This is a genomic window from Rhodothermus bifroesti, assembly GCF_017908595.1.
GTDB classification, from domain to species: domain Bacteria; phylum Bacteroidota; class Rhodothermia; order Rhodothermales; family Rhodothermaceae; genus Rhodothermus; species Rhodothermus bifroesti.
In genome coordinates this window covers 115,343-173,013 of sequence record NZ_JAGKTL010000003.1, presented here as the reverse complement: position 1 = coordinate 173,013, position 57,671 = coordinate 115,343, and the positions used below count along the sequence as shown (strand labels likewise).

Below are 57,671 nucleotides of genomic sequence, written 5' to 3'. Positions count from 1 at the left end.
GCCTCGAGCACCCCGCGCAGCTTGCGCGGAAAGCGCCGTTGCTCGACGCGAAACACTTCAAAAGAAGGATCAATGCGAGGTGTAGTCAAACGCGTTCGGTCGTACAGATCAGCTATGGCGCGCATCGTACCGGCGGTGTAGACAGGCACGCTGGCCGGCAGCACCTTTTCGCGCTTGAGCCGGTCGATTACGGCTAGCACCTCTTGCGCACGGCCCAAGGCAAAAGCCGGCACCAACACGCTGCCACCCCGGTCTAACACCCGCCGCACAGCTTCTCCAAAGCGCTCTTCTTCAAGTTTACGGGTGGTGCGCTCGGCTTCTGGATCAGCGCCTGCTGTGGACTCCAAGATCAGCACATCGACAGAGGTCTCGGGGTATTCACCTCCTGGAAGAATCGCTTGGGCCCGTAGGTTGGTATCGCTCGTATAAAAAACATGCTGCCGGCGACCATTTTCCTCATGGGCGAGCAAAACTCCCGCGGCACCTAACACATGCCCGGCAAAGTAAAACCGGGCGCTTATCGGCGCGCGCCCCCGCAAGCCGGTCACATTAAATGCTTCGCCAGGCTCATGCGTCAGGTACAGGTAGCTATAGCCTTCGAGCTGCTTTTCGTCAAACAGGGGAGAAAAGGTTGTGCGGCCCTCAAGAAGCCTTTTCCGTTGCAGTCGAGCTGAAGCCGGTAGCAGCAACTCAGCCAGCTGCCGCGTAGCCCGGGTCATGTGCACCAGCACATGCGGAAATTCACGCAGCAAAACGGGCAAAGCTCCGATGTGGTCATGATGTGCATGGGTGACAATGGCGTGATCCACGTACCAATCTAGTTGGCGATGAATCAGTTCAAACCGAGGCAAACTTGCAGGCCCTTCTTTGTTCGGATCGAGCCCTACGTCCAAAAGTAACCCCGTCCCATCCAGCTTGAGAAAATGACAGTTGGCTCCTATCGCCTCGGTGTCACCCAGCGCAACAAATATCATTGCCGTTACGTGCAAACCTTCACTTCGAACGCTTTGGCCAAGCGTCCAAACCGTTGAGAAAATTTTTTTGTTTCTCCAGACCGCACTACGCGCCCCCGTAGCATTGCCAGAAATAGATGATGCTTTCAATACCCTGCCGGAAGCGATCTAGCCCAAAGTGTTCGTCAGGGGCGTGAATCGCATCCGAGTTTAGGCCAAAGCCCATGAGCACGCTATCGAGCCCCAAAAGCTGCTTAAAATCGGCTACTACAGGAATAGACCCTCCTTCACGTGTGAAGTAGGGCCGACGGCCAAACACGCGCGCCATCGCCTCAGCAGCTGCCTGCAGGGCTGGATGCCGGGTATTCACCAGCACCGGACGGCCTCCATGCAAGGCGGTAAAGCGTAATTGGCAAGTAGGCGGAGTATGCTGCTCAAAATAGCGTTGCGTTTTTGCTATAATATCTTCAGGATCTTGGTCGGGCACCAAGCGCATGGAAATTTTGGCGCCAGCCTTGGCCGGTAGCACCGTTTTAGCCCCTTTTCCTTGATACCCTCCCCAAATGCCGTTGACGTCCAGCGTCGGCCGCGCAGTGATGGCTTCCAAAATGGTATAACCTGCTTCGGTGCGTACCGCCGAGACGCCAATAGCCTTCATCCAGGCCTGCTCATCGAAAGGCAATTCCCGAAAGGCCTGGCGCTCCTCTTCAGTTAATGGCCTTACGTTGTCGTAAAAACCTGGGATGGTTATGCGATGCTGGGCGTCGTGCAAGCCTGCAATCAGCCGTGCTAAGGCATTGATGGGGTTTTCCACAGCACCGCCATAAACACCCGAGTGCAGGTCACGCACCGGGCCAGTGAGCTCAACCTCGACGTACACCAGCCCACGCAGACCATAGGTGATCGAGGGGACGCCTGGCGCAAAAAGTGCCGTATCGGAAATCGCTACAACGTCGGCTGAAAGCAACGAGCGATGTGCCTCAATAAACGGCCTAAGGTGCACCGAACCCGACTCTTCTTCACCCTCAATCAAAAATTTTAAGTTTACAGGCAGCGTGCCGGCTGTCTTCAAATACGCTTCGGCGGCTTTCACGTGCATGAACAGCTGCCCTTTATCGTCGGAAGCCCCCCGGGCATAAAGCACTCCATCCTGAATCCGAGGCTCAAACGGCGGCGAGGTCCACAGCTCTAGGGGATCCGGGGGCTGCACATCGTAGTGGCCATAAACCAACACAGTAGGCCGGTCGCTTCCAACCTCGTATGCTGCATAGACTATCGGATGGCCCTCGGTTTCAAAGATTTCTACGGTCTGGAAACCCAGTGCCCGAAAATGATCGGCTAGCCAAGCAGCTGCACGCCGCACTTCACCTGCATAGTCTGGATCGGTACTAATAGAGGGAATCCGAAGCAGGTCTTGAAGCTCGGCTACAAATCGCTCAAAATGGGTATCGACGTAAGCTAAAGCCTGATGACGCATAGCTTCTGCCAATGTGCTCAAAGACAGCGGGACTTGATACGTAGCCTCAAGCGTAAAGTGCCATTCATTGAAGTTGTGCGGGTTTTTCACACAAGATTTTCCTCAGGGAGTTGCCCTAAAACGTCTTTTTCGCTCCTTTATAACAGAAATGCTTCTGCTGGCCATGTGGCGCCGCTTTAAACCTGCTCGCTGGCTATCGTTTGGGCTTAGCATCGTGCTGCTTGGGCCCATTGGGCCATGGTCGGCGCTGCGCTTCATCAAAGCACCTGCGCATGCGCTGGTAGCCTGCCACCACATGGCCTGCCCACATCATGGGAGACCATGCACCTGCCACAGCCCTGAGGGGACGCCGCTTTGGCAGCGTTGCAACGACGCGTCCAAGGCCATGCCAGGCAGCACGATGCCGTACGGTCCACTGCCCGCCCCAGCGACGGTTGGGATGCCTGAGCAGGCTACACGGCATGTGCCTCATATCTCCTTTCTCTGCGCTCTTCGCCTAACGGCAGATATCTTTCATCCGCCGCGCAGCCTGTAGAACACCTGCTGTAGGACAGGTTCTAATGCCTTTCAATCCGTTGCTTAGTAACCCAACGTGAAGAAAATCATGGCTGCGCATGTTTTGCTTCGCCGTCTAGGGTGGAGTGTTTTGCTATGTTTTGTTGTAGCCAGCACCCTACAAAGCACCTATGGCCAGACCGATACCAGTCGTGTGGCCTTTGAGGTTGTGCTTGAACCAGTTACGATCACTGCACGCGTGCTGCACCTTGGCACACGTGAAGCTACGATAGGCAAAGAAGCCCTCTATCGGATTGTAGAAGATCAGGGGATAGGATTGATCCGCCGTGGAATGGCGCTGACGCCTGATTTTTACTTGCGGGGATTCAAACGGGGCGAGATTGAAGTTACCATCGATGGTGAGCGGTTCTACAATGCCTGCCCTAATCGCATGGATCCGCCCCTGGTGCGGGTAAATCCACTAGAGCTCATGGCTGTAGCAATTGACCCCAGTGGTCTGGCGTTGCAGTCGGGACTCGGTGGGCGCGTGGCTTATCAACGCCGGCCGCCTACGCAGGCTTGGTCGGTTACGGCCATGTTCCAATCGCGCTTAGCGGCAGAATCCAGTTTTGAGGGTGCCCTTAGCGCTTCTGGGCAAAACCACAGGCTGTCGCTACGCTGGCTTAATCCGCGTTCCTACACTACAGGTCGCGGCCAGTCTTTTGGCGACTTGTACGGCTATCGCGATGCGCACATACGTGGCCAGTGGCTTGAAGGCAACCTAGAAGGCCGTCAGGGTAAGCTCCAATATGGCGGGGGGTACTTTGTGACCCGTGACATCGCTTTTCCTTACCTGACGATGGACGAGCGTGAAAACCAGATGGGACACGCCTTCATCGCCTTTGCAGGCCATCGACTGTATGCAAACTATAGCTGGCATGGGATGGATAACGGCCTACGTGCCTCAGCCTCCACGATGCCTATGGAAACCAAAGCCCGCACGTTTACCATCGGTCTAACAGGCACTGCTCAGCACACCGACTATGAACTTTTTTATCGTTTCTGGAAGGCGGAAAATATCATGGGTGCGAGCATGTCCATGACGCAAAACGTCATTCCTTCGGCTCGTGTGTTTTCCGGTGCCATGGGGCGGACGTTTACTTGGCAGGCCCTATCGATGAGCGGTCGCATTGGGCTAACCCACGTTGCCATCGGAGACAAAGAGCGCCTGGAACTGTTTCGAATGCTGCATCCCCGTGCGCAAACGCAACGCTGGTTTGTACCGTTGGCGCTTGGCATTGCCTATCAAAAAATGAACGCAGCGTTCTGGTGGGGCCTGCAAGCCGAGTTGGCCAGCGAGGCGCCGCAAGTGGAACAGCTTTATTTTGGGCTGCGCCGCATGATGGGCCAGCCCCATTGGGTCGCCAATCCTACACTGGCCCAGCCTGTACGTGCTGGACTGCAAGCCAGTAGCAAGTGGCAAAACCTAGAGCTGCGTTTTTATGGCACGCACGTCTGGAACTACGTCTATTTGGAACGTCGGCAAGCTTATGCTATGAACTGGCAGACCTACAGCAGCGTGCGTGCTTTATTGATTGGAGGTGAGGTACGCTTGGCGCTACCCTGGGGTTCGCTGCAAACCAGCTACACGTGGGGTGAAAACCGCTCCCATCACACGCCCCTGGCTGAAATCCAACCCTGGACAATCCAAGCCAAAGTTCATACGCCCGAGCAACAGGCACTTCAGGGCTGGGCGAGCCTAATGTATCAGGCCCGTCAGGGTAGGGTGGATGCCACCTTAAACGAAACCCCAACGCCTTCGTGGTATCGCATCGACTTGGGCGTACGCTATCGCTACAGGCCAGTAGAAGTGCGCTTGGACGTGCACAACGTGCTCAACCGCACCTATCGGCAGCATTTGTCCTACCTGCGCAATCCTTATGCGGCAGGCATGGCTGTCTACGAACCTGGCCGCATGCTTTCTCTTAGCCTCGTGCTACAGCACTAACAAAAAAGCCCCGCCAGATTTTGGGCGGGGCTTTTTTATTGCTGCGCTTACAGCTCACTTTCGTCACGCCAGCGGCGCAATCGCCAAGGGGAGAGCGTGTCGGGCCGCACCAGCAAAAAATTGACATTGCCGCTACTTCGGAAAAGGCTGCCCTGCTCGAGGGTTACCAGCAGACTGAAGGAGCGCACTACCCGGGCCTGCCGGCCTTCGTCGAAAACTTCTTGCATAAGGATCTGATTCCAGCGCAGCTGAATGGTACTTGTCCCCAGAAAGAGCCGACGCGTTGCTTCTAGTTCTTGCGTAAAACCCCATTGGCGCTCAACTTGTGCATCGGGATCATAAAAGACAAACACAAAAGCTGAGTCCAAGAGGGGCTCGTAGAGGCTGATGTCACGCAGTTCATAGGCTACTTGGAAATTCTGAAAAAAGCCTTCGATGGTGCGTGGATCGCCCATAAAAGCCGCAAAAGGATCACCTTCTTCCAGCGCAGGCGCAAAAGGATTGCACCCGGCCAGCCATAGGCTCCATCCAATAAGCAGTGTAAAGCGTTGCATACTCGGCCGGCTTTCCTCGTAAAAACTACAACATGCAGGCCTGGAGAAAAAGTCTACGGCCTTGTAGATTGCGCAAGCAGTTTGCATCCACCAAAAACAGGTATGGCCTTGACGCTGGATCTTAGCGGTCGCGTGGTGCTCGTAACGGGTGCCAGCCGTGGCATTGGGAAGGCACTGGCCGAAGGGCTGGCACAGGCCGGGGCTACGGTGGCCGTGCATTACCACCAAAACCGTGAGGTGGCCGAAAGACTCGCGGCACAACTGGGTCGTGACGCTCAGGCCTTTGGGGCCGACTTGGCCGACGTTGCCGCCTGCCAGCGTTTGTTCGAAGAGGTGCTAGCAGTCTACGGCCGCCTGGATGTGCTCATCAACAATGCCGGTGTGGCGATTGGCATCGAGCTTCAGGCTTCCCCAGAAGTGTGGCTGCGCGCTTGGGAGCAGACGCTGGCCGTTAACCTACGGGCAGCTGCCTTGCTCTGCCACCTGGCTATTGCTCAGTTTTTACGGCAAGGTGGCGGTCGCATCATCAACATTGCTTCACGAGCAGCTTTTCGGGGAGACACGCCCGAATACATGGCTTACGCAGCCTCTAAAGGCGGACTTGTGGCGCTCACGCGTTCCATTGCCCGTAGCCCTAAACTAGGCCGCGCCGGCATTCGTGCCTTCGTAGTGGCCCCAGGCTTTACGCGTACCGATATGGCCCAGGACTTTATCGACCGCTATGGTCCAGCAATCGCGCTAGGAGACCTTGCGCTGGAGCGACTTACCGAACCCCAAGACCTGGTACCCCTGGTGGTGTTGCTGGCCAGCGGCATGGCTGACCACGCCACCGGCTGCACCATCGACGTAAATGCCGGCAGCTATGTGCATTGAACCGCCAAGCAGCCCTATCTGCCAGCTTTTACACCTGCTGGAGCTTGAACGGCTTGAAGAAAACATCTTTCGCGGACCCAGTCGTGATATTGGCAGCCCTAGCGTTTTTGGTGGGCAAGTGCTTGGCCAGGCCTTGCGGGCAGCGGCCTATACCGTGCCAGCAGAACGGCAAGTGCACTCGCTGCACGCCTACTTTATTCTACCAGGGGACCCCAACGCTCCCATCGTCTACTTGGTCGAGCGCTTGCGTGACGGCCGTAGCTTTACCACACGTCGCGTAACAGCCATCCAACATGGACGACCCATTTTTAACTTGGCGGCATCTTTCCAGATCGATGAGCCTGGGGTAACGCACCAGGATCCCATGCCCGAGGTGCCGCCCCCCGAAACACTCATGCCAGAAGCTGAATTGCGGCGGCAGCTGGCCGAACAGGCCCCCGAAGTCCTTCGCCCCTTTTTGCTGCATGAGCGACCTATAGAAATTCGGCCTGTTGAACCCACCAATTTACTTTTCCCAGAAAAGCGACCTCCCCGCCGGCACCTATGGCTACGCACCGCAGGCAAACTGCCCGATGACCCGGCACTCCATTGCAGCGTGCTTGCCTATGCTTCTGACTTTGGGTTTATGGGTACGGCCATGCTGCCGCATGGGCTATCGTTTCTTCAGCCCCATGTGCAAGCCGCTAGCCTAGACCATGCGATGTGGTTCTACCAGCCGTTTCGGGTCGATGAATGGCTGCTTTTTGCCATGGAAAGTCCTGTTGCTGCCCATGCCCGTGGACTTAATCGAGGGCTGTTTTTCCGGCGCGACGGTACACTTGTAGCCGCCGTGGTCCAAGAAGGACTGATGCGCATTCGATCAGACTAACCTACCCGCGCAAAGCCCAACGACTGCTTAGCATAGAAGCGATCGTAGTAGGCGCGAAGCATAGCATGCTCGGGGGCTTCGAGCTCAGGATCCCGCCGGACCAGCTCAAAGGCCGCCTCACGTGCCTTAATCAAAATCGGCTGGTCCTGCGTGATGTCGGCAATCTTCAGGTCGGGCAGTCCACTCTGGCGCGTACCAAAAAAGTCGCCTGCCCCGCGTAGTTTTAGGTCCACTTCACTGATTTTGAAGCCATCATCGGTCTCGGCCATCACTTGCAAGCGGGCTTCGGCCTCAGCCGTGCGCCGATGATCTACCATCAGAATACAATAGCTTTGCGCAGCACCACGCCCAACGCGTCCTCGAAGCTGATGCAACTGGCTTAGTCCAAAGCGCTCGGCGTGTTCAATAATCATGACGGTTGCGTTGGGCACGTCGACACCTACCTCGACCACCGTTGTGGCCACCAGAATGTCTGTTTCCCCTCGCTTGAAGCGGGCCATAGCCTCTTCCTTTTCATAGGGCAACATGCGGCCATGGAGTAAATCGACCCGGTAAGGGCGAAACAGCTCCTGCAACCTTCGATAGCCGTTTTCTGCGTCTTGTAGGTCCATCTTTTCGCTTTCTTCGACCAGGGGATAGACCACGTAGGCCTGACGTCCCTGCCGCAGCTGCTCTCGTAAGAAGGCATACACTTCACCCCGACGCTTTTCGGAGCGAATCCAGGTGATCACCGGCTTTCGGCCGGCGGGGCGCTCGTCGATGATCGACACGTCTAGATCGCCGTAGAGCGTCATAGCCAGCGAACGCGGAATAGGGGTCGCGGTCATGAGCAGCATATGCGGATTTTCCCCCTTAGCAAACAGCTCGGCCCGTTGCACTACCCCAAAGCGATGCTGCTCGTCCACAATAGCCAAGCCCAGGCGATGAAACTGCACTGCTTCTTGAATCACAGCATGCGTGCCCACAGCCACATGCGCTCGGCCTTCAGCCAGATCGGCCAGGATTTCCTCCCGGAGCGCCTTGCGTTGGCCGCCTAGCAGCAGCCGTACTTCAACACCCAACGGCTCCAGATAGCGTTTCAGGTTGGCATAATGCTGCTCAGCCAGGATTTCGGTCGGAACCATAAAGGCACACTGGTAGCCGTTGTCCACAACATGAAGCATGGCAGCCATAGCCACGACGGTTTTCCCGCTGCCCACGTCGCCCTGCAAAAGCCGGTTCATTTGCCGACCCGACCGGGTATCCTGCACGATTTCTTCAAGCGCTCGCTGCTGCGCCTGCGTCAGCCTAAACGGGAGCACCTCGTTAAGGAATCGGTAGTAGCGTTCGCCAGGCGGGCCAAAGATGGGACCGGCCACGGTTTGACGGATTTGCTTTGTGCGCGCCAGCATCAACTGGATAAAGAATAGCTCCTCGAACTTAAGCCGCTCACGCGCTTGCGCCAGTTCACTTTGGCTACGTGGGAAATGAACGGCCCGAAGCGCCACGCGTCCATCCATAAGCTCATAGCGCGTGCGCATCCACGCGGGTAGGATTTCCGGAAGCTTCAAGCCGTGGGCTTTAAAAAAAGCATACAAAATGCGACGAAACGTTCTGCTGGTAAGTCCTACCCTCTCCAGCACTGCACTACCAGGGTAGAGTGCAATGATGCGCCCTGTGGCCAGAGCAACGCTTTCGCCATCGAGCCGGTCAAAGTCGGGGTGCGTCATGGAAAAGGTATAACCGTAGCGCTGCACTTTACCATGAAAGGCCACGCGATCCCCGGCTTTAAAGGCTTTTGCAACCCAGCTCAGCCGGTTAAACCAGACGCACTTGAGGCGCCCCCCGCTTTCATCTTCCAGGATCAATTCAAAGCGTTTGCGGCCCTTGCCCTCAACGACTCCGGCTAGGCGTACAGTCCCAACAACCGTTATCGGCCCCATGCGCTCGTCCAGTCGCCGTAGCGGCACAATGGTCGAGCGATCTAGATAGCGACGCGGGAAATAGTGCAGCAGATCGCGCACTGTAGTCACCCCTACACGGGCCAACGCTTCGGCGCGACGCGGTCCTACGCCTTCCAAATAGCGCACGTCGGTGGATAAGACGTTGAGCTCAGACACGGCTGCCGCAGGGCTGGATCTAGATGTGTGCAATTTAACGCTTTTGCGCGGGCTTTGCCCAATTTACAGACCTTGATAGGAAACCGAATTTTAGCCACATTGTTAGGGGTTTAAACAAGCATTTAAACCGCAAGCCGCCATGTTTCCGCTAATGCTTAGTCTGCTGATGCTTTGGGGCTTGGGCCAAGACGACATACCTAAAGTGGGCGAACGCGCACCCGATTTTGAAGCCCAAGCGACCGGTAACAAAACGATTCGCCTAAGTGATCTACGCGGCCATTGGGTTGTGCTGTATTTCTATCCCAAATCGTTTACCCCGGGCTGCACAACCGAGGCATGCACGTTACGCGATGCCTATGAAAAAATCCAATCCCAAGGCGCCGTTATTTTAGGTGTTAGTCTGGACGACATCGAAACGCAAGAGCGCTTCAAAAAGGAATACAACCTCCCCTTCGACCTCATCAGTGACCACGACAAAAAGATTGCTAAAGCCTACGGCGTGCTGGGTGTAGGGGGGTTATATGCCAAACGAGTAACGTTTCTCATCGATCCTGAAGGACGCGTGGCACACGTTTTTGAAAAGGTCGATCCCGCTCGCCATGACCGCGAAGTGTATGAGACACTTAAAAAGCTTAAGGAAATGCCCAAATCTTAAGCGGCGTCCTCTTTAAACAAAAAAAGCCCCTTTAAAGGGGTTTTTTTGTCTTTGTGGGCCCGGTAGGATTCGAACCTACGACCGTCGGATTATGAGTCCGCTGCTCTGACCGCTGAGCTACGGGCCCACAAATCGCTTTGTGCAAACCGCTTTTCCGGGATTGAGGATCCCAAACGACATACTTTTTAAATTTTTAAGGCACCTCTCGCGCTTCTGTTTAGAAGCGCTATCTTACACCACATCTGATCCTGGAACCCCTTTTGTTCAACGTATTTTTTTAAACACAGACTACACTTGACAAAACTTATTTATCTAAATTAATCATCAACCTAAACGATCGCATCATGAGCACGGTAGAACGGATCGATGAGATCGATGTCCGGATTTTGGAGCTCTTGCAGGAGCATGGGCGCATGAAGCGCAACCGCATTGCCGAGGAAGTGGGCCTGTCGGTGCCTTCGGTGAGTGAGCGGATGCGCAAGCTGGAAGAACGGGGGGTAATCACGGGTTATCATGCGGTGCTGGACCCCAAGCGTTTGCATTTCGACATTACGGCCTTTATCCGGGTGATTGTGGACGGGTCTGAATACTATCCGGAATTTATCCGGCGTGCCACGGCACTAGACGAAGTGCTGGAGGTACATTCCATCACGGGCGAAGGCTCGCATATCCTTAAAGTACGCACACGCAATACTACTACGCTTGAGCGGCTCCTTTCGCGCATTCAGTCGTGGCCTGGCGTGCATGGCACGATTACGAGCATTGTGCTCAGCACCTTTAAAGAAACTCGGCGGCTTCCGGTGGCGCCTACAGAGCTTCTGCCGGTCGAAGTGTTCGAATCCTCTTAAACCTAAACCTTTAAGTAGACCTAGTTCCCATGAACAAGCTGTTGCTCGATTACAACGTAATTGCCGCTACCAAAACGCGCCTTTTGGTCAATGGTCGCCAGGAGGTCAAGCCTCAACCCATGGACATTGAGCGCATCTTTGGCGAGAACGTCTTCTCACTGGAGGAGATGAAAAATCGGCTGCCCAAAAAAGTCTTTGAAAGCCTGGTGGCTACGATTGAAAAAGGCGAGCCGCTCTCGCCGGAGATTGCCGACACGGTGGCCCTGGCGATGAAAGAGTGGGCTATCGAAAAAGGTGCCACGCATTTTACGCACTGGTTCCAGCCCCTAACGGGCATGACCGCCGAAAAACACGAAAGCTTCATTACTCCCAACAAAGGAGGTGGAGCCATTGCGGTCTTTTCGGGTCGAGATCTTATTCAAGGAGAGCCGGACGCTTCCAGCTTCCCTAGCGGTGGTTTGCGGGCCACCTTTGAAGCGCGAGGCTATACCGCCTGGGATCCGACCTCTCCAGCTTTCATCATGGAAAACCCGAAAGGGGCATATTTGGCCATTCCCACTGCTTTTGCGTCGTGGACAGGCGAGGCGCTCGACCATAAAATTCCGCTTTTGCGTTCTATGCACGCGCTCGACAAACAAGCCCGACGCGTGCTTGCGCTCTTTGGCGTCAAGAACGTCCACAAGGTTTATTCTACCGTTGGCAGCGAGCAGGAATATTTCCTGATCGACGAAGAATTTTTCTACCGTCGTCCTGATTTAGCAACTTGCGGTCGCACGCTCTTTGGCGCCAAGCCACCCCGTGGGCAAGAAATGGAGGATCATTACTTTGGATCCATTCCCGAGCGGGTGCTGTCGTTCATGCTAGAGGTCGAAAAAGAACTCTACAAGCTAGGCGTTCCGGTCAAAACACGCCACAATGAGGTGGCCCCCAGTCAATACGAAATCGCCCCCTTATTTGAACAGGCCAACTTGGCCGCCGACCACCAGCAGCTCGTCATGCAGACACTCAAAAACGTGGCGCGGCGCTACGGCCTGGTATGCTTGCTGCATGAAAAGCCGTTTGCTGGGATTAACGGCTCAGGCAAACATAACAACTGGTCGATGGCCACCGATACCGGGATGAACCTGCTTGACCCTGGCGACAATCCGCACGACAACATGCAATTTCTGTTCTTTTGCGCAGCTGTCGTGCGGGCTGTCTATAAGCATCAGGATTTGCTGCGCATTTCGGTGGCTACAGCGGGCAACGATCACCGCTTAGGCGCCAACGAAGCGCCACCGGCCATTATGAGCGTCTTTCTAGGCGAGCAGCTTGAGGATATCTTCTATCAGCTTGAAAATGGCGGAGCCCGTTCAAGCAAAACCGGTGGCTTGCTAGGCCTGGGCGTACCCGTACTTCCCCACCTACCTCGGCATGCTGGCGACCGCAACCGTACTTCGCCGTTTGCCTTTACCGGCAATAAGTTTGAATTCCGTGCTGTAGGCGCTTCGCAGTCCATTTCGTTTCCGAACACGGTGCTGAACACCATCGTGGCCGATGCGCTCGATGAAATGGCCACGATGCTTGAGGAAAAACTCAAGGCTAAAGGTAAGCGTACCAAACAAGCTTTCGAGGAAGCTGTAGGGGAAGTATTGCGCGAGGTCATCCGGGAATCCAAAGCGATCATTTTCAACGGCGACAACTACTCGGCCGAATGGCATGCCGAAGCGGAACGGCGTGGCCTGCTCAACCTGCGCAATACGGTTGAGGCCCTCGAGTATCTGCTCCACGAAAAGAACGTCCAGCTTTTCGAGCGCCATGGCGTACTCAGCCGCCGCGAGCTGGAAAGCCGGCATGAGATCCTGCTCGACCAGTACACAAAGACAATCAATATTGAGGCAGAAACCTCGGAGTACATGGCCCGCACCATGATCCTCCCTGCCGCACTGCGCTACCTGCGGGATCTGGCTGAAACACTTGACGAGGCGGAAGATGCAAACCTCAACGTTGAGGGCGTGCGCAAAACAGCACAAGAAGTAGCTGGCTTGATCAACGAACTACAACAAAAGCTCGACGTGCTGAGCGCCGAAAACCAGAAGCGCAGTGACAACATCGAGGAAAATGCCCGCCACAAGTGCTACAACGTGCTACCTGCTATGCAAGCGGTGCGCGAAGTAGCCGACCGGCTGGAGCGTGTCGTTCCGCACGACTACTGGCCCCTGCCAACCTATCGCGAAATCCTGTTCGTGAAATAATTGCGGACGAGCTCATTCCCTTTTGGCCTACCTGCCGAGGCAGGTAGGCCTTATTTTTTCTAGCTAGCTTCTTTACTATCTTGCAACCCAGATGCGTCCGTGATGCAATGTTTTGCAATGCGCTTAGCCTAAAACGCGCATGTCTTTGCACCCTTCAGCATCCAGCGAGCAGGATCGCGCCTTTGTGACCGAAGCGCTTCATGGCAACCAAGCAGCCTATGAGGCGCTCGTGAATAAGTATCGCTTGGCACTCTACCGCCACATTGCACGTCTTGTGCGCGATCCGCAGGAAGTAGAAGACCTGGTACAAGAGACCTTTATCAAAGCTTTTACCGCACTTGAGAGCTACTCGGCCGAGTTTGCGTTCTCCACTTGGCTGTATAAGATTGCCACCAACCACGCCATTGATTACCTGCGGCGCAAAAAGCTTAAGGCGCTTTCGCTTGATGAACCCATTGAAACGCGCGAAGGAACGCTTGAGCGCGAGCTGGCCGATACCACGTATTTCCCAGACCGCCACATCGTTGAGGATCAGCGCCGCGCTTTGCTCCAAGAGGCCATCGATGCCCTACCGGAAAAGTATCGTCTGGTCATTGTCTTACGCCACCAGCAGGAAAAATCCTATGAAGAAATTGCCGAGGAGCTCAACTTGCCGCTAGGTACCGTCAAAGCACACATTTTTCGAGCACGCCGGTTGCTCTACCAATACCTTCGGGGTAAGCGAAGCAGTCTTTGAACGTTTTTTCGCCCTTCAGCTAGGCACTTTTGCCTTAACTTGCCGGCAGATTTGGGTTTGAACCAATCGTCTGCTATGATTGCCCGATATACGCGTCCCGAAATGGCCCGGCTCTGGAGCGAAGAGGCCCAGTATCAGTCTTGGCTTGAGGTAGAGCTGGCCGCTTGCGAAGCCTGGTCTGAAATCGGCGTGATCCCACGCGAGGATGTGGAAAAGCTGCGCCAAAATGCACGCTTCGATGTGCGACGGATCCACGAACTGGAACAAATCACCCGCCATGATGTGGTGGCCTTTACACGTGCCGTCAGCGAATCCCTGGGTGAAGAGCGGCGCTGGATTCACTACGGCCTTACTTCTTCCGATGTCGTTGACACCGCCTGGTCCTATCGCCTCAAGCAAGCCAATGCGCTGATTCTGGAAGCATTGGATCATTTTCTCGATGTACTGGCCCGGCGAGCCCGCGAGCACAAATACACGCTAATGATGGGCCGAACGCACGGGGTGCATGCCGAACCTACCACATTTGGGCTCAAATTGGCGCTTTTTTACGACATGATGCAGCGCAACCGCCTCCGTTTTGTGTCGGCTGCCGAAGAAATGCGCGTGGGCAAGCTCTCGGGCGCCGTAGGCACGTTTGCGCACATTCCTCCTGAAGTTGAACGCCTCACCTGCGAAAAGCTTGGCCTAAAACCAGCACCCATCTCTACCCAGGTGTTGGCCCGCGACCGCCATGCGCACTACCTATCGGTACTGGCCCTTATTGGTGCCACGCTGGAACAATTGGCGATCGAGATCCGGCACCTGCAGCGCAGCGAAGTGCGCGAAGTAGAAGAGGCCTTCGGGAAAGGCCAAAAAGGCTCTTCGGCAATGCCACACAAGCGCAATCCAATCGCTTCCGAAAACATTACCGGCTGCGCTCGGCTTTTGCGCGGCTACATGCTTTCGGCCTACGAAAACGTTGCGCTCTGGCACGAACGCGACATCTCGCACTCCTCTGTTGAACGCGTGATTCTGCCCGACGCCACTACGCTGGTGCATTATGCCCTCTACCGCTACGCCGACGTGCTCGACACACTCGTCGTCTACCCTCGCCGCATGCGCCGCAACATGGAACTCACGTTTGGTCTCTACCACAGCCAGCGTTTGTTGCTTATGTTGATTGACAAGGGTCTAAGCCGCGAAGCAGCCTATGACTTGGTGCAGCCAGCGGCCATGCAGGCTTGGGATGAAGAGCGGCCATTTTACGAAATTGTCCAGCAACATCCTGGCATCACCCAATACTTGACGCCAGAAGAGCTGAGCGAAGCGTTTAATCCCGAGTACCACCTGCGCCATGTCGATGAAATTTTTCGGCGCGTGGGACTCGAAAAAACGCCGAACGAAGAAACCCCTGTTAAAGCCGCTGAAAACCGTTGACGAACATGGCCCAGGTTCGATACTTTGCTCTGTTTAGTGCTGACTTTTAGGCCATAGAGGATATGCTGCACGACTTTTTACCCCTGTTCATTATGATAGCGCTGGCTGTAGGGCTTGCGCTCTCGCTGCTCAAGCTGGCTGAAATCCTTGGACCCCGTCGCCCAAACCCGATTAAGCGCATGCCCTACGAAAGCGGTATGGATCCGATAGGGTCCGCCCGCGAGCGCTACACGGTGAAGTTCTATTTAGTCGCTATGATCTTCATCGTGTTTGATGTTGAAATCGTGTTCCTCTATCCTTGGGCTGTCAGCTATCGCGACTTCATCGAAGCCGGTGCAGGCTTAGGGGCACTGGCCGTCGTTGTGTTTTTTATTGTCATTTTGGTTGTAGGATTGCTGTACGACATCAAAAAGGGCGGCCTGGAGTTCGACTAAGCCCCGGCTGAAACAGCCTCATGCCTGGCTCATTAAACCCCTGGACTTGTTGCCAATGATTTTCCTGAGGCGAGCATGCTGGATCTTCGTGAAGGATTTTTGACAACACGCTTGGACGTGGTGCTCAACTGGGCGCGCTCCAATTCGCTCATGCCGATGCCCATGGGGCTAGCCTGCTGTGCTATTGAAATGATGGCCTTTGCAGGGCCCAAATACGACGTAGCTCGCTTTGGCAGCGAAGCCATGCGCTTTTCGCCCCGGCAGGCCGACTTGATGATTGTCGCTGGGTGGTGTACCTACAAAATGGCCCACGCCATTCGGCGCGTTTGGGATCAGATGCCTGATCCCAAGTGGTGCATTGCGATGGGGGCTTGTGCTTCAACTGGCGGCATGCATCGCTGCTACGGCGTTGTGCAGGGCATCGACAATTTCCTACCGGTAGACGTCTACATTCCGGGTTGCCCGCCACGTCCAGAAGCTGTTTTGCATGCACTGATGGACATCCAGGAAAAAATTCGGAATACGTATTCCGTTGCCCAAGATTATCTGCATGGTGAACCGCGCCCAGCTGCACCGCCTATCCGTCCACAAGTACTGTCGCCTGAAGGCGACGAACCTGTAGCCCGTAACGTGCTGCACCGGTCCCTGAAGTCATCCTTTAACCATGGCCGAGCAGAAGAGTAACGAACGCGCTAAGACGCCCGAGGCTCTGAAGTTCTACTTCACTGCGGTCGATCCACCGCGTGGAGATGAGCACAACCCACACGCCAAAGCCACTACCTATGTCCCCGAAGTCGTCGAGGCGCTGCAAGAACAGTTTGGGGACGCTATCGAAGCGGTTGAGCTCTACGCAGGGGAACACACCGTACGCGTTCGCGCCGACCGCATCGTCGATGTGTGCCGTTTTCTAAAAGAGGCGCAAGGCTTCAACTACCTAGCCGATTTGGGGGGCATCGATCGCTTTACAGACGAAGGGCGTTTTGAGGTGTTCTACAATCTAGTAGCCATCGAGCGCCGCAAGCGCATTCGGCTGAAGGTACGCCTTGAAGAGGACCATCCGGTCGTGCCTTCGGTGACGTCGGTCTACCGAGCGGCCAACTGGAACGAGCGAGAATGCTACGACATGTTTGGCATTCGGTTCGAGGGGCACCCTGATTTGCGCCGGATGTATATGCCGGAGGACTTCGAATATCACCCCTTACGCAAGGAATTCCCCTTGCTAGGCATTCCTGGTTCATTGCCGTTGCCGCCGCAAACCCCAGGAGGACCGCTCACCTACGATCCGTTTGCGCGCGCCCACGGCTACGTCCCTCCACCAAGCTACGAAGAACCTCCAGCCGAAACTGAGGAGACCTAAGCTGCCATGAGTACGGCACCCAGCTTTGTCGGTCCTGATCGCCACGAGCTGTTTAACTTCTGGCCCAGGCATAATGCAGCCATTTATCGCCGGCTGGAAACCAAACACACCTGGCTAGAAACGCGCCACCATCCCCGTGGTGACGGCGAACCCGACCCCCTCGAGCACGAAATGATCCTCAATATCGGGCCGCAGCATCCAGCTACGCATGGCGTGCTCCGATGCATCGTCAAACTCGACGGTGAGGTGATGGAAAAGTGCGTGCTGGACTTAGGCTACCTGCACCGAGGGCTGGAAAAGGTGGCTGAGCACAAAACCTATCAGGAGTTCATGCCCTATACCGATCGCATGGACTACCTGTCTCCCTACTCCAACAACGTAGCTTGGTGCCTGGCCGTCGAAAAAGTGGCCGGAATCGAAGTGCCCGAGCGGGCCCAGTGGATTCGCATGATCCTGTGCGAACTGGCGCGCATTTCCAGCCACCTGCTCTGGCTTGGCGTGGGACTGATGGATGCTGGCGCCGTTTCGGTCTTTCTCTGGGCGTTTAAATATCGCGAAGAAATCTACAGCATCTTTGATGAGGTATGCGGCGCCCGCTTTACCGTTTCTCACAGCCGCATTGGGGGCGTCGCTTCCGATTTGTCCCCAACGGCCCTTGCCATGATCCGGCGTTTCGTCGAAGAATTTCCGCAGGAACTGGCAGGCTGGGAAAAAATCATCAACCGCAACAAAATCTGGATCGACCGTAACGAAGGCATTGGCGTCCTCACGGCCGAAGAAGCCATCGAACTAGGCGTTACCGGACCCACCCTGCGCGGCAGCGGTGTGGATTATGACATCCGCCGCTTTGAACCCTACCTAAGGTATGAGGAAGTGGATTTTAACATCCCTATCCGTACCGAAGGAGACAGCCTGGCCCGGTATTTTGTCCGCATGGAAGAAATGAAAGAAAGCGTGCGGATTATCCGCCAGTGCCTGGAACGACTGCCCGAAGGCCCTATTCGTAACGACAACGCCAAGCTGTCCTACCCTTCCAAGGAAGAAGTCTACTATTCCATGGAAGGCCTGATTCACGACTTTCTGTATACCGATGTTGGTGTATGCCCACCGAAAGGAGCACACAGCTACCACGCCATTGAAGCCCCCAAAGGCGAACTGGGCTTTTACATTATCTCGGACGGTACCGGCAAGCCCTGGCGCGTGCGCATTAAGGCCCCCAGCTTTGCCAATTTGCAAGGCTTAGAGTACATGATGGAAGGTGCGATGATCGGCGACATGGTCATTCTGATCGGTACGGTTGACCCGGTCATGGGTGAGGCGGATAAGTAAACCCTGCAGGTGCTATGGCAGATTTTATCAAAAACCCTATCGTTCCGCTTCCGGAGCTCAAGCCAGAACCGCAAATTCCGGCCGAAGAGCTTTTTTTCACGGAAGCAGAAAAGGCCCAAATTGCCCGCTTTAAGGCGCAATACCTGGAGCCCGCCGGCGCTGTCATGAAAACGCTCTGGCTGGCCCAGGAAAAGTTTGGTTTTTTACCTCCGGAAGTGCTGCAACTGGTGGCCGACGAACTAGGCATACCTTATGCCCAGGTTTATGGCGTGGCCACATTTTACACACAGTACTACAAGGAGAAAAAAGGCAAATACGTGCTCGACGTTTGCACCTGCTTTACCTGCCAGGTCTGCGGTGGATACGACATCTTGCATTACCTCGAGCAAAAGCTGGGCATTCATAAAGGCGAAACCACCCCAGATGGACTGTTTACGCTGCAAGAAGTCGAATGCCTGGGTGCCTGTGGCTCGGCTCCGGTGTTGCAAGTATCCAATGGGCCTTATGTGCACAACCTGACCCCTGAAAAAATCGACCAGCTGCTAGAGGCCTTAAAGCAGGGACAACTGCCCCCATTTGTGTCGTTAACGCTTCCGCAAGACGAACAAGAACTGGGCGGGAACCGTCGCAGCGACGCAGAAGCCATCGAAACCTACCGCACGCCCCCAAGAGCGCAACACGTGCGCTGAACCCATGCTATGGCCGGCATGTGCAAACTCGTTTTGCAGATTTACCTGCACCCAATACCTCGGGTACAGAACACTTAGACGTCTCTCCCAGAAAATGGCCAAGGTTTTCCTAAGTCATGGAGCAAGCTAACGTTTGAAATATGGCTGCGACAAACGCCACCCAGAGCAAAGCCGGAGACTGGCGCAATTATCAACGGGTGCTGCTCCCCCCCGTGCGGGATCTGCATCGCCTGGAAGTTTATGAAGCCCACGGGGGCTACCAGACGCTTCGCGAGGTCCTTACCTCAGGCCGCTGGAATCCTGCTTTGGTTATCGAAGAAGTCAAAAAAAGCAAGCTGCGTGGTCGAGGCGGTGCTGGATTCCCTACCGGCCTTAAATGGAGCTTCATGCCCCCTGTTGACGGACGCCCCCGCTTTTTGTGCTGTAACGGTGACGAGAGCGAGCCAGGCACCTTCAAAGACCGTCAGCTCATGGAGTTTAATCCCCATCAGATCTTTGAAGGCATTCTGATCGCCTGCTATGCCATGTCGGTGCGCACCTGCTACTTGTACGTGCGCGGGGAGTTTGCACGGTGGATCGAGCACATGGAGCGGGAGTTGGAAAAGCTCTACGCAAAGGGCTACGTAGGAAATAACATCATGGGCACGGACTTTTCAGCCGATATTGTGATTCACAAAGGCGCAGGCGCCTACATCTGCGGCGAAGAGTCCAGCTTGATGGAATCGGTCGAAGGCAAACGGGCCTATCCGCGCATCAAGCCGCCCTTTCCGGCCCAGCGTGGGCTGTGGGGCTACCCCACCACCATCAACAATGTCGAAACGCTGGCAAACGTGCCTCTGATTATCCGCAATGGTGGGGAATGGTTTGCAGCTATTGGAGCACCTAACCATCCAGGGCCTGTACTTTACGGTATCTCGGGCCACGTCAACCGCCCTGGTGTTTACGAATACCCCACAGGCATGTTGATTACGGACCTGATTTATGAGGTAGCTGGTGGCGTTCGTGGGGGCAAAAAGCTGAAGGCTGTCATTCCGGGAGGAAGCTCTACCCCACCTCTACGGGCCGATATGATCGACGGGGTAACTATGGACGCTGAGTCGCTCCGCGAAGCAGGCTCAATGATGGGCACGGCCGGCTTGCTGGTGCTCGACGAAGACACCGACATGGTCTCGTGGCTGCGACGCGTAACGCACTTCTACGCCCACGAAAGCTGCGGCCAATGCACGCCTTGTCGAGAAGGCACAGGCTGGCTGGAAAACATCGTCACCCGCATCGACGAAGGCGAAGGCCGGCTGCGCGACTTGGACCTGCTGTTGGATTTGTGTGATCAGATGGAGGGTCGGACTATCTGTGCCTTGGCCGATGCTGCCGCCTGGCCGGTTCGCTATACCATCTTGCGTTTTCGGGAAGAATTTGAAGCTAAGTGTAAGCCCAGTCTGATTCCGACAGGATTGGACGTAACTGCAACCGCATAGGCAACGGGTATGATCCCCTACGTTCCTCCACCTCTCGTGGACCAACTTTTCCAGGAAGTGGCCAAAACGCTGGCCCCTGACCTGGGCGAGGTGGCTTTGCGCTTGCCACCTGACGAACGCCTACGCTATTTAGATCCACAGTTTATTGCCCAGCGGATGCGTCAACTGCGGCGCTATCGCATGTGGGCTCGCCTTGGCATGCTCTTGGGCATCCTGGCCACGCTGGTGCTACTGGTGGCGGCTATTTTTCGCATTGCTTTGCCCGACTATGTGCTCGTCCTTACTACCCCATTGGCGCTGGCCACAGCTTACTGGGGCTATCGCTATGCCCGGTTAGGCACGTTTCTTTTTGCCTACCGTTTACTGAACGCCTATGCCCATGACGCGTTGACCTACAAAGACTATCGTCCTACGTTACACCAAGTTTTGTAACTAACCCGACGTTGCGCTACCATGCCCAGGGTCACTATAGACGGCAGGATATATGAATTTGAAGGGCGGCCTAAGCTGCTGCAGTTTTGCCTAGATCACGGGATCGAGCTGCCCCACTTTTGTTACCACCCAGCTTTGTCGATTCCGGCTAACTGCCGGCAATGCTTGGTCGAAGTGGGCATGCCCGTCATCGACCGAGACACAGGGAAGCCGAAACTAGATGAAAACGGCCAGCCCGTTATCCAGTTCATGCCCAAGCTCCAAACAAGCTGCTCGCTCGACATGGCCGATGGGATGGTTGTTCGCACGCACCGCACCAGCGACAAAGTGGCCCGGGCGCAGCGAGACAACTTGGAATTTCTGCTGATTAACCATCCGCTCGATTGCCCCATTTGCGATCAGGCTGGCAAATGTCCACTCCAAATCCAGGCCTACAAGTACGGCCCTGAAGGCTCCCGCTTTGAGTTCCTTAAAGTGCACAAGCCCAAACGGGTAAAACTGGGGCCGCGCGTTATGCTCGATGCCGAGCGATGCATCAACTGTACCCGATGCGTCCGCTTTACCGACGAAGTCTCTAAAAGCCACCAGCTCACCATTATCGAACGCGGCGTCAAGAACTACCCCATCACGCCCCCTGGCGTTACGTTCGACGACCCGTATTCGATGAACGTGATCGATCTGTGCCCCGTAGGAGCGCTCACCTCGATCGATGCCCGCTTCAAAGCTCGCCCCTGGGAGATGAGCGCTACGCCCTCGATCACCATCACCAACGCCAAGGGGTCAAATTGCTACTATTGGGTGCGGGATAACCTGATCGTGGAGATCACGGCACGCGCCAACGCCGCTGTCAACGGCTACTGGCTGCCCGACGAAGACCGGCTCGACTATCGACGGTTCAATGAGGACCGCCCTGAAGGCCCTGAAATACGCCGGGAAGGAAAGCGCACGCGCGTAAGTTGGGAAGAAGCCTACACCCGCGCCGCTGAGCTCCTTAAAGGAGTGGCCGGCAACCGGGTGTTGTTTATCGCCTCGGCCTATGCTACTGTTGAAGACAACTACCTGCTTAAGCGTCTGGCCGAAGCCTTGGGGGCAGCACCTCCCGTCTACATTCCGCATATTGAACCCGGCCACGGCGATGGATGGCTACGCACCGACGACCGTACTCCCAATGCACAAGGCTGCCTGCGACTGGGCATTCAGCCTATTGACGAAGCCCTGGTACGGAGTCACTTGCAAAATGGGACCATTGCGGCCCTTTACGTGCTGGAAGAGGATCCCGTAGGGTCGGGAATTTTCACAGCAGCAGAGCTGGAAAATATTCCGGTCATCCTGCACTACTACAACACCACAAACCAGACGCTGCCGGTGGCCGATGTGGCCCTGCCTGCAGCAACTGTGGTTGAAACCATTGGCACCTACGTCAACTGCGACGGGCATGCCCAACGCGTGCGTCCAGCTAAAGCCATTCGTACGGTCAACCGCGCCTTGATGCAGGAAATCGGCAAAAGCCGCCTTGATCAGCACGGCACCCCCTACGACCGCTGGTATAACGAAAAGCACCAGGTCGACTGTAAGCCGAGCTGGGAAATTCTTCCCGAGATCGCCGAGCGCCTGGGCTACCCCTTACGCTACAAAGGACCCAAATATATCATGCAGGAAATCGCTGAGACCATCCCGGCTTTTGAGGGCGCTACCTACGAAGCCATGGGACTTGAAGGTGTCCGTTTGGTGGAAATCGGTGCTGAAGTATAGCCTTCGGCAAATAGCCGAACCTAAACCTGTGGGGCAGACCCCTAGGGGTCTGCCCCACACTTGTTTTTAAGCTATTCCATTGCCAGCAGGCGGGTTTTGGCCGTACCACCTCCCATCTGCGCAGGGAGCTGCATCTCTGCTTGAAGGACATGGTGTGGTGCTTCTTGGTTGACGTAGAGTAGGCCACTGCCTGACCCGCCGTCGAGAGCTTCAAGGCGCACCACATACGCGGTAAACGTGCCCGCCGGTATTGCTACCGTCTGCGTACCCGTGACAGTAAGTTTCATAGGCCGCACCTCTTGCTGCTGCGGATCGAAAACACGCAGCGTAGCCTCATAGCCTTCCCGAAGTGGAAGGCCTGCCAGGTACAAGTCAAATGCGCCCCCATCACCCACAACAGGTGCTTGCAGCTCCTTTTCAATGTTCATGGTACCCATGGGCGACTGCAGACGGCCTGACACATGCCCGTCCTCATAAGTCAACCAAAGCGTTCCCATACCCTGCGCATGGCGACGCAGCGGGCGCAGCGTGGCCTGGTCAACCCAAACAGTATCGGTCGTTTCGCCCATGGGCATCCGTACGCGATCGACCAATTGCCAGACGACCTGGCCGTCCAACCTTCCTAACTCCAAACGCCGTTCTGAGCGCAGCGTAAACGTCTGGCCTTGCACAGATAGGGTGGTTTCGTAGTGCAGCGTAACCGGCCGTAGCCAAGTACCTTGCGCCGGAGGAAGCGCACCACGTTGCGCCTGCTGCAAGGCCAGCGTATCGGGCAACGTAACCGTTGCTGGATCGACCATCAGCGACCGGAGGTGCGCCTCAAGCTCAGCGCTCATCGTGGCCTGAAAACGTCCACCCAAATGCTGCGCCAAAAAGCGCTCGATCGCGGCAATCATGGCCAAGCGGTTCATTTCGCCCCGGAAGCCGTGCCCTTCGTCGGGCGCCACCATATAGGCTACACTTACCCCATTTTCACGCGCCGCCACCACAATTTGGTCACTTTCGGTCTTTTTAACACGCGGGTCGTTTGCCCCTTGGATGACCAACAGAGGTGCCCGAATGCGGTGCGCATGGTAGAAGGGCGATTGCGCTATGAGCCGCAGGCGGTCGGCTGGATCGTCCGGATTGCCTACACGGGTATCAAAAATGCGGCGCGCAGACGCCCAGTAGGGCGGGATGGTTTTAAGTAACGTGATCAGGTTAGAAGGACCCACGATCGATACGCCTGCCGCATACAGCTCCGGTGTAAAGGTAAGTCCGGCAAGCGTAGCATACCCCCCATAAGAGCCACCCATGATGGCAATCCCTTGAGGATCGGCGATACCGCTTTCGATCAGGTAATGCACCCCATCGGTCACGTCGTGTTGCATCACCCCTGTACCCCACTGCTTATTGCCGGCATTGAGAAACGCCTTACCGTAACCCTCGGAACCACGGAAGTTGGGCTGCAAAACAGCATAGCCACGGTTAGCCAGAAACTGCGCATAAGGATCATAGCCCCAAAAATCCCGGGCCCAAGGACCACCGTGAACCAAAACAACAGCGGCTAAACCTTTAGGCTCAACGTTTTTCGGCAAAGTAAGGTAAGCCGGGATTTCAGCACCATCACGAGCGCGATAGTGAACCGCTTGCATTGGCGCCAAATGCTCAACCGGCAACTCCGGACGGCTGCGGTAGAGCAACTGTACCTTACGCTGTTGCCGGTCGTAAAGGTATACAGCCCCGGGATCCACATCACGCTGCACTGTAACCAGCACAAGGCGTTCGTCTTCGGTAGCCGAGCCGAAATACAGCTCCCCTTCGGGAAGTTGCGTGCGCAAGAATTCCAGATCCTGGGCAAACGTCGCGTCTTTCGGATAAACGCGCATTCGGTCGCCCACGTAGTAGGTGGCTACCAGCTCTTCGGTCTGGTCCGAAAAAATCGCTCCGCCAAAGTCTACTTGTCCTTCTGGATCCCTTTCGACAAGCGTTTCTTGTCCAGTTTCTGGATCGAAAAGCACCAGCGCCGTTTTGTCGTGTTCACCTCGGTTCGTGATCAAGTACACCTGTCGCCCATTGCGATGAAACCGGACAGTCGTGCAGGTTTCTTCAACCGAGCAGCGGTAGACTGGCGTAAGATGCTCGCCATCCACCCGTAGGATTTCACTGCCACCGTCTTCGGTCACCCGAAGTGCAAGGCGCAAACGGCCTTCTAGGTCAAACTCAAAGCCTGCCAGCTCAGCTTCGTTTTTCAGCAGCAGCGTACGCTCGCCTGTGTCCAGATCCAGCCGATACACGTCGTGCCAGCGCGGGTCGCGGTCGTTCAGCCCAACGAGAATCTGGCGCGGTGTTACCTCTGGTGTAGCCAGAACAATAGCCCGCGTGTTTTCATAAGGTGTTAGGTTGCGGGCTGGGGGCACGCCTGTTGCTGGGTCTGGCTCTGCAGTCGGGTCAACAGCATAAAGGTGAAAGTCTTCATTGCCGCCCTTATCCTGCACGTAGAGAACATAACGGCTATCCTCGCTCCAAAAATAGCCGGGCACTGGGCGTTCGTCGGCCGTCAGTGGCCGTGCCGCCTCAAATGGCTCGTCAATGCCTTTAATCCAAATGTTACGTACGCCGCGATAAGGCTTCAGGAAGGTGAGATACCGACCATCTGGAGAAAGGCGCGCGCCCGAGATCTCGGGTTCGCCAAAAAACAATTCTCGATCCAGCAGAGGCGGCAACCGATCGAGATAAGAACGAGGCGCTACTTGCGCCATAAGAGACCCCGTCCATAGCGTGAAACATAACAGCAGCAACCAGCGATGCATAGGATGGATCCGATTGGTGACTGGAAAGGTTCTGGGTAAACTTACGGGAAGCCCAAGCCTAGGGTTACAGTGTGTTGAAATCTCCCTAAAAGCATACGCTCTTGGGTCTTTGTGCGCTTGCCCTACCAGCCTAAGCGTTGCACAACTGGCTTGCAGCGGTGTACTTTCAGATGTTAGGACACGCCTGCAAAGAAAGCAACTGCGTGTCGAAAAACGTGCAAACCCTAAGCCTTCTTAAATACAATGGAGCTGCCGCTGTACTGGACTGCGCTGATTGCGTTTCTCATTATCAATGGAATGCTCTTAACCGCTTCGGTGCTCGTTTATGCCGAGCGTAAAATCTCAGGCTTTATTCAGCACCGACCCGGGCCCAATCGCGTAGGACCTGTGGGCTTTTTGCAGCCTTTTGCTGACGTGGTCAAGCTGCTCTTTAAAGAAGATATCGTTCCCGCTCAGGCGAATCGGTTCATTCATGGGCTGGCACCACTGATCATGGTGACGATCGCCATGACGGTGCCTGCTTTAATTCCTTTTGCCCGTGGCGTTGTGATTGCTGACATTGATGTAGGGGTACTAGCGATTCTGGCCCTTACGTCTATCAGCGTCTATGGCATTACGCTAGCGGGCTGGAGTTCTAACAGCAAGTACTCCCTGTTGGGTGGGCTGCGCTCTTCGGCCCAGATGATTTCTTATGAGCTGGCGATGGGTACCGCTGTGCTCTCGGTTGTGCTGCAAGCCGGCTCACTGAACGTCAGTGCCATCGTTGAAAGCCAGCGCGACGGATGGGCCCTTTTAGGCTGGCACGTGTTTACGAATCCGATTGGGGCCTTGGTGTTTATCGTAACGGCCTTTGCCGAGACCAACCGCCTACCGTTTGACCTGCCTGAAGCCGAGCAAGAGCTGGTCGGGGGGTATCACACGGAATATAGCGGTATGAAGTTTGGCATGTTCTTCCTGGCAGAATACGTCAACCTGTTCGTTGCCTCGTTTGTGATTGCCACCTTCTTCTTTGGTGGGTATTTGGTGCCTTTTGAGCCCCTACTCCTTAGCGTCTTTCCAGCGTTAGAGGGCAGCTTATGGCTGGGGCTGCTACAGTTCCTTTCGCTTTTGGCTAAAACGTGCTTCTTTGCCTTCTTGTACATCTGGGTACGTTGGACCTTCCCGCGTTTCAAGTATAACCAGCTGATGACGCTAGGCTGGAAGTACCTCCTGCCCATTGGCTTGGCCAACGTGATCCTTGTTGCACTCGGCGTAGCCTTGTTCTAAAATGATTCTGGCGCCTTCCATCTTGTCGGCCGATTTTGCTCGCCTAGGGGAGCAGTGCCGCGCCGCCCTCGAGGCTGGTGCAGACTGGATCCACATCGACGTGATGGACGGGCATTTTGTGCCTAACCTGACGATGGGACCGCTCGTGGTCGAGGCCTTGCGGCCGCTGGCCGACGAGCTAGGGGCGGTGTTGGACGTTCACCTGATGGTAGAGCGGCCAGAGCGTTTTCTGGCTGATTTTGCTCGCGCTGGGGCAGACAACCTCACCGTGCATGTCGAAGCCACCCCCCATGTGCACCGGGCCCTCGAGGAGATCCGAATGCTTGGCAAACGGGTAGGCGTTGCGCTCAACCCAGCCACCCCGCTTTCCGCCTTGGAAGAAATCCTTCCTCTGGTGGATCTCATTTTGGTCATGACAGTGGATCCAGGCTTTGGCGGCCAGGAATATATCCCTTTCTGCACAGCCAAGGTGCAACGCTTGCGGGGTTTGCTGAATGCCATCGGTTCACACGCCCATATTGCCGTTGACGGCGGCATCTACCCGCACAACGTAGCTGAGGTCGTACGTGCCGGTGCCACGGTCATTGTAGCCGGCAGCGCCATTTTTAACCAACGTTTGCCTATTGCGCAGAATGTGGCTGCCTTCCGGCAGGCCCTGTTGCTGGAAGCCTAAGGCTGCCGGCGCATAAGCCATGAAGGCCCTCGCTGACATGGTGCAGGTCGCCCTGCCCCTACCCATTGACCAGCTCTTTACCTACCGTGTGCCTCCGGCTTTTCAAGGTCTGGCGCAACCAGGCTGCCGCGTGCTTGTACCGTTTGGAACCCGGCGCCTGACTGGCGTGGTGGTACCGGTTGATCCCCCCGAGTCGCCCCCGACCTCTTTAAAGCCTATTCTGGACGTATTGGATGCGGAGCCGGTCCTAACCGAAGAGTTGCTTGACCTGACCCGATGGATGGCCGACTACTATCTGTGCAGCTGGGGCGAGGTGATCCGGGCAGCTCTTCCTCCTGGACTTGAAGTCGAAAGCCAGCAGCGACTTTATTTGGCCCAACAGCCTCTCAAAGAACTGCACGGCCGCGCAGCTGAAATCCTGCGCTTTGTGACAGCCCATCCTGGGACAACCATCCAGCACTTGCGCCAGACGCTGGGCAGGATCCCCTATGCTTTACTGCACCGACTGCGAGCCAAAGGATACCTCCGCATAGAGGAAGCCTTGAGCGCCCCTCGCGTGCAGATTAAAACTGAGCGGCACGTGCGTTTTACCCCAGCGTATCAGGCGCCGGCAGCCCGAGCGCAGCTGCAGCACCTGCTGCGGGGCATCCGGCAGCGCACCTTAGTTGAAGCGCTCGAGGCCTTCCAACTTGAAGGCAAAAGCGAGCCGGCACAAAGGGATTTGCTTGCACGGGCTGGAGCCACGGCAGCCACACTTCGTCGCCTGGTAGCCCTAGGCGTGCTGGAAATCGTTGAAAAAGAGGTTATCCGTTCGCCTCTAGAGGACGAACCACCACCTCCATCTCCACCGCAATATAGCTTTCATCCTGAACAGGCTGCCGCGCTGGAACGCATTGAGGCTGCCATTAACGCGCAACGGTTTGAGGCGTTTTTGCTACACGGCGTCACCGGCAGCGGTAAAACCGAAGTCTACATTGCTGCACTTAAACAGGTGCGTGCCCAAGGGCGCACAGGCATTGTGCTGGTTCCTGAGATTGCGTTGACGCCCCAGACGGTCCGGCGTTTTCGTGCGCATTTTGGCGACGAGGTCGCTGTGTTGCATTCCCGAATGAGCGATGGCGAACGTTACGATACCTGGCGCCAGCTCCGAGCAGGCCGCTATCCGATTGTCATTGGCCCGCGCTCAGCCGTACTGGCCCCGCTATCGAATCTAGGATTGCTGGTCGTTGATGAAGAGCACGAGCGTTCTTACAAACAGTTCGACCCTGCGCCTCGCTACCACGCCCGCGACGTGGCGGTCTATCGCGCCCGTCACAATCAGGCTGTGTGCATTTTAGGCTCAGCTACGCCCAGCCTAGAAAGCTATGCCAATGCGCGCAGTGGCAAGTACACGTTACTAGAAATGCGGCGCCGTGCCCCAACCGTAGGCCAGCAGCCAGCCCGTTTGCCCACCATTCGCATCATCGATTTGCGCCACACGCGCTTGCAAGAGGGCAGCCCTCTTTCGCCACCGTTAGCACGTGCCATTGCCGAGCGGCTTGAGCGTGGCGAGCAGGTTATTTTACTGCAAAACCGGCGCGGTTTTGCACCGGTCTTGGAGTGTACCCACTGCGGTTGGGCCCCCCACTGCCCTCATTGCTCAGTGACGTTAACCTATCACAAGGTACATCACCAGCTTCGGTGCCATTACTGTGGTTATGCAACAGGCCGTCCCACGCTATGTCCCCAGTGCGACCAACCTACGCTCCTGCCGCTGGGTGCAGGTACACAGCGCGTTGAAGAAGCACTGACGATGCACTTTCCGGAAGCGCGCATCCTGCGTATGGATCTGGACACAACGCGCGCCAAGCGGGCGCATCACCGACTGCTGGATCGCTTTGGCCGTGGTGAAGCCGATATTCTGATTGGCACACAGATGGTTGCCAAAGGGCTTGATTTTGCCCGTGTAACCTTGGTTGGCGTGGTCAATGCAGACGTAGGACTGCTGCTACCCGACTTTCGGGCCGAAGAGCACACGTTTCAGCTCCTCATGCAGGTGGCCGGCAGGGCCGGGCGTGCCGATCGCCCTGGCGAAGTCCTGCTGCAGACGCGTAACCCCAACCACCGCATCTTCCGCTACTTGCTGCGTCACGATTTTGCCGGACTGGCCCGCGAGTTGCTGGCCGAGCGCCGGCAGCTTGGCTATCCACCTTATGCCCGCTTGGCCATAACCGAATGCAGTGGCCCTGACGAAGCACGCGTGCAGGAACAACTGCAGACATGGACAGCCCAATTCCGCACGTTGCTTGCCCAAACGCCGGGCAACCATTGCGTCGAAGTCTTGGGACCAGGACCTGCGCTGCACGAACGTTTACAGGGGCGTTACCGCTACCAGACACTCATTAAGGTTGCCCGCCAGCCTGAGGCACCAGCACTCCAGCCCCTGTTGCGCCAGGCCCTTGAAGCTACAGGACCACTGCCCCAGGGTTATCGGCTGACACTCGACATCGACCCTGCTGGCTTGGTATAGCCTGGCGGAACCTCCGTTCGATACGCTTCGTTGAGTAGCGCCCGGAAGGGCAAGTCCCGTACGGCCAGCTCCCTCTGAACCCCGCCAGGGCCGGAAGGCAGCAACGGTAGGAGGTTGTAGCGGCGCGATACGGTTCGCTTGCCCTTCCTTTTTTGTTGTTTCTTTCAAGGCATCTTATCGTATTTTAGCAGCAATCATTCACCAAGCTTACGCGAACCTCTATGTGGTACAACGTGCTGCTTCTAGCGCAACCTGCCGATGGGGCCCCTAGCCCTCTGGTGACGTTTTTGCCGCTGATTTTGATTTTTATCGTGTTTTACTTTTTCCTCATTCGCCCCCAGAAAAAGAAAGAAGAGCAGCGCCAAAAGATGATCGCTGCGTTAAAGAAAGGCGATAAGGTGGTAACCATTGGCGGCATTCACGGCACCGTTACCCAGGTCGACGAAACCAGCTTGTTGCTGCAAGTCGATACCAACACCAAGCTGCGCGTTGAAAAGTCGGCCATTGCTACCGTTTTGTCCAAAGAATAGCCCCCAGAGAACTCGGGCCAGTGCCATCGGTTCAACTTCGCGCAGTAAGCCCAAGAGCATGCCATATGGCCTTTGAACCACTCAATCCCCACGAATCTACGCCACCATGCTGCGCGGCTTCTGGGGAAGGCACGGCTTCGCCGTTTGACACGATTGAAGATGCGATTGCCGACATTCGGGCAGGGAAACTGGTCATTGTGGTAGACGATGAAGATCGGGAAAACGAAGGCGACTTTATTGGAGCAGCTGAAAAAATTACGCCCGAATGGGTCAACTTTATGACCAAATACGGGCGGGGGCTGATCTGTGTGGCGCTCACCCCAGAGCGGACGGTAGAGCTAGACCTAGATCTCATGACGCCCACCAACACAGCCCTGCACGAGACGGCCTTTACCGTATCGGTCGACTATCGCCACGGCACCACCACAGGCATCTCTGCAGCCGATCGGGCCGCCACCATCCGGGCTTTGGCCGATCCGACAGCACGCCCGTCGGACTTTGCCCGTCCGGGCCATGTCTTTCCCTTGCGGGCACGCCCAGGTGGCGTGTTGCGCCGCGCTGGCCATACCGAAGCCGCTGTCGACCTAGCCCGGTTGGCTGGCCTTTACCCTGCAGGGGTATTGGTGGAGATTCTCAACGACGACGGTACTATGGCCCGCGTGCCCGAGCTCGTGGCGCTGGCTCGACAGTTTGGATTGCGCTTAATTACGATCAAAGATCTGATCGCCTATCGGATGCGCACCGAGCGGCTGATCAATCGGCTTGTTGAAGTCGATCTGCCTACAAAGTACGGGAACTTCCGGCTGATTGCCTACGAAGAGCGCTACACCGGCGACGTCCATCTAGCGCTTGTGAAAGGATCTTGGCAGGAAGACGAGCCCGTGCTGGTGCGCGTCCATTCCCAGTGCGTTACAGGCGATATTTTTGGCTCCTTACGTTGCGACTGTGGGGAGCAGCTTGCGGCAGCCATGCGCCGCGTCGAAGCAGAAGGCCGAGGCGTTGTGCTCTATATGAAGCAAGAAGGACGCGGCATTGGCTTGGTCAATAAGCTCCGTGCCTACAAGCTACAAGACGAACAGGGACTGGACACTGTTGAAGCCAACCTAGCACTGGGCTTCCAGATGGACCATCGCGACTATGGCATTGGCTGCCAGATTCTGCGTGACCTAGGCATTCGGAAGCTGCGCCTGATGACCAACAACCCACGCAAGCGCGTAGGCTTGGCCGGCTACGGGCTGGAAATCGTCGAGCGTGTGCCGATTGAAATCCCGCCCAATGAGGTCAACCGGCGCTATCTGCTTACCAAGCGGGACCGCATGGGCCATTTAATCCTCAACCACCTCGACGAGCACGACCGCAGCGTGCTTGGTCAGCTGTTTTAGCTTATCCCAGCAAATCGGCTTCACCATCTTCCTCTTGACGGAAATGCTGATAACCGGCGGGGTCTAGCGGAATCACGGCCCCTTCAGGCGTTTGTACCTGTACCCCATGCTCTGCTGGTAGAAATTCGCCGATAACATTGAAAGAAAGCGGATCGAGCCGCTCCAGCTGATCAGGGGGTAGGGCGAAAAGCAGCTCATAGTCTTCGCCCCCAAAAAGGGCATAGGTATCGACATCTTCAGCAAAGCGGTCAGCCACGTCGCGTGTTTCCAGGGCCACAGGGATAGCCGCAGCATGGACCAATGCCCCACAGCCGCTGTGCCGGCACAAATGATGCACTTCGGAAGCCAAACCGTCTGAGATATCGATCAAGGCATGCGGCCGCACGCCTCGCTGACGCCAATCCCGAATTACGTCAAGACGAGCTTGCGGCAGCAGTTGCCGCTGGATCACATAGCGAAAAGGCTCTAGGTCAGGTTTGTAGTTTAGCCCCTCTTCTTTGAGCGCCTTACGTTCTTCCAGCAGAATCTTGAGCCCTGCGTAGGCAGCGCCCAAGTCGCCCGTCACGCACAGCAGATCGCCAGGCCGGGCTCCTCGTCGGAAGATGATCTCATCGAGCCGGGCCTCGCCGACCACGGTAATGGAAATGCACAGGGCATGCGCGGCCGTGGTATCGCCCCCTACAAGGGTTAGTCCATACGCTTCGCAGGCACGCCGGATGCCTCGATAAAAAGCTTCGGCCATCTCAACCGAAATCTTTGAAGGTAGGCCTAAGGTAATGGTCGCATACCTAGGCTCGGCATTCATGGCCACTACATCGCTTACGTTAACCGCAATGGCCTTATAGCCTAGATGCTCCATGGGCGTCATCAGCCGATCGAAATGCACGCCCTCAAGCAGGGCATCGCTGGTAATCACATGCACGGTTTCTTGGTCGGGCAGGCGATAAACGGCGGCATCGTCGCCAATGCCCATGATCAGGTCCGGATCGGCAGGTTCACCCAAGATGGCTTGCAACCGATCGATCAGTCCAAATTCGCCAACTTCACGAATGGGCGTAAAGGGTTCACTCATTGTTGTTACCGTTCAGGCTGGAAGGCACAACTTACCCAATAGCGTGGCTTTGCGGGCCCCAGTTACGCGGGGTAGGTTTGTCGGTACGCCGTTGAGCAGCTCATGGGCCAGCACGGCAAAGCAGCAGGCCTCTTTAGCATCAGGATCCAAGCCGTAGTCGGCCGTTGTGCGCACCGGAATAGGAGCAAAGTAACGTTCAAGGAGCGCCATCAGCGTGTGGTTATGAACGCCACCGCCCGAGACGATAAGCACATCCAACGGATGCTGCTTGCGCACGTAACGCGCATAAGCCTGGTAAACTGCCGCAGCCGTCAGTGCCGTCAGCGTAGCCATCTGGTCATGGGGATCGGTTATCCCCTCGGTTCTTGCCTGCTCGAGGTAGGCTTCTAGAAAGGCTTCCCCAAAGTACTCTCGACCTGTGGACTTAGGCGGTGGTTTTAAAAAGTATGGGTCGCAGAGCAGACTGGCAAGCAAGCTTTCGTTGACGCGCCCTTGCGCTGCATGTTGTCCTTCGGGATCGTAGGGTATGCCCCAAAGCCGTTTAGCCAGTGCATCAATCAGCATGTTACCTGGTCCAGTATCAAAGGCATAAACGTCGTCTGGCAACGCGTTGGCTGGGAGCACCGTTAGGTTGGCAATGCCCCCAATGTTCAACAAACCACGCGTTTCGGTAGGATGTGCAAAATACACGTAGTCAAAGTAAGGCACCAGAGGCGCCCCTTGCCCCCCTAAGGCCATATCGGCCAGTCGAAAGTCGCCCACCACAGGCACACCCAGCAGGTTTGCCAGTATCGAAGGGTCACCAAGCTGAAACGTAGCCGTTACCTCTGCACCCGCACAGGCTACTGGCTCAGGCACATGATGCACGGTTTGCCCATGCGATCCAACCAAGTCTAGGGCTTCAAGGGGTAACCCAACCTTGTGCAACACGTCTTGCACGGCTTCGGCATACAGTTGCGCCAGGCGTACGTTCAGTAGCGCTAGGTCACGTACGGAAGAATGCCCTGGCTGGCTATTGCGTAGCAGGAGCGCACGCAATGCTTCAGGAAAGGGACGGTGCGCGAAGGCTTTGAGCTCAAGCGAAAGCCCACGTCCACTGCCTGCTACGTAAACCAAGGCGGCATCGATACCATCGAGCGAGGTGCCGCTCATCAAGCCCACAACGTGCCGTGCATCACGCTGCCAAAGGCGCTGCCAGCACAAGGGAAGAGATGACGGCGTATGCATAGCCTGTTAGCCCGTCTGTTGCGCGGCCTTAGCGCGCATTTCTGCTGCCCTTTGACGGTAGGATTCGGCACGTTCAGGGTGTTGCTGGGCTAGCTTTTCATAGACCCGGGCAGCCTCGGCGTACTGTTCCTGTGCCGCATAGATACGCGCCAGCGTTTCCGAAACCAAGTCGTCGACGTCCTGCTCCAGTTCCGGTGGCGGGATATCTTCTAAGTCGGGACGGGGCACAATGCGCGCCGACTCCAGCTCGGCAATCAGTCGGTCTATGTCCAAATCATCGGTTTGCGTAAGCGCCGAGCTCGCTTCAGTTGGAGCTGTTTGCGCAAGCTGGCGAAGCGGTTCGGGTAATTGTGCCAGGGCAGGGTCGGGCAGCGCAGACGTAAGGGCATCTGAGGGGGCTTCTGGCAGCGTAAGCTGTCGCAAAGCACGGCGCAAGCCTTGCTGCACCACAGGACTCTCGGGCAACCAAAACGCAAGTCGCTGCCAGACTTCCAATGCCTCGTCCCATCTTCCATCGGCCTCCAAGGCCCGAGCCAGAAGCAGCTGGGCTGCACTCCAGGCTGGAAAGCGCTCTACCAGTGGGTAGAGCAGCACCAGCGCCTGGCGGGGCTGTCCTGTTTCAATGTAACGTAGCGCATCGCGCAGGTCTGGAAGCGCCATGGTTTTGGCCGGGCAGATTGCCAATCGAACACAAGATACAACGAATGCTGCCGTCTTGCCAGGTACTTACCAATTGGCTGTAGCTGCTGCGAAAATATCATCTGCCAGGTTACGCAGCACAACCTGGACAGCCTCTTCTTCTCCTGCCAGTCCTTGCCTTACTGGATCGTATTCCTCAAAAGCAGAGAAGCTGCGCGCAAGCAATTCTTGGTCGTTTACCTGATCGACGTAGCGTACGGTAACGGTGATTGTCACGCGGTTGCGTTCGGCCTGTTCGGCCCCCCCTACAGCGGTAGGTTCATTGGTGTAGCGATCGATGCGCACTTCAAGCAGCGCATCGGCCGATCCAGGTTCTGGCTCCAGCGACAGGCGCGTCTGGTTCACAAAACGATCGATCAGCAGGTTGGTCAGCTGTTGGTCTAAGTTCGCAAACGGACTGCTAGAACGATCCTCTACCAGTGGGATGGCAATGGTGCGCAGATGCGTGGGAATGGTTGCGCCGGTAAAGCTATAGTAGGCACAACCGCTTAACCCGACCAGCAGCAATCCGATGCCCAGCCGGTATCTGCTAAAACGCCTCATCGATCTCTTTGAGCTTGCGGTAAAGCGTGCGCTCGCTAATACCCAGAGCCCTAGCAGCCTGTCGTCGATTGCCCTTATAACGCTTCAGTGCTTCAACAATCAGCCATCGCTCCGCTTCGGCCAGCGTGGGGAGTTTTTCCCCGTTTAGCGAGCCTAAAGCAGCGGTGTTCTCTTGAGCAGCTGCACTGCTTGCCGCCTCAGTCTGCGCTGTTTCCTGTTGCGGCGTAGGATGAAGCGGTTCGTAGTCGATTTCGTCCGCTTCCTCAAAGGGAACGTCTTCGACAAATGCGGCATCTTCTGCCTCTGCCCAAACCGAGCTAGGGGGCGAGAAATGCTTCATCGGTGCCGGCAGCTGTTCAGGTCTTGGTATCTGTTCACCTACCAGGCGATGGAGCAATGCCTTGATTTCCTGCACGCCTAGCCGCAACTCCAGTAGCAGCCGGTAGATAAGCTCTCGCTCTCGGGCATCTTGACCTTCTTGTCCTGAAAGGCGAGGCATTGGGATTAGGCTACGCCCTGTGCTTACCCCCCGCAAAAGCGAACGCAGATCTTCAGCGCTGATGATAGGCTTGTTGAGCAGCACTGCTACCTGCTCGGCCACGTTGCGCAGTTCGCGCACATTGCCCGGCCAGTGGTAGCGCAGCAGGAGTTGCCGCGCTCCCTCATCCAGACGCCGCATTGGCGTACTATAGCGCTGCGCTGCCCGCTGCAAGAAGTACTCAAACAGCGGCAAAATGTCTTCGCGTCGCTCCCGAAGCGGCGGAATTTCAATAACAACGGTACTAATGCGGTAATAAAGATCCTCCCGGAAGAGGCCTGCACGAACGGCTTTAGCCAGGTCTTTGTTTGTAGCTGCAATCACCCGCACATCGGTTTTGATCGGGCGGCTAGATCCTACGCGACTAAACTCTCCGGTCTCCAAGACGCGGAGCAGACGCACCTGCGCTGCCAAGGGCATCTCGCCAATCTCATCTAAAAAGATCGTCCCGCCATCGGCTTCCTCAAAGTATCCCTTACGGCGTTCAACTGCACCTGTATAAGCACCTTTTTCGGCGCCAAACAATTCCGACTCGATCAATCCTTCTGGAATAGCCCCGCAGTTGACAATCACAAAAGGCCCATGCCGCCGTGGACTAATTTCGTGAATCGCATGCGCCAGCAATTCTTTACCTACACCGCTTTCGCCTTGAAGCAATACGGTAATATCGGTGCGCGCTACCAAACGAACGCGATCGATCACATTGCGGATGGCCTGCGATTGCCCGATAATCCCAAAGCGCTGCTGAATGGCTTCCCGATCCATATCATGTTTAGCGTAAACGCTTACGAGCTTCTGACAAGGAGCCTTGTGGGATAAAATACCAAAACATGCCCTGTCAGGTTGTCACAGAGTGGTGACAGGCTTCAAAGCCGGCCTGTTTCCACGCGTGCAGCTTCAGCCAGCGTCGTGCGCGCTAGGGGATCGCCAAACAGCGTGGCCGAGGTGCAGCCGGTAATCCGCACCAACACATACTCGCCCGCATGAAACGTCTGCCGGTCAAAGACCACCATTTTGTTTGTGTCGGTACGGCCGCAAAGCTGATCTGATCCACGCTTCGCTGGACCCTCAATTAAAACGGTATGCACGCGGCCGATTTCCTTGCGGTTGTTTTCAAGCGAAATGCGGGTTTGCAATTCAATGATTTCCTGCAAGCGCCGCTTTTTGACCTCCAAGGGCACATCGTCCTTGTACTTACGGGCAGCGTAGGTTCCCGGGCGCTCTGAGTAGAGAAACATGTAGGCGTGGTCGAAACGCACCTGCTCAAGCAGCGAGAGCGTATCTTGATGTTCCGCTTCGGTTTCTCCGCAAAATCCTGCAATAACGTCGGTCGAAAGTGCAATGCCAGGGACAATGCGCCGGGCGCGTTCAATAAGCGCTAGGTACTGTTCCCGCGTATAGGTGCGACGCATGCGGCGCAGCACATCGGTATTGCCATGTTGAACTGGCAAGTGAATGTAATTACATACGTTATGACACTCGCGGTGCACGTAAAGCAGCTCGTCGGAGCAGTCTTTAGGATGGCTGGTGGAGTAGCGCACGCGCAGCTCCGGCGAAATCCGACTGATCCGGTAAAGTAGTTCTGGAAAGGTGACTACCGTGCCATCGGCAACGTAGCGGTAAGAATTGACGTTTTGCCCCAGCACGGTCACTTCTAGGTAGCCCTCTTCGACCAGGCGTGCACATTCGTCCAGGATACTTTGGACCGGTCGGCTGCGCTCGCGACCACGCGTAAATGGCACCACGCAAAAGGCGCACATGTTGTCGCAGCCGCGCATGATCGACACGTAGGCCGTCACGCCGTTGGAGTCGTAGCGGACCGGGGCAATATCGGCATACGTCTCTTCACGCGAGAGCTGAACGTTGACCGCGGCTTGGCCTGTGGTTTCCGCTGCTTCAAGTAGCTGTGGCAGCTCTCGATAGGCATCCGGCCCTACCACCAAGTCTACCAGCTGCTCTTGCTCAAGTAGCTTGTGGCGTAACCGCTCAGCCATGCATCCCAGGATGCCAATTTGCAAGCCTGGGCGGCGTTTGCGTTTATGGGCCCGAAACACATCGAGGCGATGACGCACCTTTTGTTCCGCATTTTCCCGAATGGCGCAGGTGTTAAGCAGCACCACATCGGCTTCCTCTGGGTTGCGTGTCAACCCAAAACCGTGCGCCCGCAAGATGGCCGCCACGATCTCCGAATCGGAGACGTTCATTTGGCAGCCGTAGGTTTCGATATATACTTTGCGCGCCCCTTCGCTCTCCTGGGCTGTCAGCCGAGGCGCATCCAACTCATCCAAAATTTCCAGGTCTGGAATCAGGTTCATAACCCACGCGTCTTAAGCACCTTTGGGAAGTAAAGAACGCAAGCGCTCAAAGCTTGGGTCCTCGCGTTGCGTAAGCCAAGCAACAACGTACTTACCGAGCACATCGAATTCGATGTTGACACGGCTACCAGGCTGCCAGGTCGACACGTTGGTCTTTGCCAACGTATGGGGAATGATGGCGACCGTTAGCGTATCGCTTTCGAGACGGGCTACGGTCAGACTAATGCCATCAAGAGCGATTGACCCGGTAGGCACCACATACGCCCGAAAAGCTTCCGGAAAACGAATGCGGTAAAGGCGACCTGTAGCTTCTGGGATGATTTCGAGCACCTCACCAATCGTATCGACATGACCCTGTACAAAATGGCCATCCAGCCGCGCCCCAACCTGAAGCGCCCGTTCCAGGTTAACCGGCATCCCAGGTGTTAGGTCGCCTAAAGTAGTTTTACGCAGCGTCTCTTCTACCACCACAACCTCAAAGTGCGATGCGCTGGCCGACACTACCGTCAGGCATGCCCCATTGACCGCTACACTTTGATCGGGGCGTAGCGTTTGTGCCATCGGTGCCGCAACCGTCAGCCGCATTCCTCCACCCAGCGGCTCGACCTGCTGCACACGCCCCACTTCTTCGATAATGCCCGTAAACACGACCCTTTCACCCTAGGCATAGTTCTTGTTAAAAAGGGCATACGTAGCGGGAAGGTACCTTAACGACGTCCGTAAGTTTCGGTTTTTTCTAAACAGCCGAAACTTGACACGTGGAGGACTTCCGTTACGCTCTTACCCTCCGGGAATTACAAATCGTAGCTAACGATGGCCGCCCCAATTCCCGACTATATTCTTGAGAGTGTTCGTTCGCTCCCCCCGCTTCCGGCAGCCGTCGAACGCCTGCTGGCCTTGTCTCGTGAACCTGAGGTAGACTTTCGCAAAGTTATCCAGGTGATCGAGTCGGACCCAGCGCTAACCGCCCGTATGCTTCGGGCTGCGAATTCGGCTTTTTACGGTGTCTCGCGGCGTGTGCAGACCGTGCAGCAGGCCATTGTGCTGCTGGGTCATGAAGCCGTGATCAACCTGGCTTTAGGCATTTCTGTGTTAAATTTGAAGCGTAACCTGCTTAAGCAATGGCCAGGCGATCCTTCGGCGTTTTGGCGGCATAGCATCACGGTAGCTCTGCTGGCCCGTGAACTAGCCCGCGCCCTGCATTGCGCCAACAGTGAGGAAGCCTTTGTCGCGGGACTTTTGCACGACATTGGCAAGCTCGTGCTCCTAACCCACCATGGGGTAGTCTATGCCCAGGCTTTGCTGGCGGCACGTCAAGGCCCTGAGCCATTGCATGTTTTGGAACGAGAGCTGTTTGAAGTCGACCACGCTGTAGCTGGCTACGCCCTCTGTTTGCACTGGCACCTTCCCGATACACTGGCCCAAGCGGTAGCCGAGCATCACGCCGAGCAGCCTCCGGCTACACGTACTACAGCGGAACTGGTCTACGAGGCAAACGAGCTGGCGAAGCGCCTGGGCCTAGGCGAAAGCGGGAATGCCTTTACAACGCTTCGAACTGGCCCCATGCCTCCACATCGCCGTCTGCCTTTTGATCGATTTGTCGATCAGGTACATCAGCTTCTAGAAGAACTGGCCCATATCGAGTCGCTTTTAGAAGGCGTCACGCAGCCTGAAGCGCCTCCAAGTCTGCCTGTGCGCATGCGCGGCATCGTTCACTTGCACCTGCGCGATCCACATGTAATCGATCTGTTCCGCATCGTGCTTTGGTCGATGGGCTACGAGGCGATTGTGGTGGGCGAAACTGAAGTCGTTACTCCTCATGCCTCACGCCTTTTGGGCTTGGTTGCCGACGCCTCGCTCCCGGCAACGCGTCGCGTGGTTTATCTCCAGCAGGGCATTCCTGTGCTAGACGTACCGTTCCCACCCAGTGCCATCTATGTTGACCTACCGGCATTGCGGCGACGCCTAACCCAAATGCTTATGCAGCAAACCGTAGCAGCTGCTTGAAGCTCAGGCTCGCAGGTAGCCTATAAACAGTAGGTCTTCGCCCACTTCAGTCCATCGATGTAGGGCAAACGTTATGCTTTCCTCGATTTGCCGTATGCCTAAATCGTTCAGCAAAGCTATGCCCCCACCAAACAGCCGTGGCGCCACAAACAGGAAAAACCGATCTACTAGCCTCTGGCAAAGCAAGGCCGTAGCCAAGCGTGGCCCCGCTTCGACAAGCACCGACTGCATGGGGCGCCCTTCTAGGCCTCCTTCACGCCCTAAACGTTCCAAAAGCACGGCTAAATCTAGATGGCCTGCTTGTAGCGGCAGCTGCCACAACCTACCCCCTTTTTGCATTAAGGATTGCGCATAAGCAGGCTGAACCGCTGGCCCCACAACGGCTAGCGTGGCGGCTACCTGTTCATCCGTAAAGACCCGGAGTGTTGGTGGCAGCGTTCCAGTCCGGTCAAGCACAATGCGCACAGGCTGCCGGCCCTCTACGTGTCGCACGGTCAAGGCTGGATCATCCATCGCGGCTGTAGTGCTACCTACCAACACCCCGTCAAGCACGGCCCGCCAGTGGTGCACCAGCACGCGCGCTGCCTTACCCGAAATCCAGCGGGATTGGCCTGCCCGCGTAGCCACAAAACCATCCAGCGTCTGCGCCATTTTCAGTGTTACCAACGGCCGACCTGTTTGGACGTGATGTACAAAAGCTTCATTAAAACGCCTGCAAATCGCCTCCAGCACACCCACCTCTACCTGCACCCCATGGGTTCTCAACCGCGCAATACCGCGACCTGCTACCTGTGGAAATGGGTCGACCATACCCACCACCACACGCGGAATGCCATGGGCCAAGATGAAGTCTGCGCATGGCGGCGTTTTACCATAATGCGCACAAGGTTCCAGATTAACGTATAGGGTTGCCTGCCGCAGCGCCTCCGGCCCATGCCGACGCAATGCTTCTTCAATAGCGATGCGCTCGGCATGCGGACCGCCGTAGGTGTGATGCCACCCTTCAGCAAGCACCTGACCGTTAGCACCCACGAGCACAGCCCCCACCATAGGATTAGGACTCACGTGCCCAGCCCCGCGAAAGGCCAGTTCCAAACAGCGCACCATGTAGCGCTCGGCTTCGGTACGCGCCGTCAGATCTCCTGGATGTAATCCGGCAGCGAGGGGCCATCCAGCATCCATTGCTCAAAGTAAAAACGTTCTTCGGTACGGGCCTTGGAATACGGCACTAAAAAACGTCGCACTGCTGGACAAGGATGCGCCTGCAACGCCGTCTTAAAGGATGCTAAAAGCGGCACGTCGGCAAACAAGTGCCAGTCGTAGCCGTGATGAGCTGGCTCTCGCAACGCGACCAAGCAACCGTCGTTGAGCAATGCCTGCAGCGTTTTACGACTTTCCTGGCGATCAGCAGTTACCAAGAGCGCAGGAAAAACGGGCAAAACTGCGGTTTTTCCACCAATGAGTACTGCTGTTGCATCTGGTTGTGCCACTACCTGACCTAGCACGTCAGCCTCCAGCACATGCGTATCACCGCCCTCATCCACCTGCCACCAAAAAGGCCAGTGTTGTAATACTTGGCATAGCGGAGGTACAAAAGCCTCAGGCAGCAGCGCCGTTAGTCCGATGCGCAGGCGTTCAAGATCCGTTCCAGCTAGATATACGCGATAGTAACAAGGCGCTCCCGCAACAGGGGGCCAGACAAGGGTCTCTGGCTCCAGCGCTGCCGGTTCTTCATAGAAGACTTTAAGGATTTGCGGCACGGCAAGTTGTCTACCCAACTTAAGTGCAGCCACACCCCGTTTAGCGCCCATAGGTTCCCTAACCTTGAGCGAAGTGCATCAAAGACCCCTTTGGAACCGAGTAGCGCTTTATGCATTGCATAGCACGCTTTGCCACTGCCCGGTAGCTTAATTGGCAGAGCACCTGACTCTGGATCAGGGGGTTGGAGGTTCGAGTCCTCCCCGGGCAGCGCAACAAGGGGCCGTTCCTCTAAGAACGGCCCCTTCGCGTTTTGCCCTTGAGGGTGCAGCTTAACGCACCTCGATGGTTGTCTGCAACCGCAAATCGCGCGAGGAAGCCCCCACGTAGACCGGTCGGCGCCCGGTTGCTTTTACCCAAGCGTGGTCAGTCACCGACCAGTACGACAGCGCTCGGCTATCGATGCGCATCGACACCTCTTTGGCTTCACCTGGGGCGAGGGTTACACGCTGAAATCCTGCCAGGTGTAGCGGTGCCATAGGTACGGGTGGATGCTCTGGTGGTCCCAAATACACTTGGGACACCTCGCTGCCAGGGCGATCGCCTGTATTGCGTACAAAAAAGCGCACCATCAAACCATCGCCATCGGGCTCAACACGCAAGTTTTCATAGGCAAACGTAGTGTAGGAAAGCCCATGGCCAAAGGGGAAAAGGGGTGTAATGCGCTGCGCATCGTACCAGCGATACCCCACGAAAATGCCCTCATCGTAGCGGGCGGTCAGATTCACGCCAGGATAGCGTTCAGGTGCTGCCGTTGGTGCATCCTCGGCACGACGCGGGAACGTCACAGGCAACCGTCCAGCGGGGTTGGCACGCCCCAGGAGCAAGTTCGCCGTAGCCCAGCCTCCCTCTTGGCCAGGATACCACATTAGCAAGATGGCGCCAACGCGATCGGCCCAAGGCATCAGCGTTGGCGCACCTACATGCAGCACCACTGTTGTACGCGGGTTAGCTGCTGCTACCGTCTCGACCATCGCATCCTGATCCGGATGCAGCGCCAGTGAGGGACGGTCGCGCCCTTCGGTGCCCTCTTCATGTACAAAGACGATAGCGGCCCGGGCCGCACGGGCTGCTTCCTCAGCTTCTTGCAAAAAAGCGGCACGGCGCTGAGGAGTCACCCAAGCCAGTCGTACCTGCACCGGCTGGCGCTCGGCAGGGAGAAAAGGCAGCGACGGCTGTTGACCGGAGACCTGCACCACAAGCGACAACTGCTGACCTGCTTGCAAAGCAACCCGGTAAGTGGCATTTTCCAAACCATCGGCTGTGGGAATGAGGCTGGCATCACTGAAAAACATCCCTGTACGCAGCACGACCTGACCGTCAACAGTAAGCGTGCCTACGCCGCCAGCTGTTTGCAGCTTGAGTTCGTACTCGCCTGCTTCTGGGGCTGTTAGCGTACCCGTCCAAGTCCACTGTGAACCAGCCGGGAGTGCCCGCTCGCCGGTAAAGTCAAGCTGAGCATCCACCTGCACTGTGCCGTCGGGGCCCTGACGCTGCAAGCCTGGGCGGCCATCCGGTGTCTGCAAAACAGTGGTAGGCACCGCCACCCCATCCAGGTCAATGCCCGCCACATAACGAATCTGCGCAGAAGGCCCAGCCAGTTCCTGTAAGGCGGTTAGGGCAGCTGTAGTGCGGAAAGGCACAACGCGTGAGCTCCCCCCACCTCCAACAAGCGGCCGGGTAGCTGTCGGACCAACGACAACCAAATTGGATAGATCTTCAGCAGTAAGTGGCAGCGTCTGGCGCTCATTGCGCAGCAGCACTGCCCCGGCCTCGGCTACTTCGCGGGCAAGAGCGGCATGCGCCTCAACATCGATCTCCGCCGGAGAACTGGCCGCGCCTTCAAGCAATCCAAAACGTGCCATCTGCAGCAGAATGCGGCGCACGGCGCGATCTACAAATGCCTCATCTATACGCCCTGAAGTGACAGCTGCAAGCAGCGAATCGGCAAACACGGCCGGCGCTAACGACATATTGGAACCACCAAATCGCAGGGTAAAGCCCGGCATTTCCTGATCCAACCCCTTGGCAAGCGACTCCAAGCTATGCCAGGCAAACCAATCGGTCATAACCCACCCCTCAAAACCCCACTCTTCGCGCAAGATCTGACTAAGCAAGTGCTCATTATCGCAGGCATAGGCGCCGTTAACCTTATTGTAGGCACACATTACAGCGGCTACACCGGCCTTGACCGCCGCTTCGAATCCGGGCAGGTAGATTTCCCGAAGCGCCCGTTCATCCACCACTGCATTGACCCGCATGCGGTCGTTTTCAAAGTTGTTCGCTGCATAATGCTTCACCGTGGCCATGAGTCCTGCGTCCTGAATGCCGCGAACTTCGGCTGCTACCATGCGCGCCGAAAGCAAGGGATCTTCGCTAAAGGTTTCAAAGTTGCGGCCAGCTTCAGGTACGCGGATGATGTTAACCATTGGGGAAAGAAGCACTTCATGCTTACGTGCCCGCCCTTCTTGGCCCATGACTCGGCCATAACGATAGGCAAGCTCAGGTTCAAAAGTAGCCGCAAGCGCCACAGGAGCCGGAAGTGCCGTAGCCGGATGCCGCGTGCGAATACCTGCAGGACCGTCGGTCAAACGCATAGGCGGAATACCTAGCCGCGGCACACCAGGCACGTAGCCAGCCCCCGCTTCACCGGTCGGATCCATTGCCCCATGGAGCAGCGCAATCTTTTCGGCCAGTGTCATCGCCTGCAGCAGCGAATCCACACGCTTAGCAGATTGCGCCCAGGCTACGCCGACCAAAAGCAGCATAACAAGCCCACTTGTAGCAAGACGTGTCATAACGTTTTCTGAGTTTGATTTACCTTGCAATATGCTACAATGCGCAACTTGATGTTGCAAGTCCTTATCGGGCAGCTTGCTACGAACCGCACATGTTCAGCATAAGATGCACCGGCTGCCAACCCTTTTGCCTTGCATGAGGCAGCCGAAGAATTGTACTATTTTGTCTCAAACTTGGCGACCCCGACCACCAACTGCCCAAGCAGCCATGCTTCGACCCCGCTACATCGAAGACGTGATCGACCTGACAGACCCCGGACTTAATCATATCCTAAACATGACCCTCGATGAAGCACGCGCGCGCGTGCGCTCGGGTGACCCAGCCGCTGTTCGTGCCATCGAGGGTTCGTTTGCGCTCGTAGCACGCGACGGCAAGACGGTGCGGCTGGCACGCTCAATGGATCGGCCCATGCGCTATTTTCTAGCCAAGCGTGAAGATGGACCTGCCCTGGTCGTAGCCCATCGGATTGAAGAAATCTACCAATGGTTGCAATCTGTTGGTTTTGCTGATCAGTTCCATCCCAGCTACACGCGGATGGTCCCAGCACACTATGTGGTAACGCTGGAGCTGATTGGCTGCCCGGACCCGGCACCGGCTTATACACGCTTTTTTGAGATTCCTCAAGAAACCCTACCGCCCGATCTGCCTACCATTGGCCGCTACTACATTGGCGCGCTTCAGGAGGAAATCCGACGCTGGTTGCTCAGCATCCCAGCCGATGCCCCAATTGGCGTAACCTTTTCTGGCGGTATTGACAGCGGCTCTGTGTTTCTGGTTACCTACCACACCCTCTTGTCACTGGGCATGAACCCTGCTCGCCTAAAAGCTTTTACACTCGACCTCGGGGGTGGAGCAGACCGGGACCAAGCCTTCACTTTCCTAAAAACACTCGGACTGGAGCTGTTCTGGGAGCCCGTTGAGACGGACCTTGCAGGGATCGACTTGCGTGAAGTGGTTCGCTTGGTAGAAGACTATAAGCCGCTCGATATCGAGTCGGCTGCCATGCACTATGCCTTAGCCCAGGCATTGCGCAAACGCTACCCCGACTGGAAGTACTTGCTCGACGGTGAAGGAGGCGACGAAAACCTTCGGGCTTATCCCATCGAGCACAACCCCGAACTCACTGTTTATAGCATTATCAACAATCCGCTGTTGTATCACGAGGGTTGGGGAGTAGATAAGCTCAAGCATTCGCTGACCTATACAGGCGGCCTCAGTCGCGCCTATACGCGTACGTTCGCGATCAATCGGCATTTTGGATTTACGGGCTTTAGTCCGTATACGCGCCCAAGTGTAATTGAAGTGGCCGAGAAAATTCCTTTTGCTGCGCTAACCGGCTACGACAAGGCCAAGCTGTACCAGCTTAAAGGCGCCGTGGTCTACCATGGTGTTAAAGCCATAACGGGCATGGAAATGCCAATTTTTGAAAAACGTCGCTTCCAGCATGGGGCCTTGCCCCCCACTCGCTTGCGAGACCTGATCCCCGCTGAGCGGCAGCTCCGACGCATGGTAGAAGATCTCTTTGCGGCATGATCGAGCTCATGCACTGGGAAACACTCAGGCCACTGGAGCGCACCCGGCTTATTCGTCAGCTACGGCCTGCTCGAGCTGCGGTTGATCCGTGGCGGCCGCAGGGTTTTCATCACGAACTGGAGCGGGCCCCCGATGGTCGCCTAGAGCGGGTCAATGTCATTTTTCTGACAAACCGAGAGTGCCCATGGACGTGCACCATGTGTGACCTGTGGCAGCACACAACGATCGCCCCAGTAAGTGCAACCCAGCTGCTCCATCAGCTCGACCACGCCCTCATGCAGCTGCCCAAAGCCGACGCTGTCAAGCTTTACAACAGCGGAAGCTTCTTCGACCGGCTAGCCATCCCTCCTGCAGCTTATGCCGGTATTGCCGAGCGCGTTCGCGCATGCCGCCGCGTCATCGTGGAGTCGCACCCTGCCTTGCTTGGCTCGCGTACGCTGCAGTTTCAGGCGCTTCTTGAAGGTCAACTCGAAGTAGCTATTGGGGTGGAATGCATCCATCCTGGCGTGCTTGAAGCGCTCAACAAACAACTCACTGTCGGCCAGTTAGATCGGGCTGTAGCTTGGCTGCACGCGCACCACCTGCTCATCCGGGCTTTTATCCTGCTCAAACCCCCGTTTCTTCCGCCAGCTGAAGCCTTATACTGGACGCAGCGTACGGTGCAATGGGCTGTGGAAAACGGGATTCAAACCGTCGTGCTTATTCCAACACGCTCCGGCAATGGGATCATGGAGCTGCTGCAACAAAACGGGCAGTTCGCACCACCTACCCCTGAAGAAATCGAAGCCGCTGCCGCCTATCTGTTCACGCAACCCGCACCAGTGCGCCTGCTCGATACGTGGGATTTACATCGCTTTTATAGCTGTCCAAATTGCGCCCGCCTGCAACAACAGCGCTTTACGCGCATCAACCAAACGCAAAACTGGGAACCGCCCGTTCCCTGCACCCAATGCATGGCCTCATGAGCAAACAGTTTGACCTTGCCATTTTAGGGAGCGGATTTGCCGGATCTTTACTGGCCCTGCTCCTCGAGCGACAGGGGTTCTCGGTCGTGCTTATTGAAAAAGGCCGACACCCCCGCTTTGTGATCGGCGAGTCTTCGACGCCCCTGGCCAATTTATACCTAGAGCGCATTGCACGCACGTTTGAGGTACCGGAGCTGCTCCCTTTCTCAAAATATGGTTCCTGGAAAGCCCATTATCCCGAACTCCCTGTAGGAAAAAAACGGGGGTTTACGTTCTTCTGGCACCAAGCTGAACAAGGCTGGAAGCCTACATTGCATGGGCAGCGGGCTTATCTGCTTGTGGCGGCCTCGCCGCATGACGCCATTGCCGACACCCACTGGTTTCGGCCGGATTTCGATAAGCACCTTGTTGATTTAGCCTGTCGCGCAGGCGTCGTATACCTGGAAAACACCATGCCGCTACACGCTACGGAAACAGCATGCGGCATGAAGCTTAACGTTAAGGGACCCGAGGGCTTGGAAACGCTCGAGGCGCGCTTTGTGGTGGATGCCACAGGAGCCCATGCCTGGCTGGCCCGCCAGATGGGCTTCAGGCCTGAACCGCATCCCTACCTTCCAGAACGTGTGGCCATCTTTTCGCATTTTCGACAGGTTGCCCGCGCCGATGCCTGGCTAGCCTCTTCTCAGGAAGCCTGGCCCTACATGCCTGACGACGCCGCAGTGCACCACTTGCTCGAAGAAGGCTGGGCCTGGGTGCTGCATTTCGATAACGGGATCACCAGCCTAGGCTTTACCTTGCGCACCGATCGCCTACCGGATCAGGACCCTGAAGCATGTTGGCGGCAGCTGCTGACGCGGTATCCTTCCCTTCAGGCCTTGCTTGCCCATGCCCAACCGCTCTACCCGCTTCGCATGCTGCCCGAGCGCCCGGAGTGCTTTCGGCAACTGATTGGCCGGCACTGGGCACTGCTACCCAGTAGCGTGGGCATCCTCGATCCCTTGCTTTCTACTGGCATTCCGCTGACCCTGCTGGGCGTTTGGCGTTTAGCTACGCTGCTGTGTCAATACAACGGCGCTCCACCAACCGAAGCCCTTGAGCAATACCAGACGATTACGTTGCACGAATTCGACCACACAGCTCGGCTCATCGGTGGCCTATGGCGCGTGCTCAATCAGCCCGAGGCCTTTGCTGGGCTTTCCAAGCTCTACTTCGCTGCCGCCAGCTTCCGGGAAACCCGCCTGCGACTCGAAAAAGAAACCGGCATTCCGGGCTTTCTACTCTCCGACCACCAGGAGTTTGTCCAACAACAAGAAGCGCTACTGGCAGAAATCGAGCAGGGATGCACCCCTACGCCAGAAACGCTAAACGCTACCCTAGCGCCCTTTGACTTGGCTGGGCTCACAGAAGACCGCCACGGATTTTATCCAGCCCAAGCGGAGGACGTGCTAGCGGCCTGTCACAAGATTCCCGCCACACGCGAGGAAGTATGGGCAGCATTGCAACGGAGTGGATTTATTGTTCCTGAAACAACCGTATAAAAAGCCAGAGCCTTTCTAGCCCTGGCTTGGGACACGCAACCCGGCAAGTTTAGTTTACAAATAGGCGTGGTTTTTCCTCTTCGATGACTTCCAAATCCTGAATAGCAAACCATCCTTCGTTTTCCTCGCCGGCGCTATTTCGATAAGGTACGTTCGGATCGCCTGTGGTGATGTCTACCACATAGGCCAGGTCTTTTTTGATCTCGTTGCCATAAGCATCCTTACCCACCGGAACGTCGGCGGCCACGTCGGCTACGCGTCCCTCGATGCTACCCAAGAGCCAGCCTTCCCGCGTGTACAAATACACCCGTACCCGTTTACCGATAAGATCGTAGCGCATAGGCCACTTTTCTACGCTCTTGCTTCTTAAAACAAACGCTTTTTGCGGCCTTGGAGATTCCCTATCTAGAACACGGAACCCGCTAAAGGTAAACGGCAAAAAATATGCACCCTTTCCCGTGGCCAGGATGTGGCAATAGACTATGCGCATCTTGGACATCGATCTGGATTTCTTTCTCAACACGACACGCTTTTGGCCTAGCTTTGGGCGCCCGGAAGACCCAACGCTGCGCCCTTGGTCACCCGAAGCCGTGCAGAACTTTCTCGAAAAACAGTGCGGCTTGCGGCGCGATCGGCCCCTCCCGGGTTTAATCGTAGACGAACACCACGAGGTGTTTTTCGACTGGCGGATCCGCATCGCTCAGGGACTACTTGTGCCCCCTTTTGAGGTAGTACACCTCGATGCCCATGCTGACCTGGGCTATGGTGATGCCAGTGTGCCGTATGTTTTGACGGAAGTATTGGGTCAGCCGCTTAAAGATCGGGCATTTCCTCGTGTAGGCGGGCGCGAAGGCCTCGGCCCTGGCAATTATCTACTTTTTGCCATCGCTTGCCGCTGGATTCGGGCGCTGACCTACGTCTACCATCCCGACCGCCATGCAGACCTACCCCAAGGCATTGTGCACTTGAATGCCCACAAAGAAGGCTGGATCACCCTGCCCTATTACGGGCCGTTGCCTCCTGAAGTGTTTGGCCAGCGCCGTACGCTTCAGCCGCTCGCTGTAGAACCTCCTGTACCCTACCGCGAGGTACCTGGAGCCGTTTATGCCAACACAGACGGCCCTTTTGACCTGCTCTACGTGGCTCGCTCTCCCCTCTATACGCCAGCCGAAGCCGACCGGTTACTGGACGTATTTCGCGTATACCTGTGCGAACCGGCAACGCTTCCCTCCAAAGCGGTCCTGCGTGCCTCACGTTCCCACATCCGGAATGCACGGCAAACACAGCCAACAAAAAAGGGCCGTCCTCACTCGCGAAGACGGCCCTGAAATGATCCCTAGCAGGTTAAACTTCGACGCGTTCGGGCTGGCTGCGCAAAAAGTCCCGCAGCACGTAGTGTAGAATGCCACCGTGACGGTAGTACTCGACCTCTACCGGGGTATCGAGCCGTACCAATACTTCAAAGGAGACCTTCGTACCATCAGCTTTGGTAGCCGTGACGGTCAGCGTCTGGCGCGGCTTGACGTCGTTGGTTACAGGGATGTCGTAGACTTCCGAGCCATCGAGCCCCAACGTTTCTGCATTTTGCCCCTCTTTAAACTGGAGCGGCAACACGCCCATACCGATTAGGTTCGAGCGGTGGATACGCTCAAAGCTTTCGGCTAGTACAGCCCGCACCCCCAGAAGTGCGGTCCCTTTGGCGGCCCAGTCGCGGCTGGAACCCATGCCGTAATCTTTTCCGCCGATGACGATGAGCGGAATGCCTTCTTCTTTGTAACGCATGGCCGCATCGTAGATCGACATGACCTCGCCCGTAGGGAAGTAGCGCGTGATGCCGCCCTCAGTACCCGGAACAAGCAGGTTTTTAAAACGAATGTTCGCAAACGTGCCGCGCATCATCACTTCGTGATTGCCTCGCCGCGCGCCATAGGAGTTGAAGTCGATCGGCTTTACACCCCGAGCAATCAAGTAGCGCCCAGCAGGGCTATCTGGAGGAATTGAGCCAGCCGGCGAAATATGGTCGGTGGTTGTCGAATCGCCAGCACGCACCAGCACACGCGCGCTCGTAATGGGTTGAATTTTAGGCACCTCAGGTGTGAGGTCAGTAAAGAAAGGCGGCTCTTGGATGTAGGTCGAATCCGGATCCCATTCATAAATGGCCCCACCAGCTACGCGCAGCTGGTTCCACATCTCATTTGAAGTCTCAATGCCCTCGTATTCTTTACGGAACATGTCGGGCTTGATGACCTCATTAATGAGCGCAAGGATTTCCTGGCTGCTCGGCCAAATGTCTTTGAGGTATACCGGACGGCCCTCCCGATCCGAGCCCAGGGGCTCGCTGGTTAGATCGAGGTTGACCGTACCTGCCAGCGCATAGGCGATCACCAGGGGAGGCGACGCCAGGAAGTTGGCCTGCACAAGCGGGTGGATACGGCCTTCAAAGTTCCGGTTGCCCGAAAGCACACCAGCGACGACCAGATTGCCTTCTTTAATGGCTTTTGCAACAGGTTCTGGCAGCGGCCCCGAGTTTCCAATGCATGTGGTGCACCCATAGCCTACCAATCCGAAGCCAAGCTGTTCGAGATAAGGCATCAAACCAGCAGCCGTCAGGTAGTCGGTGACCACCTTGGAACCGGGGGCCAAACTGGTCTTCACATACGGTGGGACTTTCAAACCCCGCTCGACAGCCTTTTTGGCCAGCAGCCCAGCTCCCAACATGACTGAGGGATTGCTGGTGTTTGTGCAGCTTGTAATCGCTGCAATGACCACGTCGCCATGTCGAAGCTGAACCGCGTTGCCTTTTTCGTCCCGATAGGTAACGGTCTGCGTAAATTCTTCCGGCTTGCGGCCAAATCCTTTAGGGCCTGAGGGACTGGAGAACGCAACCTGGAAGGCTTTTTTGACCGCCGAAAGCTCGATGCGGTCTTGCGGCCGTTTCGGGCCAGCCACGCTAGGTACGACCTGGCCTAAGTCTAGCTCGATTACGTCAAAAAACTCAGGATCCGGCGTCTCATCCGTGCGGAAAAGTCCTTGCGCTTTGGTGTAGCGTTCGACCAAGTCCACAAGTTCTTGTGGCCGGCCAGTGCGCCGCAGATAGTCGAGGGTCTCCTGGTCCACAGGGAAGAAGCCCATGGTTGCCCCGTACTCGGGGGCCATGTTGGCAATGGTGGCCCGATCGGGCACAGAAAGTTTGCTCAGGCCGGGACCGAAAAACTCAACAAAACGCCCCACCACCCCATATTGACGCAGCATCTGCGTAACGGTAAGCACCAAGTCGGTAGCGGTGGCACCTTCGGCCAACTCACCGGTAAGCCGAAAACCGATCACCTCGGGCATCAGCATGTAGATCGGTTGCCCCAGCATAACAGCCTCGGCCTCAATACCCCCTACTCCCCAGCCAAGTACACCCAAGCCATTGACCATGGTTGTGTGACTGTCGGTGCCGACCAGGCTGTCCGGATAGGCTACCGGCACCCCATCTTCTGCCGGACGGCTCCAGACCACGCGCGAGATGTACTCCAGGTTGACCTGATGGCAAATGCCACTGGCAGGGGGTACCACAGAGAAGTTTTCAAAGGCCTGCTGCCCCCAACGCAAAAACTCGTAGCGCTCGCGGTTACGCTGAAATTCCAGTTCGGCATTTAGGCGTAGCGCTTCAGGAATGCCAAAGTAGTCCACCTGCACGGAGTGGTCGATGACCAGGTGTACAGGTACCCTAGGGTTGATCACGTCTGGGTCGCCCCCTAGGCGGGCCATAGCCGAACGCATGGCCGCCAAATCCACCACGGCTGGCACGCCTGTAAAGTCCTGCAGCAGCACCCGCGCAGGCATAAACGGAATTTCCTCCGGAGCTGGGGCCTTAGGATTGTAGCGTGCCAGGCGCTCGACGTCTTCTTGCGTCACCAGATAGCCATCACAGTTGCGCAAAAGCCCTTCTAAGAGAATCTTGATAGAGAAGGGCAAACGGTCGATACCCGAAAATCCCAATTTTTCCAATCGATCAAGGCGATAAAAGTAAGCCGTCCCCTGGCCAGTATGAAACGTATCCCGTGCGCCCAGTAAATCGCGAGAAGTTGCTGTCGACTGGTTCATGGTTACACAAATGCATTGGTCATTGGCAGCCAGTACACACTAAAGGCCGGTCTTCTCAACAGTGCTTTTCCACTCCGGCTTATGTAGGTAGAGTGAACTGCCAAGGCGAGGGTTTTGTTTTCCGCTTAAAGGAAAGGCTCGGCTTTTCGTTGTGAAAAAGCCGAAAACGCAATGGTTTGGTTTAGTCATAACCCGGAAGGGCGTCGGAACCGTCTACGACGCTTTCTCGTTCACCGCTTGCTTCCTGGGGACATAGCTCAGTTGGTAGAGCGCTGCGATCGCACCGCAGAGGTCAGGGGTTCGAATCCCCTTGTCTCCACGCCTAAAAACCGCACGCCTTTGTGCAAGGCGTGCGGTTTTTTATTGAGCTTGTTCTACGCCAGTGCACCTGGCTTAATCCCTAAGCTTTAGCATTGCTTGGGTTTGATATACTGACCCGGCTTGAAGCTGTAGAAAATACAAGCCCCCAGCCAACGGTGGTGCATCCCAGGTGAACTCGTGCCATCCGGCAGGCAAAAAGGCTTCCTGGAGGCGTGCGACTTCACGTCCTAGCACATCGTACACGACCAACCGCACATGCTGCGCTTTAGGCAAACCAAAACGTACCTGCACCCGACGATGAAAAGGATTGGGGTAGGGTGCAGCTAGCGTGATGATTTCCGGTAAGCGCGTCGTTGGCTCGCTCGCCACAGGCACTATGCGTTCCCAAGCGCCTATATCGCAATGTGTGCCCTGAGGGCGCGTAACGCCCCGTTGATCGCTCCCAACGGGCTCGCCGAAAAGGTCCACGCAGGCCTCGGCCGGCACGCGGTCTAGCGCCCAGCTGCCGTCCAGGAGCGGGTGCGTAAACGTAAGCGTATCTAGCGGTGCCAGCTCAAGTGGTTGACCGATAACATCGGTGGGCATAGCTGTCAGTGCACAGTCCTCCAGATTGGCCACACCGTTATATCCCGCTGAGGTGAGTTGGCCGTAGCACTCCGGACCTTCCGGGGCATGGTTGCCGACCAGTAGCACCGCTTTAAGTTGCTTAGCACCCACCAATCCGTCCGAGTAAATGCCTCCCCCTCGAGCCGCTTGGTTTTGCGTGAGGGTTACAAACGACAAGTTGAGCTGGTCGTAGCTGGTTGCATCTATGCCGCCACCCGTACCACTTGTGGAGTTTCCGCTTAGGGTTACGTTGATCAGGTTCAGTTTGGTTGGCATTTCTTCCCCACCGACATAGATGCCCCCACCCCCTTCATCTCCAGCCTGATTTTCCACTACAGCACTCTGCAGTAGCGTCAGCTGTGCTCCCCAGCCGCCCCAGACACCCCCACCTTCTCGCGTTGCTCGATTGCTCCGCAGCACGCTTTGCTTAAGGGTAGCATTCACCCTCTCTTCCCACGCTTGTCTCACCCAAATGGCCCCACCTTCCTCGGCTTCATTAGCCACGAAATGGCTTGCCTCTATATCGAGCGTTCCTGCACTGATAGCAATGGCGCCCCCATATTTACCCATGTTCTGGGTAAACGTGCTTTGCTTGACTTCCACCCTGCCCCCCGTAACATGCACCCCACCACTACCTGAAGCCGAAAAGTTACCCTCTACATGGGTGGCTTCGAGCATAAGATGCCCCCCAGAAACCCTAATGGCACCACCGTAAAATGCCCAACCTGAAACGCGCCTATCGCTATTGCGGCGCAACACAGAGCGCTGAATATGCAACAATCCTCCTTTAAGCCAGACAGGCACACTCTGGTTTTCTTCTACCACCACCTCTTCCAGAATAGCTGCTGCAGGATAGGTCCATTCGTCTAAATCTAATGCGCTACCGGCCCAAGAAAATGTGCTATAGTTGTTGCGTAACACCACCGAGTGCAGCTGCAGCTGCCCTTGCGAAAAAACAGCCGTGTAGCATCCATTGCTTAGCTGCAGGTTGACAAGCTGCAGTCCAGCCCCGCCGGCCACCTCAAAGAGCGGATACTGATTAGCGGCCTGGGTGTTGCAGGAAGTATCGGCGCGCGTGATTAGCGCACCGTTGCCCTCAATAGCGATATTGACTTTGGACGCGATGGTCAGTGCGCCTTCTTGGGCTAGATACGTGTCTTCCCAGTTTACATCGGGCAAGGATAAACGATATGTAGCCGTGTCGGCAAGCAGGATGCGGAATATCCCATAAGGCCACCGGTTCGCTTCCATGACAGCAGCCCGCAGCGTGCACTGCTCACCTGCTGTTGTGCTGTCGGCATCGCATTGTAGGTCACCAGGATCAGCATCAGGCAAGTCTTCCGTCACGTTCACCGTAAAGGTACGCACTAGCTCGCTGTTACCTACCACAATCAGATAAAGCGGCTCTGCATTGGCCACTTGTACCCGTAGGGCTGCTTGACGCAAACCCGCCCGCCGCGGCTGAAAGACCAGGTGCAGCTGGCACTGCGCGCCTGCATTGAGTACCAAGCCATCACGACAACTGCCTGTTTCCGTTTCGTCTAAGGTTAGCTCCTCTGTTTCCACTTGGTACCCCAAAAGTGCAAGCTGGAGTGTGACTGGCCCATTACTCTGATTGGTCAGCGCAACCGTTCGCCTTGCCGACGTCTGATAGGGTACACTACCGAAGTTGACCCATACGGTGTCGGGCTCTAGTGGCGTAGCTACCACCGCTTCGGCTTCATAGGCACCAGCATCACAATAGCCCCCGATAGATGGCTGGGGGCGCGACATTCCCCGGCCATCGGTGGTAACCGGACGGCCAGTAGCGTCTAAGCAGCCTGGAGCAGCGCCTAAAGCCGGACTGGTAGGTAACAGGGGAACCACAGGCAGCCCCACAGCTAACGAATCGGCCAGACCTACATCATCAACCCGGACGAATCCTGGACAGCTCTCGTCGTCAGCAAAGCTGAGCCCTACTATCGTAAGCTCGCCCCCTCCGTTAGCGCAATTTTCTCCATTACGAGCCAGCAACACATGAGCTACCCGAAGCAATCCTTCATAAACGATACCGTCGCCATTGTTACTGGCTGAATTGTCCACAATGGTCACAAAACTTAAGTGAGAGCGCCCATCTAGTGATAGGGCTCCCCCATCACCGTCGAATGCGCGATTGCCTAAAAACGTACTGTTTAGAATGTAGACGTTCTCGCCTTCAATAGCCCCACCCCCACCGCTTTGATTATGAGCAAATAGAGTTTGCTCTATACGTATGTTGCGGCCATAAATTGCCCCGCCATAATCATTTGATTGGTTATGCTCAAAACGACTCTGTCGAACAATGAGCGAATCTCCAAGATAGGCGTCAATTGCTCCCCCGGCGTCCTCAGCAATGTTCGCGATAAAGTTCGTCTGCTCTATTAAGACCTGTCCTTCATACACAGATATCGCTCCACCGTCGGAGTCACTATCGTTGTTACGGAACGTACAGGCTTGTAGTGTAAGTGCACCACCGAGGTTCTTGATGGCGCCACCACTATATTCAGATGCATTATCCTCAAACTCAGATTGGATCACCTCAAGTATGCCACCACTATTATAGATGGCCCCCCCTGAAAAACGCGCATCATTATTTCGGAATACAACCTGCTGCAGCTTCGCCATCCCCTGGTCGTTATACAAAGCACCTCCATCAAAGCCCTCGTTATCTTCAAACGTAGATGCCTCAACAAAGACGTTTCCGCTTTTGTTATACAATGCGTTGTCTTCATTAGAGGCAAACCAACTTTGCTGTATTTGGACCGTAGCTTCATCATTGTAGATCGCGCTTCCATATGAAGCCCGATTTTGTATGATTTGCGCCTCCAGCAAATGCAGCGTGCCTCGATTGTACACTGCTGCGCCTTGGTCTGCCCAATTTTGTCTGAAAACCACGCGCTCTGCTTGCAGCACTGCCCCCGCATCCACATAAAACGCCCCTCCCCTTTGCCCACACCCGTACTGCAGGGTTAGGTCGTATAGCCTCATTTGGGCCTCAGGAGCAAGGTAGCCTATCCGAAAAGCCTGGGCTGGCTCGCAGCTCAATGTGCTGTCGCGCGTCAACACTGCTCCTTGGCCCTCGATCGTTAACACCCCGGTCAATGTCGGGAGGCCGCTTGCACCACGCAGACTGTCATAGGCAAACGGCTCGGTAAGTACGTAGCGTGCGCTTGGCGCCAACACAACCACATCAGCCCCACTGCCTGCCTGACAGTCGGGATGCACCGCGGCATCTTGGTTGGCATTCACCAAAGCCTCTAGCAGCGAACACTGTCCATCGGCTGCAATCTGTACTAGTCCTGGAGCCACTTCAATACGACTGCCTGTTTGCGCATACGTAACCTGCAAGCTCCAAACCGTAAGCAGGGCCAAGGTCAAACGAACCATAGAGCGCTAACGGATGGGTTGCCTCAGATAGCGGGAAGCTATCCGAAACACCACAAACGAAACAATCACCCAAACGGGTGATTTTTAGCGCCAGCGACTCATGGGTTTGACGATTCAGGGCTGCCTGGGTACTGGCGTTTGTAAACCATCAGCGCAGCTTCTACCCACAAACGGGCCTGCTTTTCGTTTAGCGTGATTTGCAGCAAACCAATCTGGATGCGCACCTCAGGGGGATGGTAAACATATTCATCCAGGATGTGAAACGCTTTAGCTTGTTCGAGTAACGATTCTAACGACGGCTGCATGCGTTCTGACATTTGTACTGCAAGATTTAGGTACACTACGACAGCCACTGGCACTCTCCCCCGGAAAGAGGCCCCATTGCCTTGCCTCCTGAAAGGCTCTATACATTCACCA

At 56.2% G+C, this 57,671-nt stretch carries 46 protein-coding genes, 3 tRNA genes and 1 other RNA gene (1 of these 50 cut by a window edge); 30 read left to right on the top strand and 20 right to left on the bottom strand.

What is annotated here, in order from left to right; genetic code table 11:
- Together J8E65_RS07665 and J8E65_RS07660 are read right to left on the bottom strand one after the other, a co-directional pair.
- Positions 1-974, bottom strand: partial view of an MBL fold metallo-hydrolase gene (locus J8E65_RS07665; protein WP_210375174.1) — the 5' portion only. The gene continues 421 nt to the left of window position 1, outside the view; only the first 974 of its 1,395 coding nucleotides appear in the window; its start codon is at positions 972-974; its stop codon lies off the left edge, out of view.
- Between the two features lie 85 nt (positions 975-1,059).
- Positions 1,060-2,430 (bottom strand): dipeptidase, encoded by a 1,371-nt coding sequence (locus tag J8E65_RS07660; protein WP_210375444.1) that lies wholly within the window; start codon positions 2,428-2,430, stop codon positions 1,060-1,062.
- 163 nt (positions 2,431-2,593) lie between these two features.
- On the opposite strand from J8E65_RS07660, the gene J8E65_RS07655 reads away from it, so the two are divergent.
- Together J8E65_RS07655 and J8E65_RS07650 are read left to right on the top strand one after the other, a co-directional pair.
- A complete protein-coding gene (locus J8E65_RS07655) occupies positions 2,594-2,965 on the top strand; it encodes a hypothetical protein (RefSeq protein ID WP_210375173.1) in 372 nt (123 codons plus the stop codon).
- A 69-nt stretch (positions 2,966-3,034) separates the two neighbouring features.
- Entirely contained in the window at positions 3,035-4,933 is a 1,899-nt protein-coding gene (locus tag J8E65_RS07650; protein ID WP_210375172.1) for a TonB-dependent receptor, read from the top strand.
- A 47-nt stretch (positions 4,934-4,980) separates the two neighbouring features.
- Here J8E65_RS07650 and J8E65_RS07645 read toward each other — a convergent pair whose 3' ends face one another.
- A complete protein-coding gene (locus J8E65_RS07645) occupies positions 4,981-5,487 on the bottom strand; it encodes a hypothetical protein (protein WP_210375171.1) in 507 nt (168 codons plus the stop codon).
- A gap of 102 nt (positions 5,488-5,589) precedes the next feature.
- On the opposite strand from J8E65_RS07645, the gene J8E65_RS07640 reads away from it, so the two are divergent.
- Positions 5,590-6,360: an SDR family NAD(P)-dependent oxidoreductase gene (locus J8E65_RS07640; protein WP_210375170.1), complete on the top strand. Its 771-nt coding sequence runs from the start codon at positions 5,590-5,592 to the stop codon at positions 6,358-6,360.
- Positions 6,350-7,228, top strand: a complete 879-nt coding sequence (gene tesB / locus J8E65_RS07635) for an acyl-CoA thioesterase II (protein WP_210375169.1) — start codon at positions 6,350-6,352, stop codon at positions 7,226-7,228. The genes J8E65_RS07640 and tesB overlap by 11 nt, the downstream gene beginning before the upstream one ends.
- On the opposite strand, the gene recG is transcribed toward tesB, so the two are convergent.
- Entirely contained in the window at positions 7,225-9,327 is a 2,103-nt protein-coding gene (gene recG, locus J8E65_RS07630) for an ATP-dependent DNA helicase RecG (RefSeq protein ID WP_210375168.1), read from the bottom strand. The genes tesB and recG overlap by 4 nt on opposite strands.
- 139 nt (positions 9,328-9,466) lie before the next feature.
- Here recG and J8E65_RS07625 point away from each other — a divergent pair, with 139 nt between their 5' ends.
- Positions 9,467-9,982: a peroxiredoxin gene (locus tag J8E65_RS07625; RefSeq protein ID WP_210375167.1), complete on the top strand. Its 516-nt coding sequence runs from the start codon at positions 9,467-9,469 to the stop codon at positions 9,980-9,982.
- Positions 9,983-10,036: 54 nt separating this feature from the next.
- Here J8E65_RS07625 and J8E65_RS07620 read toward each other — a convergent pair.
- A tRNA-Ile gene (locus J8E65_RS07620) sits at positions 10,037-10,109 on the bottom strand.
- 217 nt (positions 10,110-10,326) lie between these two features.
- Between J8E65_RS07620 and J8E65_RS07615 the strand changes: the two genes are divergently transcribed.
- The 12 genes from J8E65_RS07615 (at position 10,327) to J8E65_RS07560 (ending at position 22,684) form a co-directional block, all read left to right on the top strand.
- Complete coding sequence (locus tag J8E65_RS07615; protein WP_210375166.1) at positions 10,327-10,830, top strand: Lrp/AsnC family transcriptional regulator; 504 nt, start codon at positions 10,327-10,329, stop codon at positions 10,828-10,830.
- A 29-nt stretch (positions 10,831-10,859) separates the two neighbouring features.
- Positions 10,860-13,064, top strand: a complete 2,205-nt coding sequence (locus J8E65_RS07610; RefSeq protein WP_210375165.1) for a glutamine synthetase III family protein — start codon at positions 10,860-10,862, stop codon at positions 13,062-13,064.
- Positions 13,065-13,203: 139 nt separating this feature from the next.
- On the top strand, positions 13,204-13,800 hold the full coding sequence (locus tag J8E65_RS07605; RefSeq protein WP_210375164.1) for an RNA polymerase sigma factor: 597 nt from the start codon (positions 13,204-13,206) through the stop codon (positions 13,798-13,800).
- A 75-nt stretch (positions 13,801-13,875) separates the two neighbouring features.
- Complete coding sequence (gene purB, locus J8E65_RS07600) at positions 13,876-15,216, top strand: adenylosuccinate lyase (RefSeq protein WP_210375163.1); 1,341 nt, start codon at positions 13,876-13,878, stop codon at positions 15,214-15,216.
- Between the two features lie 62 nt (positions 15,217-15,278).
- Entirely contained in the window at positions 15,279-15,650 is a 372-nt protein-coding gene (locus J8E65_RS07595; protein ID WP_210375162.1) for an NADH-quinone oxidoreductase subunit A, read from the top strand.
- A 75-nt stretch (positions 15,651-15,725) separates the two neighbouring features.
- Entirely contained in the window at positions 15,726-16,334 is a 609-nt protein-coding gene (locus J8E65_RS07590) for an NADH-quinone oxidoreductase subunit B (protein ID WP_210375161.1), read from the top strand.
- Complete coding sequence (locus J8E65_RS07585; protein WP_210375160.1) at positions 16,315-17,007, top strand: NADH-quinone oxidoreductase subunit C; 693 nt, start codon at positions 16,315-16,317, stop codon at positions 17,005-17,007. The genes J8E65_RS07590 and J8E65_RS07585 overlap by 20 nt, the downstream gene beginning before the upstream one ends.
- Positions 17,008-17,013: 6 nt before the next feature.
- Positions 17,014-18,336 carry an NADH dehydrogenase (quinone) subunit D gene (nuoD, locus tag J8E65_RS07580; RefSeq protein WP_210375159.1) on the top strand — a complete coding sequence of 441 codons (1,323 nt, stop codon included), beginning with the start codon at positions 17,014-17,016 and terminating at the stop codon, positions 18,334-18,336.
- Between the two features lie 14 nt (positions 18,337-18,350).
- Positions 18,351-19,025 carry an NADH-quinone oxidoreductase subunit NuoE family protein gene (locus tag J8E65_RS07575; RefSeq protein WP_210375158.1) on the top strand — a complete coding sequence of 225 codons (675 nt, stop codon included), beginning with the start codon at positions 18,351-18,353 and terminating at the stop codon, positions 19,023-19,025.
- A gap of 140 nt (positions 19,026-19,165) precedes the next feature.
- Positions 19,166-20,500, top strand: coding sequence for an NADH-quinone oxidoreductase subunit NuoF (nuoF, locus tag J8E65_RS07570; protein WP_210375157.1), 1,335 nt, complete (start codon positions 19,166-19,168; stop codon positions 20,498-20,500).
- 9 nt (positions 20,501-20,509) lie between these two features.
- Positions 20,510-20,932: a hypothetical protein gene (locus J8E65_RS07565; protein WP_210375156.1), complete on the top strand. Its 423-nt coding sequence runs from the start codon at positions 20,510-20,512 to the stop codon at positions 20,930-20,932.
- A 21-nt stretch (positions 20,933-20,953) separates the two neighbouring features.
- On the top strand, positions 20,954-22,684 hold the full coding sequence (locus J8E65_RS07560) for an NADH-quinone oxidoreductase subunit G (protein ID WP_210375155.1): 1,731 nt from the start codon (positions 20,954-20,956) through the stop codon (positions 22,682-22,684).
- A 71-nt stretch (positions 22,685-22,755) separates the two neighbouring features.
- Here the strand turns inward: J8E65_RS07560 and J8E65_RS07555 are convergent, their stop codons facing one another.
- Entirely contained in the window at positions 22,756-25,476 is a 2,721-nt protein-coding gene (locus J8E65_RS07555) for an alpha/beta fold hydrolase (protein WP_210375154.1), read from the bottom strand.
- Positions 25,477-25,719: 243 nt separating this feature from the next.
- On the opposite strand from J8E65_RS07555, the gene nuoH reads away from it, so the two are divergent.
- The 6 genes from nuoH to J8E65_RS07525 all read left to right on the top strand — a co-directional run bounded on the left by nuoH (position 25,720) and on the right by J8E65_RS07525 (position 31,836).
- A complete protein-coding gene (gene nuoH / locus J8E65_RS07550; protein WP_210375153.1) occupies positions 25,720-26,742 on the top strand; it encodes an NADH-quinone oxidoreductase subunit NuoH in 1,023 nt (340 codons plus the stop codon).
- A 1-nt stretch (position 26,743) separates the two neighbouring features.
- Positions 26,744-27,415, top strand: coding sequence for a ribulose-phosphate 3-epimerase (gene rpe / locus J8E65_RS07545; protein ID WP_210375152.1), 672 nt, complete (start codon positions 26,744-26,746; stop codon positions 27,413-27,415).
- A gap of 19 nt (positions 27,416-27,434) precedes the next feature.
- Positions 27,435-29,924 carry a primosomal protein N' gene (gene priA, locus J8E65_RS07540; RefSeq protein WP_210375151.1) on the top strand — a complete coding sequence of 830 codons (2,490 nt, stop codon included), beginning with the start codon at positions 27,435-27,437 and terminating at the stop codon, positions 29,922-29,924.
- A 47-nt stretch (positions 29,925-29,971) separates the two neighbouring features.
- An RNA gene (gene ffs / locus J8E65_RS07535) (signal recognition particle sRNA small type) lies at positions 29,972-30,071 on the top strand.
- A 74-nt stretch (positions 30,072-30,145) separates the two neighbouring features.
- Positions 30,146-30,454, top strand: a complete 309-nt coding sequence (gene yajC, locus J8E65_RS07530; RefSeq protein WP_210375150.1) for a preprotein translocase subunit YajC — start codon at positions 30,146-30,148, stop codon at positions 30,452-30,454.
- A gap of 65 nt (positions 30,455-30,519) precedes the next feature.
- Positions 30,520-31,836, top strand: coding sequence for a bifunctional 3,4-dihydroxy-2-butanone-4-phosphate synthase/GTP cyclohydrolase II (locus J8E65_RS07525; protein WP_237181774.1), 1,317 nt, complete (start codon positions 30,520-30,522; stop codon positions 31,834-31,836).
- A 1-nt stretch (position 31,837) separates the two neighbouring features.
- Here J8E65_RS07525 and thiL read toward each other — a convergent pair whose 3' ends face one another.
- The 7 genes from thiL to J8E65_RS07490 all read right to left on the bottom strand — a co-directional run bounded on the left by thiL (position 31,838) and on the right by J8E65_RS07490 (position 38,878).
- Positions 31,838-32,908: a thiamine-phosphate kinase gene (gene thiL / locus J8E65_RS07520; RefSeq protein WP_210375149.1), complete on the bottom strand. Its 1,071-nt coding sequence runs from the start codon at positions 32,906-32,908 to the stop codon at positions 31,838-31,840.
- A gap of 12 nt (positions 32,909-32,920) precedes the next feature.
- Positions 32,921-34,135 (bottom strand): anhydro-N-acetylmuramic acid kinase, encoded by a 1,215-nt coding sequence (locus tag J8E65_RS07515; RefSeq protein ID WP_210375148.1) that lies wholly within the window; start codon positions 34,133-34,135, stop codon positions 32,921-32,923.
- Positions 34,136-34,141: 6 nt separating this feature from the next.
- Complete coding sequence (locus J8E65_RS07510) at positions 34,142-34,795, bottom strand: tetratricopeptide repeat protein (protein WP_210375147.1); 654 nt, start codon at positions 34,793-34,795, stop codon at positions 34,142-34,144.
- Positions 34,796-34,861: 66 nt separating this feature from the next.
- The gene (locus J8E65_RS07505) at positions 34,862-35,377 is read right to left on the bottom strand and encodes an LptE family protein (protein ID WP_210375146.1); all 516 of its coding nucleotides are present in this window, start codon (positions 35,375-35,377) and stop codon (positions 34,862-34,864) included.
- On the bottom strand, positions 35,364-36,680 hold the full coding sequence (locus J8E65_RS07500; protein WP_210375145.1) for a sigma-54 interaction domain-containing protein: 1,317 nt from the start codon (positions 36,678-36,680) through the stop codon (positions 35,364-35,366). The genes J8E65_RS07505 and J8E65_RS07500 overlap by 14 nt, the downstream gene beginning before the upstream one ends.
- Before the next feature lie 101 nt (positions 36,681-36,781).
- A complete protein-coding gene (gene miaB, locus J8E65_RS07495; RefSeq protein WP_210375144.1) occupies positions 36,782-38,230 on the bottom strand; it encodes a tRNA (N6-isopentenyl adenosine(37)-C2)-methylthiotransferase MiaB in 1,449 nt (482 codons plus the stop codon).
- Between the two features lie 12 nt (positions 38,231-38,242).
- Positions 38,243-38,878, bottom strand: a complete 636-nt coding sequence (locus J8E65_RS07490) for a riboflavin synthase (RefSeq protein ID WP_210375143.1) — start codon at positions 38,876-38,878, stop codon at positions 38,243-38,245.
- A 165-nt stretch (positions 38,879-39,043) separates the two neighbouring features.
- Between J8E65_RS07490 and J8E65_RS07485 the strand changes: the two genes are divergently transcribed.
- The gene (locus J8E65_RS07485) at positions 39,044-40,237 is read left to right on the top strand and encodes an HDOD domain-containing protein (RefSeq protein ID WP_210375142.1); all 1,194 of its coding nucleotides are present in this window, start codon (positions 39,044-39,046) and stop codon (positions 40,235-40,237) included.
- A 3-nt stretch (positions 40,238-40,240) separates the two neighbouring features.
- On the opposite strand, the gene ribD is transcribed toward J8E65_RS07485, so the two are convergent.
- A complete protein-coding gene (gene ribD / locus J8E65_RS07480) occupies positions 40,241-41,419 on the bottom strand; it encodes a bifunctional diaminohydroxyphosphoribosylaminopyrimidine deaminase/5-amino-6-(5-phosphoribosylamino)uracil reductase RibD (RefSeq protein WP_210375141.1) in 1,179 nt (392 codons plus the stop codon).
- On the bottom strand, positions 41,371-42,048 hold the full coding sequence (locus J8E65_RS07475) for a hypothetical protein (RefSeq protein WP_237181773.1): 678 nt from the start codon (positions 42,046-42,048) through the stop codon (positions 41,371-41,373). Before J8E65_RS07475 ends, ribD begins: the two co-directional genes overlap by 49 nt.
- Positions 42,049-42,133: 85 nt before the next feature.
- Between J8E65_RS07475 and J8E65_RS07470 the strand changes: the two genes are divergently transcribed.
- Positions 42,134-42,206 (top strand) — tRNA-Gln (locus J8E65_RS07470).
- Positions 42,207-42,267: 61 nt separating this feature from the next.
- On the opposite strand, the gene J8E65_RS07465 is transcribed toward J8E65_RS07470, so the two are convergent.
- Entirely contained in the window at positions 42,268-44,793 is a 2,526-nt protein-coding gene (locus J8E65_RS07465; protein ID WP_210375140.1) for a glycoside hydrolase family 3 protein, read from the bottom strand.
- A 208-nt stretch (positions 44,794-45,001) separates the two neighbouring features.
- Here J8E65_RS07465 and J8E65_RS07460 point away from each other — a divergent pair, with 208 nt between their 5' ends.
- Genes J8E65_RS07460 through J8E65_RS07450 form a run of 3 tightly spaced genes read left to right on the top strand, consistent with a single transcriptional unit; the run spans position 45,002 to position 48,830 of the window.
- Entirely contained in the window at positions 45,002-46,327 is a 1,326-nt protein-coding gene (locus tag J8E65_RS07460) for an asparagine synthase-related protein (RefSeq protein WP_210375139.1), read from the top strand.
- Positions 46,324-47,292 carry an archaeosine biosynthesis radical SAM protein RaSEA gene (locus tag J8E65_RS07455; protein ID WP_210375138.1) on the top strand — a complete coding sequence of 323 codons (969 nt, stop codon included), beginning with the start codon at positions 46,324-46,326 and terminating at the stop codon, positions 47,290-47,292. The genes J8E65_RS07460 and J8E65_RS07455 overlap by 4 nt, the downstream gene beginning before the upstream one ends.
- Complete coding sequence (locus J8E65_RS07450) at positions 47,289-48,830, top strand: NAD(P)/FAD-dependent oxidoreductase (RefSeq protein ID WP_210375137.1); 1,542 nt, start codon at positions 47,289-47,291, stop codon at positions 48,828-48,830. The genes J8E65_RS07455 and J8E65_RS07450 overlap by 4 nt, the downstream gene beginning before the upstream one ends.
- A gap of 49 nt (positions 48,831-48,879) precedes the next feature.
- Here the strand turns inward: J8E65_RS07450 and J8E65_RS07445 are convergent, their stop codons facing one another.
- Positions 48,880-49,170, bottom strand: a complete 291-nt coding sequence (locus tag J8E65_RS07445; protein ID WP_210375136.1) for a hypothetical protein — start codon at positions 49,168-49,170, stop codon at positions 48,880-48,882.
- A gap of 142 nt (positions 49,171-49,312) precedes the next feature.
- Here J8E65_RS07445 and J8E65_RS07440 point away from each other — a divergent pair, with 142 nt between their 5' ends.
- Entirely contained in the window at positions 49,313-50,158 is an 846-nt protein-coding gene (locus J8E65_RS07440; RefSeq protein ID WP_210375135.1) for a UPF0489 family protein, read from the top strand.
- 16 nt (positions 50,159-50,174) lie between these two features.
- On the opposite strand, the gene acnA is transcribed toward J8E65_RS07440, so the two are convergent.
- The gene (gene acnA / locus J8E65_RS07435) at positions 50,175-52,922 is read right to left on the bottom strand and encodes an aconitate hydratase AcnA (RefSeq protein ID WP_210375134.1); all 2,748 of its coding nucleotides are present in this window, start codon (positions 52,920-52,922) and stop codon (positions 50,175-50,177) included.
- Between the two features lie 246 nt (positions 52,923-53,168).
- Between acnA and J8E65_RS07430 the strand changes: the two genes are divergently transcribed.
- Positions 53,169-53,241 (top strand) — tRNA-Ala (locus tag J8E65_RS07430).
- 74 nt (positions 53,242-53,315) lie between these two features.
- Here J8E65_RS07430 and J8E65_RS07425 read toward each other — a convergent pair.
- Positions 53,316-57,254, bottom strand: coding sequence for a choice-of-anchor Q domain-containing protein (locus tag J8E65_RS07425; RefSeq protein WP_210375133.1), 3,939 nt, complete (start codon positions 57,252-57,254; stop codon positions 53,316-53,318).
- A 98-nt stretch (positions 57,255-57,352) separates the two neighbouring features.
- Entirely contained in the window at positions 57,353-57,559 is a 207-nt protein-coding gene (locus J8E65_RS07420) for a hypothetical protein (protein WP_210375132.1), read from the bottom strand.
- Between the last annotated feature and the right edge of the window lie 112 nt (positions 57,560-57,671).

What these genes read in the sequence shown, in the direction of transcription:
- J8E65_RS07605 (WP_210375164.1), top strand. Translation starts at nt 13,204, where the DNA reads ATGTCTTTGCACCCTTCAGCATCCAGCGAGCAGGATCGCGCCTTTGTG.
- rpe (WP_210375152.1), top strand. Translation starts at nt 26,744, where the DNA reads ATGATTCTGGCGCCTTCCATCTTGTCGGCCGATTTTGCTCGCCTAGGG.
- J8E65_RS07505 (WP_210375146.1), bottom strand. Translation starts at nt 35,377, where the DNA reads ATGAGGCGTTTTAGCAGATACCGGCTGGGCATCGGATTGCTGCTGGTC.
- J8E65_RS07625 (WP_210375167.1), top strand. Translation starts at nt 9,467, where the DNA reads ATGTTTCCGCTAATGCTTAGTCTGCTGATGCTTTGGGGCTTGGGCCAA.
- nuoF (WP_210375157.1), top strand. Translation starts at nt 19,166, where the DNA reads ATGGCTGCGACAAACGCCACCCAGAGCAAAGCCGGAGACTGGCGCAAT.
- J8E65_RS07650 (WP_210375172.1), top strand. Translation starts at nt 3,035, where the DNA reads ATGGCTGCGCATGTTTTGCTTCGCCGTCTAGGGTGGAGTGTTTTGCTA.
- J8E65_RS07510 (WP_210375147.1), bottom strand. Translation starts at nt 34,795, where the DNA reads ATGGCGCTTCCAGACCTGCGCGATGCGCTACGTTACATTGAAACAGGA.
- J8E65_RS07425 (WP_210375133.1), bottom strand. Translation starts at nt 57,254, where the DNA reads ATGGTTCGTTTGACCTTGGCCCTGCTTACGGTTTGGAGCTTGCAGGTT.
- J8E65_RS07455 (WP_210375138.1), top strand. Translation starts at nt 46,324, where the DNA reads ATGATCGAGCTCATGCACTGGGAAACACTCAGGCCACTGGAGCGCACC.
- J8E65_RS07560 (WP_210375155.1), top strand. Translation starts at nt 20,954, where the DNA reads ATGCCCAGGGTCACTATAGACGGCAGGATATATGAATTTGAAGGGCGG.
- J8E65_RS07615 (WP_210375166.1), top strand. Translation starts at nt 10,327, where the DNA reads ATGAGCACGGTAGAACGGATCGATGAGATCGATGTCCGGATTTTGGAG.
- acnA (WP_210375134.1), bottom strand. Translation starts at nt 52,922, where the DNA reads ATGAACCAGTCGACAGCAACTTCTCGCGATTTACTGGGCGCACGGGAT.
- ribD (WP_210375141.1), bottom strand. Translation starts at nt 41,419, where the DNA reads ATGGATGCTGGATGGCCCCTCGCTGCCGGATTACATCCAGGAGATCTG.
- J8E65_RS07610 (WP_210375165.1), top strand. Translation starts at nt 10,860, where the DNA reads ATGAACAAGCTGTTGCTCGATTACAACGTAATTGCCGCTACCAAAACG.
- J8E65_RS07565 (WP_210375156.1), top strand. Translation starts at nt 20,510, where the DNA reads ATGATCCCCTACGTTCCTCCACCTCTCGTGGACCAACTTTTCCAGGAA.
- nuoD (WP_210375159.1), top strand. Translation starts at nt 17,014, where the DNA reads ATGAGTACGGCACCCAGCTTTGTCGGTCCTGATCGCCACGAGCTGTTT.
- J8E65_RS07460 (WP_210375139.1), top strand. Translation starts at nt 45,002, where the DNA reads ATGCTTCGACCCCGCTACATCGAAGACGTGATCGACCTGACAGACCCC.
- J8E65_RS07575 (WP_210375158.1), top strand. Translation starts at nt 18,351, where the DNA reads ATGGCAGATTTTATCAAAAACCCTATCGTTCCGCTTCCGGAGCTCAAG.
- thiL (WP_210375149.1), bottom strand. Translation starts at nt 32,908, where the DNA reads ATGAGTGAACCCTTTACGCCCATTCGTGAAGTTGGCGAATTTGGACTG.
- J8E65_RS07525 (WP_237181774.1), top strand. Translation starts at nt 30,520, where the DNA reads ATGGCCTTTGAACCACTCAATCCCCACGAATCTACGCCACCATGCTGC.
- J8E65_RS07645 (WP_210375171.1), bottom strand. Translation starts at nt 5,487, where the DNA reads ATGCAACGCTTTACACTGCTTATTGGATGGAGCCTATGGCTGGCCGGG.
- J8E65_RS07420 (WP_210375132.1), bottom strand. Translation starts at nt 57,559, where the DNA reads ATGCAGCCGTCGTTAGAATCGTTACTCGAACAAGCTAAAGCGTTTCAC.
- J8E65_RS07485 (WP_210375142.1), top strand. Translation starts at nt 39,044, where the DNA reads ATGGCCGCCCCAATTCCCGACTATATTCTTGAGAGTGTTCGTTCGCTC.
- J8E65_RS07515 (WP_210375148.1), bottom strand. Translation starts at nt 34,135, where the DNA reads ATGCATACGCCGTCATCTCTTCCCTTGTGCTGGCAGCGCCTTTGGCAG.
- nuoH (WP_210375153.1), top strand. Translation starts at nt 25,720, where the DNA reads ATGGAGCTGCCGCTGTACTGGACTGCGCTGATTGCGTTTCTCATTATC.
- J8E65_RS07450 (WP_210375137.1), top strand. Translation starts at nt 47,289, where the DNA reads ATGAGCAAACAGTTTGACCTTGCCATTTTAGGGAGCGGATTTGCCGGA.
- J8E65_RS07475 (WP_237181773.1), bottom strand. Translation starts at nt 42,048, where the DNA reads ATGGGCGCTAAACGGGGTGTGGCTGCACTTAAGTTGGGTAGACAACTT.
- J8E65_RS07660 (WP_210375444.1), bottom strand. Translation starts at nt 2,430, where the DNA reads ATGCGTCATCAGGCTTTAGCTTACGTCGATACCCATTTTGAGCGATTT.
- tesB (WP_210375169.1), top strand. Translation starts at nt 6,350, where the DNA reads ATGTGCATTGAACCGCCAAGCAGCCCTATCTGCCAGCTTTTACACCTG.
- J8E65_RS07500 (WP_210375145.1), bottom strand. Translation starts at nt 36,680, where the DNA reads ATGGATCGGGAAGCCATTCAGCAGCGCTTTGGGATTATCGGGCAATCG.
- yajC (WP_210375150.1), top strand. Translation starts at nt 30,146, where the DNA reads ATGTGGTACAACGTGCTGCTTCTAGCGCAACCTGCCGATGGGGCCCCT.
- J8E65_RS07555 (WP_210375154.1), bottom strand. Translation starts at nt 25,476, where the DNA reads ATGCATCGCTGGTTGCTGCTGTTATGTTTCACGCTATGGACGGGGTCT.
- J8E65_RS07440 (WP_210375135.1), top strand. Translation starts at nt 49,313, where the DNA reads ATGCGCATCTTGGACATCGATCTGGATTTCTTTCTCAACACGACACGC.
- J8E65_RS07465 (WP_210375140.1), bottom strand. Translation starts at nt 44,793, where the DNA reads ATGACACGTCTTGCTACAAGTGGGCTTGTTATGCTGCTTTTGGTCGGC.
- J8E65_RS07655 (WP_210375173.1), top strand. Translation starts at nt 2,594, where the DNA reads ATGTGGCGCCGCTTTAAACCTGCTCGCTGGCTATCGTTTGGGCTTAGC.
- priA (WP_210375151.1), top strand. Translation starts at nt 27,435, where the DNA reads ATGAAGGCCCTCGCTGACATGGTGCAGGTCGCCCTGCCCCTACCCATT.
- J8E65_RS07585 (WP_210375160.1), top strand. Translation starts at nt 16,315, where the DNA reads ATGGCCGAGCAGAAGAGTAACGAACGCGCTAAGACGCCCGAGGCTCTG.
- purB (WP_210375163.1), top strand. Translation starts at nt 13,876, where the DNA reads ATGATTGCCCGATATACGCGTCCCGAAATGGCCCGGCTCTGGAGCGAA.
- miaB (WP_210375144.1), bottom strand. Translation starts at nt 38,230, where the DNA reads ATGAACCTGATTCCAGACCTGGAAATTTTGGATGAGTTGGATGCGCCT.
- J8E65_RS07445 (WP_210375136.1), bottom strand. Translation starts at nt 49,170, where the DNA reads ATGCGCTACGATCTTATCGGTAAACGGGTACGGGTGTATTTGTACACG.
- J8E65_RS07590 (WP_210375161.1), top strand. Translation starts at nt 15,726, where the DNA reads ATGCTGGATCTTCGTGAAGGATTTTTGACAACACGCTTGGACGTGGTG.
- J8E65_RS07640 (WP_210375170.1), top strand. Translation starts at nt 5,590, where the DNA reads ATGGCCTTGACGCTGGATCTTAGCGGTCGCGTGGTGCTCGTAACGGGT.
- J8E65_RS07595 (WP_210375162.1), top strand. Translation starts at nt 15,279, where the DNA reads ATGCTGCACGACTTTTTACCCCTGTTCATTATGATAGCGCTGGCTGTA.